Raw genomic sequence first — 57,671 nt, forward strand, 5'->3', positions numbered from 1 at the left:
TCCCCTACTGAGGCAAATTGTAAACAAATAGCAGGAGTAATTGCATGTTTTAAAACATGAAAACGCATCATTGCCCAGCCTTTATCTCCCTGAGCTTGTGCATAATGAATAAATTCACTGTTCATCACATCAGCAATTTTTGCACGTGTATGCAATGCAATCGTTCCCACCCCTAGCATCCCTAAAGCTATAACGGGTAAAACAAGGTGATGCAGTTTCTGGGAAAAAGTTGCGGTTTGCTCATCCAAACCTATCGGCCAAGCGCAGCAAATGGGCGCCCACTGTAATGACACAGCAAACAGGGATAGGAGCAGTAAACCAATCCAAAAAACAGGGATAGAAGCTAATAAATAGCAAAATAGTGAAATGAGTTTATCTGGCCAGCGATTTAAATGACGTCCGGCGATCACCCCTAACCCGAACCCCACTACGCCTGAAAATACCCATGCGCAGAACAATAATGTTAATGATGGCACTAACCTGTCGGAGATTACCTGTATAACAGGGGTGTTATACAGCATGGAGTATCCCATATCCCCTTGTAATATTTGCGAAAACCAACGCCAGAACTGCATCCACAATGGCTGATCAAGCCCCCAGCGAGCCGCAATCAGCGGATATTGCTCTGGGGGAACATGCATTAAATCATTACCAATATAGGCTTTGATCGGATCGATTGGCGAATAACTCAGCAGGATAAAAATACCTGCCGCAGTTACCGTCAATAAACAGATAAATCGAAAAAAAAGCCCAATTGCTGACCGCATTACTGACAGGTCCAAGCCCATTCATCAACATTATTTAATACAGACCAAGAACCGTGAATTTCCGGTGCACTCTTGCCAAGTTCAACACAATTATTCTGTAAATAAATATGCTGAACATTCATGAGCCAAGCCCATGCCGCATCACCTTGAATACCCGTACCGGTTTTACCGTCCCAATCTACTTTTTGCCACAAAGGTATCGCTGCGGTTTGGTCTGGTTGACGAAGCGCTTCTTCGATTAACTCATCGACAGCTGGATTTTTATAATAGCCTGCATTGTAGAAACCTACACCCGCCGCTTTACTGCTGTAGTTATGGACTAATTCCATTGGATCAAGGCTGCCCCAACCAAACAATGTTGGATTTGAATGCATATAGCGCTCTACCGTTTCCCAACTACCTGATTTTAAATCCATCTCAATACCGATAGGTTTTAAACTAGCGCGAATAGCTTGAGCTAAATCTCGACGTGTGGTGTCACCGCTGGCATACCATAGGGTCAGTTTTGCCACTTTGCCGTTTTTCTCTCTCAGGCCATCTTTATTCATTTTCCAGCCAGCGTCTTCCAAAATTGCTTTGGCTTTTTCAAGATCACCATCTTTAAAGCTCGATTGAGGGTTATTCCATGGAAGCCCCTCAACCCCAGTATAAGCAGGAATAGCAAAGCCTTCTAATACTGATTTAGCTAATAGCTTACGGTCAAGTGCATAGTTAATTGCCTTACGAATCGCGACATCTGAAGTAATATCGTTACCGATAGCGTTACCTTGTGCATCTTTTTCCCCCGCAGGCGGAATTGGGAAAGAAATCCCCCGATTTTCAACACTGTAGCGCTCTGTTAGCTTCATATTAGCAACTTGACCTACACTGGTTGCTGCCACAGCAGGAATACGCACGATATCTAGTTGACCGCTAAGTGCCGCAGAAAATGCGGCGTCTTCATCAAGAAAAACAAATACCATTTTGTCGAAACTATTTTTTGGCCCTGCATAATACGGGTTACGTTCTACAATTAACTGTTGGCCTGGTTGAAATGCGACTAAGCGATAAGGTCCCGCACCGATAGGATTGTGCGCATAGGTTTTTGCATCGTATTTATCAGCTGAAACAATACCTAACGAACCCAATACATTGATAAAGGTACTTTGTGGGGATGATAGAGTCATTTTTACCGTAAGAGGATCAATTACTTCCGCTTTTGCGAAATTACCCATATCCACTTTACCGCCACTTGCTGCCGCATTGTTGTAAGTAAAAACAACATCTTTTGCGCCAAGCGGCGAACCATCAGAGAATTTTAAGCCGTCTTTTAAGGTTAAAATCCACTCTTTACCATCATCATTATGTTTATAGCTTTCTAGCATATAGCTATGCCAAGACAAATCTGCATTTTGCTTTAATAGCGGACTATGAAGAAGTAAATAACTGCCATGACTCCAGCCCAACATTGGGTCAAAACCTTCTGTCGGTTCTGCGCCTATCGCTAAGCGTAAGGTTTGGCTATTTTGTAGATCGGCAGCCTGAGCTTGTAATGAAAGTCCTAAAAAGCAGGCCGCCTGCATCGCAACAATCAGTTTTTTTATCATAAATCCTTCTATAGTCCGTTTTAGTGCTTGTTTGAGTATCTAGCAAATACGAGGTAATGGTTCGCTATGCGGTAAATCCAACAGTCTTGATGCCCCAAAGATACCCACTAATTTGACTTGTTTGTTCTCAGTGACGCTGCCAATAACCGCTGCATTTACGCCAAGCGGATGTTGCTGTAATGCGGCTAACACTTGTTTTTCAACTTCAGGTTTCACCACAATCACTAATTTGCCTTCATTCGCAAAATTAAGCGGTTCTAAACCTAATAATTCGCATACACCACGAACCGCAGAAGAAACGGGTAAATCCGCTTCTGTTATCGAGATACCGCAACCACTAGCATCAGCAAATTCATGTAAAATTGCGGTAACACCGCCACGCGTTGCATCCCGTAACGCCTTCACGCCCTCAATAGCACGCAGAGGTTCAATTAACGGAGTCAATACGGCACAATCGCTACTGAGTTCAGCTTCAAGTCCCAATTGTTCCCGTAGATTCAAAATGGTTGCCCCGTGATCCCCTAAAGTCCCACTGACAATCACACTATCTCCCGGCTGAATTTGCTGCGTGCCCCACTGAATATTTGTCGGGATCACACCGATCCCTGCGGTATTGATAAAAACTTTATCTGCTGCGCCGCGTTGAACCACTTTTGTATCGCCAGTGACAATTTCAACGCCAGCTGCTGCTGCCGTTGCCGCCATTGATTCCACAATGGTATGCAAATCAGATAACGGAAATCCCTCTTCTAAAATAAAGCCACAAGAGAGGTATTTAGGGATAGCACCACTGACCGCGACGTCATTCACCGTACCGCATACAGCTAATTTACCAATATTTCCACCCGGGAAAAAAATAGGATCAATAACATAACTGTCAGTGCTAAATGCGAGGCGATCGCCAAGGGCACTTAATTCAGGTAGAGATAAACGCGCCTGATCTTCCCGCTCATTCAAAGCACGGTTAGCGAAAGCCTGTAAAAATAGTTGTTCAATTAATTGCTGCATCGCCTGACCACCGCTTCCATGAGCCATGGTCACTACATCATTGGCAGTAAAGTTCATTTTATGGTTCATTATTGTGGCTCCCGACGATATTGATAATACGCCGCACAAGCACCTTCAGAAGAGACCATTAAGGCGCCGAATGCAGTCTGTGGCGTACAGCGTTTACCAAATAAAGCACAATCGATAGGTTTACATCGCCCAGTTAATACATCACCACAACGCGCTTGTGGATCATCAGCGACTTGGTACGGCTGAACGTGAAAACGACTCTCTGCATCAAAAGATTGATAATCCGCGGTTAATTGCACACCGGAACCGGCGATTTCGCCCAACCCACGCCATTCGCTGGATGCTTTCAATTCAAAAACATCGGCCAAAGCTTCCAATGCAAGGTGATTACCGTCTTCAGTCACAATACGTTTATATTGATTTTCAACCACACATCGACCATCTGCAATTTGATCCACCAACATGGCAAGAGCTTGCAAGATATCTAACGGCTCGAAACCTGTCACCACTAGTGGTTTATGAAACTCTTCGGTAATAAACGCATAAGGATGCGAGCCAATTACCATGCTGACGTGCCCCGGCGCCAGAAAACCATCAATACGCACATCTGGCTGCTCTAACAAACTACGAAGGGTGGGAATAATAGTAATATGTTGGCAAAATACGGAGAAATTTTTGAGGTTACGACGGCGAGCTTGCTGCAATGTAAGTGCCGTACTCGGCATTGTGGTTTCAAAACCGAGTCCAAAGAAAACCACTTCTCGATTAGGATTTTTTTCCGCAAGAGATAGCGCATCTAGTGGAGAATAGACAATTCGGACATCAGCCCCTAGACGTTTAGCATCCAATAATGAGCCATTTTTTCCGGGAACACGCATCGCATCCCCATAGGTACAAAAGATGACTTCAGGGTGCTTAGCAATATCGATACAACCATCAATACGCCCCATCGGCAGTACACAGACCGGACAGCCCGGTCCATGCACAAATTCAATCTCAGGGGGTAATAGTTGGTCAATGCCAAATTTAAAAATGGCATGGGTATGACCGCCACACACTTCCATTAGCTGTAATGGGCGTTGTTTCGCACGTGGTATTTGTGCAACACGCTGATTGATATGATTCAGTAGTACTTTAGCTAAGGCCGGATCACGAAACTCATCGACATACTGCATCTGCGGCTCCAGCGTTTAGCCCACTAAAATCATCGACTTCATGCTCTAACTGACTCATGGCCCTTAAGGCATCTAGTGTGGATTGCGCTTCTTCTTCATTGATCACGCTCATCGCAAACCCTACATGCACCAATACCCACTGCCCCAATAAATCAGCAGTATCACCCTCGCAGATTAACCCGATATTCACTTCACGTTTAACACCACAAACGTCAACTTGTGCCAATTGATGAATATCTTCACCTACTGCAACAACTTTTCCTGGAATACCTAAGCACATAGCTGTTGCTCCAACCAAGCCAGCCATGCATCCATGCCTTCTCCCGTTGTGGCTGAGAGTTTGATCACTTGAATATCAGGGTTTACTCGTTTTGCATTAGCGATACAAGCATCAACATCAAAATGCAGGTAAGGCAGTAAATCGATTTTATTTAAAATCATGATATTTGCGGCAGCGAACATATGCGGATATTTAAGCGGCTTATCTTCCCCTTCAGTGACAGATAACACAGCAACTTTATGACGTTCACCTAAGTCGAAACTGGCAGGACAAACTAAATTACCCACATTTTCAATAAATAAAAGACTGTTATCTTCTAGATTTAAACGAGCCGCCGCATCGTGCACCATTTGTGCGTCTAAATGGCAACCTTTACCGGTATTGACTTGGATAGCGGGCACACCCGTTTCACGAATACGCTGCGCATCATTAGTGGTTTGTTGGTCTCCCTCAACAACCGCACAATTGATTTTGTCACGTAAACGTAACAGCGTTTCAGTTAGCAAGGTAGTTTTCCCTGAACCGGGACTCGAAACTAGATTTAGCGCTAAAATATTTTTTTCGACGAATGCTTCACGATTATGCTCTGCAAGGTGGTTATTTTTGCCTAACACATCCATTTCAATTTGCAGCATGCGTTTTTGGCTCATACCAGGGGCATGAGTTCCGGCTTCACCGTGACCATAATCGAGATCATGATGTTCACCTGCGGGTATAAATGTTTTTTCTACATTTTCATAAACATGTTTATGTTTGTGCTTATGTTTTTGTTTCTTAACCTTCTCATCAATTGAAGTCGGTTCATACTGATGATAATGGTTATGGACATCACCTTGATGATAATAGTGGTGATGAATAATCACGGTTTGACCCTCTTTTTCATGGTCATGGTCGTGATTATGGTTTTCATGATTATGGTCATGATGATCGTGATGGTGGTGGTCATGGCTATGTTCATGATGATCATGGTCATGACTGTGTTCGTGATGATCGTGGTGGTGATCGTGATGATGATTATGCTCATCACCTTCTATTCGACGCTCGCCTGTTGCACATCCACAAGTACTGCACATAAGATTCGCTCCCAACTACGTTTTCTAAAATTAGAGTAGTCCAATATCAAAAAAAAGGGTTGATTAACCTCAAAATTAGGCTAGATAGTTTCACTAAGATAAACCTGAAATACCATTGGCGTTGAACTACTCCACTTCGAGCTCTTTGATTTTTAAACTGTCTCCACCTTCCACTTTAAGGTTTAGACCTTGGCATTTAGGACAAACAGAATGGTGCTCACTAACTTCAACACTTTCACAGCAATCCCAACACCAAGCTTGCGCGGGTCGATAAATAATATGTAACTGACTTCCCTGTGCAACCGTACCGCGACACGCGATATCAAAACAGAAACGAAACGAACTTTCTTCGACACAAGAAAGCGTTCCAATTTCTAGCCACACCCCCGTGACCTTGCTCACGCCATGTTGTTTGGCTTGTTGCTCAATAATCTCAAGGGTGCTTTGGCACAGAGAAACTTCATGCATCACTATTTCTCATATGGCGGGTAAATAAGTCTCTACGTGCTGGTGAGGTTGGTATATTGGAGTCAACTATCGGTAATGACAGCAAGATACGGCGACAATCATCCACAAGATGAAGCCCTTGCTCTGCACTTAAAGTTCTATCCAACGGTGACATCAATGAACAAGCAAGGTATTGCGTGAGGCCTTCTAATTCCCCCACCGTATAGGTCATTTCTCCATAGGGTAGTATTAACCCTAATTTTTCACCTATAGCACGGTGAGGCCAATATTGGTTTGGCCCCGGCAAAATCATAGCACTAAGCATCCAAGGGGTTATGACAACGCCAACCCATTGATTTTCAAATAAAGCAAATTCACTCGCATAGATCCCCATTGTAGGATGAAGAAATGAAAGATCATGCATAGACTGCTTCGAGACTCGCTCAAATGCTGCTTGAACGAGTTCCTGAGGGTTATTTTCATAACCCTTGATTTCATTACTGCTAATTTCATCAGGCATGTAAACGCTCTTCTTTCGCTACAATGTCTAGACCTTCACTGCGTAGTATCTCAATCACTTTCTGTAATGCAGGTTCCAGCGCAGCTTGACCAATTGCAGTCAAACCAATACGTGGCTCCAACGAGTCAGGCACAATGCCGACTAACGATAATTTTTGTGGGAATTCATCAGTGAGATGTAATGCGGATAACACATCAGATAAACCAAGCTGATGAGGCGAAATCTTACGGGTAAAGAGTGCGGGAACTTCGGCGTCCCGCAACACTAAAATACTGCCGGGTTTCTGACTAGACAGCACCACATCGGCGATGATCAGATGGTCACGATCAGCCATGGGCCCAATGAGCTCCATGCCTGCCGTTCCGCCATCTAAAACTTCAACACATTCAGGTAAATGGTAACGCTGCTCAAGTGCTTCAACGATCCGAACACCGATCCCTTCATCACTGAGCAAAATGTTACCCACACCAAGGACTAAAATACGCATTACAGCACCTTAACCTTAGTCACTTCAGACCCTTCAGTATCGACAATATGTACAGCACAAGACATACATGGGTCGAATGAATGGATAGTTCTCACCACTTCAAGTGGTTTTGATGGATCAGCAATCGGTGTACCGACTAGCGCTTGTTCATAAGGACCCGGTTCATCATTAAAATTACGAGGGCCAGAATTCCATGTTGAAGGAACAACTGCTTGGTAGTTCTCAATAACACCGTCTTTAATCACCACCCAATGAGACAACAAGCCGCGCGGAACTTCACCAAAACCGACGCCTTTAATAGTCATATTTTCAGGGAAAACAGGCTTAACGAAAGTCGTGAAATCACCTTTACCAATATTATCCACCAGCGCTTGCCACTGAATTGATAACGTATCGTTTAAAACGCAACAACGCACACTACGACCAATAATACGGCCAAGGGTTGAATGAAGTTGGTCGATTTCAATGCTATTGCCCGTGAGCGTTTTATACAGATTAACCACATCATTAAAATGTTTTTCTGTCGGCTCATGCTTCGCTGCCAATTTACATAACAGGTCGGCTAATGGCCCCACTTCTACCGTTTTATCATAAAATGTCGGCGCTTTTACCCACGAGTATTTACCGTCTTCATCCCATCCGGTGTAATCTGGATTAGTCTTTCCTTCCCACGGTGCTAACGGCTCATCTTCTTTATACCAAGCGTGCTTACCACTTTCTTTAATACCGTTAATCAGATACTCATCCATGTGGCTAGTAATCGGACGATAAGTACTAAAATCACTATTTTCTAAATAGCCACCCGGTAATAAGAAGCTACCATTTTTACCATCCATCGGTAATTCAGGCATACACATGTAGTTTTTCGCGCCTTGTCCGACTTCAAGCCATTCAGGATAACCCGATGCAATTACCGCAGCGTCAATCTTATAAACTTGCTCGATGAAATCGCCTAAACGGTCAATAAAGGATTTCACATACATCAAACGCTCAAGGTTTAATACCCCAATACCATCAAGATTGATTGGGTTCGCCACCCCACCTACCGCCAAGTTTTGAATGTGTGGCGTTTTTCCACCTAACAATGCAACGATACGGTTTGCATCGCGTTGGCATTCTAAAGCTTGTAAATAGTGAGCTACAGCGATTAAATTCACTTCCGGTGATAGTTTCATCGCTGGGTGTCCCCAGTAACCGTTGGCAAAAATACCTAATTGGCCACTTGCGACTAAGCTTTTGATCTTTTCTTGTACACGCGTGAATTCTTCAGGGCTATTAAGCGACCAAGTTGATACACCTTTTAATATATCCGCCGCTTTATTAGGGTCGGCTTTAAGCGCCGATGTAATATCCACCCAATCTAACGCTGATAATTGATAGAAATGTACAATATGATCTTGAATCGTATGTGCCGCTAGGATCATGTTACGGATATACTGCGCATTCACAGGCACATCAAGATTAAGTGCGTTTTCAATGGTACGCACTGAAACAATACCGTGCACCGTGGTACACACGCCACAAATGCGCTGCATAATCATCCAAGCATCGCGAGGATCTTTCCCTTTAACGATCTCTTCCATTCCGCGCCACATGGTGCCAGAAGCCCAAGCTTTGGTGACTTTTCCATCTTCAATTTCGCAATCAATGCGTAAGTGACCTTCGATACGAGTGACCGGATCAATTGTTATACGTTGGCTCATGCTTTACCTCGGGCCTGAGAAGGATTCAAATTAGATTTTTTTAATGCAGGGATAATTGGTAATAGACGTATTAGCAAGATATAGGCGCATATCTCGATAGCCACAAAACCAATTGAAATTAATAGTTCCGCTGCGGTTGGAAAGTACTCATAACCGCCACCTGGGTTGAATGCCACTAATGAATAGCTCATTCGCCACATTGCCGCACCGACCATCATGCTAAGACCGCTGATATACAGCCATCTGGAATCATTACGTAATGCAGGTAAACGGAAAATAATTAACGGAAAGACCAGCAATGCGATTTCAATCCAAAACATCATTGAATAAAAATCAAATGCCATAATGTAATGAATTTTTTGGTGATAAATCAGCTCGCCAAAACGACAAGCCAAAAACAGCACCAAAAACACTTGAAGGATCCGCGTTAAGCGGACAAACAATGGACGCTCATCAGCCCCTTGCCCTTTCAGTGCAGCTTGCATCAAAGAACCTTCAAAAATAAGTATTGAGAAGCCCATGATGAACGCAGTCAACAATGACAATAGCGGCAACATTTCATAACTTTGCCAAATAGGATGAACTTTATAACCTGCCGCAATCATTAATGAACCCATCGAGGATTGGTGCATCATCGGTAGCAAAGCACCAAACGCAATAATAATAAACATCACTTTATTGAGGCGTTTTAATGATACTTTCCAACCAAATCGTTCACACAGTGCAGGCGCAAATTCCAATGCCATGATACCGATGTAAATAGTCATACATACCGCAGTTTCAAATAGCACTGAATTAGTATTAAAGAATCCCGGAATATAAAAATAAGGTAGATTCCAATAACGACCAACGTCAATCGCAATCGACAAGCCACCAAGGGAGTAACCAAATAAACTAGCCAGTAATGCGGGGCGCACTAGCGGGTGATATTCACCTTTGTTGCACACATACACCGCCCAAGCTAACGCCCAACCGCCACAGGCAAAACCAGTTCCGATCAACAAGTCAAACGCAATCCAGATCCCCCAAGGGTATCCACCGTTCAAATCTGACACAGAGCCCAGACCAAAAACCAGCCGTTTAATGATGAAAAAGACACACAATAAAATAAATGGCCCAAAGACAATCACAGGCCAACTGACTAAACGCCCGCCAAGAGGCTGTTCTTTATGATGCGTCGTCATGATGATCGTCCTCTTCATTATCTTTTTTCTTAGTATTGCGATGCACCAAGAAACTTAAACCGGCTAATGCTGCCAATGGCAGAACCATCCCTTTGTACAACGTATGTTGGACATGCTCAGACCGTGCCCCTGTGGATAATTGCTCCAACTCAGGCAATCCAAGATGTTGATATGGCACGCCAGATAACACCATAACTTGTGTACCGCCCGCTTCATATTCACCATAAATATGAGATTCATATTTAGGCACAGCCATGACATTCGGATCATTACTATTAAGCGTTTGGCGTGGATAGCCATATTGCTCACCCGCTTTTAGCGTCAAACGTTTTTGCGCCTCAGCGAGAAGTTCTTCGCGAGTACCAAAAATTACCGCGCCAGTTGGACAAACTTCAACACAGCCCGGCAAACCGCCTTTATCTAAACGTTCTACACCTTTTTGGTTACACAATTCACATTTGTGAATAGCACCAAATTTATCGTCATAAGCATATTTTGGAATATTGAACGGACAGCCCACCATGCAGTAGCGGCAACCCGTACAAATACTGGCATCATAATGAACAATACCGGTTTTAGGATCTTTTTTGAGCGCTGAAACTGGACAGACAGAAACACAGTTAGGGTCAACGCAATGCATACATTGTTTTTTAATGTAGGCATATCCGTCTTTTTCCTGATCTTTATTAACCCCTGTTCCACTGCTCCATACCTGAATAATATTATTGGTATAAGGTGTTAATTTATCATTGTTAGACCACGTTTTTTCCCCAACAGGGTTCGGTACAGGATTGTTAATTTCCTGACATTTAGTCACGCAAGCCTGACAACCGACACACAAAGTCGAGTCGTATAACATACCGAGGGAATTAGGTATTGGTGGCCTGTTTTCTGCTCCAGCGCAATAGGCTGAAGTGCTGCCAGCCAACAACGCTCCCCCTGCCGATATTTTAAGGAAATTTCGTCTATTCACGGTTATTCCCCCCGTGAGTCTGTATCGTTATGACGTTTTTGACGCCCTAATTCACGTACAGCCATCACACTAACACCCGCAACTAATCCTACAACACCGCCAATTAAGCCCACTGCGGTCGCTGACACATTGCCACCTTCACGAATATTCACATCGGGTTTATCAACACGCGGGGTTGGGTTTTCAACATTGGCAAGCTGGTGAATCGCTTTATGGAAACCGACATTTTCCTCATTACAGCCGTAACATGGATGCCCAATTGCTACTGGCCAAACACCACCAACATCGCAAAATTGCAAGGTTGAACAATTACCGTAAGTTTCGGGTCCTTTACAACCTAAGTGATACAAACACCAGCCTTCACGGTGCCCATCATCACCAAATTCTTTAGCAAAACGGCCTGCATCAAAGTGTGGACGGCGCTCACAATGCTCATGAATCAAACGTCCATAGGCAAACATTGGACGATTTTTACTATCCAATTTTGGCGGACGATTATAGGTAATCAAATGCGCGACGGTGGCGAGGAAATTATGTGGATTCGGTGGGCATCCAGGAATGTTAATCACAGTTTTATCTTTTAATACTTCACTTAAACCTACCGCACCGGTTGGATTACTACCTGCGGCAGCAACGCCGCCCCATGAAGCACAAGAACCAATTGCAATAATTGCACCTGCATGTTCTGCGACTTCACGAATATGCTCAACAATTGGCTTACCTGCTACCATACAATAAATACCGTTATCTTTTAATGGGATAGAACCATCAACAACCAGTACGTATTTACCTTTGTATTTCTCAACTGCGTTATGTTTATTTTGTTCAACTTGCTCACCAAAAGCCGCCGATAATACCTCATGGTATTCAAGCGAAATGGTATCAAGAATTAAATTTTCGAGAGTTGGGTGAGTTGCACATAATAATGATTCTGTACAGCCAGTACATTCTTGAGCACCAATCCAAATAACCGGTGGACGCTCAGGATTACCCACTGATTCAGCGATTTGGGCAGCAGCCTTGCTACTTAATCCCATTGTTGCTGCTAGCGCTGTACATAATTTCATAAAATCACGGCGATTAATGCCATGAGGAGAAAAAATAGAGTTATCTCCAGCCATTCTTTTTTCCTATTATAGGTAACTTATTCGACATTGCCTGATGTATAAATATAAGAAGAGATCCTAGTCCTCTCTATTATTAATCACTTGATCTTTATCAACAGGAAATAAGATAGGCGTTATTTTTTATATGTTTTGCTAATAAAATCGATTCAGCATCAATGTACTATCTAATAGATATTAAATTAACAAAATAGAATTTATTATTCAGTATTGGGTTATTCATCGCAAAAATAAATCATTATAAATGCTTACTTATCAATTAAATAAATTAACTCGATCAATTTTGAAATTATAATTAAGCTAAATTAGCGTATTAATTAACCTGCAACCTTTAATTCAATAAATACAAAGTAAATAAGAATCAATATCAAAAAAAAATGAAACAAGAGTTATTCATTTGATTATTATCACTCCATCTTGTCTATACATATAAATGCGATTTTTTAATCCACTAATTTACGCTAATATTAGTTATATTCATTCCTCTATTTATTTTTTAATATTGCCGCCGCAATTGCAACCTGTCCTAATGCTAATCCACCATCTCCCATTGGTAATTGACGCGCATACATCACTTCCAGTGGCTGAAGTTTTTCAATTAATAAATTTCTGAATAATTGATTATGCATTACGCCTCCAGATAGAACGACACGTTTAGTACCATGCTGATGAGCAGCTTGTTTCGCCAAACTTGCAAAACCTTCAGCTAATCCCACATGAAATGCATGCGCTTTGTCTATCGCAGGCGCTTGATAATTAATCCACTGATGCCAAAATGTTGCTAAATCAAGATATTGACCGATTAAAGGCAAAGTCACTGGGTGATGATTCCGTTGGCAATGAGAAGCCAATGCTTCAAGTTGGCAAGCTGCCTCCCCCTCCCAACTGATTTCTTTGGTACAAATACCTAATGTTGCCGCAACAGCATCAAATAACCGTCCCGCTGACGATGCAGTCGGTGCATTGATTCCACGCTCAATAGCTTTTTGTAATGCGACCCATGGGTGAGGCGATAACACAGTAGCAATATTTTCATTTTGCCAGTCAGGAACAAAACGCTGTAAATGTGCCAATAAATTACGCCAAGGCTGACGAGATGCCAGAGAACCACCGGGCATAGCGACTGGCGGTAAGCCACCTAGCCATTGACTACTTTTATAATCAACCAACAAACATTCACCACCCCAGAGGCGATTATCATCGCCATAACCTAATCCATCTAAGGCTAAACCGATAACAGGCTTTTCATCTAAGGGAATACCATGTTCAACCATAGCCGCCGCGATATGGGCATGATGATGTTGTACTTGAATAAACGGTATTTGAAGCTGTTCGGATAGCTGTTTTGCGTACCGATGACTAACATAATTCGGGTGCATATCACCAACAATTATTGACGGCGTAAAGCGATAAATTGATTCAAATAATTTTATTGTTCGCTGGTATTGTTGATAAATATCGATATCATCCAAATCACCGAAGTGTTGACTCAGCACTGCACTTTTATCTCGTAACAAGCAAAAAGTATTTTTGAGATCAGCTCCTAATCCTAGTATTGAAGGCGAATGTTCAAAACCTGCGGGTAAATCAATCGCATCTGGCACATAGCCCCGCGCGCGGCGCATCATTTCAGCCTGTCCATCATGATAGCGAACCAGTGAATCATCAGCACGCTGCACAATGTCACGATTATGCATTAGCCACACATCCGCAATATTGACTAAATCTGCTAATGCCTCTTCATTGGTTAATACCGGTGGTTTTCCCGATGCATTTCCTGAAGTCATAACAAGTGGGCGATCTACTGCTGCCATCAATAAATGTTGTAGTGGGTTCGCGGGCAACATAATGCCAAGCTCTTGCAGCCCGGGTGCAATATCATCATTCAAAACACCTTCAAAACGATGTTTAATCAAAACAATTGGCGATGCCGCACTTTGCAATAGAGCGCGTAACCCATCACTAACATCAATACCTTGTTCTGCCAACCATGCCAATGATGGGATCATCACGGCAAATGGCTTCGTTGGCCGATGTTTACGCAAACGTAATTGTTTTATCGCCAGATCATTCGTGGCATCACAAGCTAGATGAAAGCCACCCAGTCCTTTTATTGCAGCAATATTCCCTTGCAACAACTGTGCTGCTGCCTGCTCTAATGCATTATTTTTAATAGCGAGAATATGGCCTGTTTTATCACAAAGCTGAATTTCAGGACCACAAACAGGGCAGGCATTTGGTTGTGCATGAAAGCGCCTGTCAGCAGGTGATTCATACTCTTGTAAACACTCAGGGCACAGAGGAAAATCAGCCATGGCGGTATTGGGCCTATCATAAGGCATCTGACGGATAATAGTAAAACGAGGGCCACAATGAGTACAATTGGTAAATGGATAACCAAATCGGCGGTTTTCAGACTCAAATAATTCACGTCGACAAGACTCGCAAGTAGCCGCATCGGGGATCACTTGCGTATCCATTCGACCCGCGCCGCTATGTCGAATCGAAAATTTGTCAGGGAGTTCAGTCCATTCAAAAGGTTGCGGTTGAATACTTTCAATATGAGCTAAAGGTGGGCAATATTGATATAGCAATTGCGTAAACTCGGCAATATCAGCACTAGCAAGCAACCGCACCAGCACGCCTTCCCCATCATTGCATACATCCCCATTGAGATGACACTGATGCGCAAGCTGCCACACATAAGGCCGAAACCCAACCCCCTGTACTTTGCCTTTAATCCTAATTTGTATCCCGTTTTTCACTCATGCACCCTCTTAATACCTAAGTTATTATTTTAGGCGCTAATCAAAGGTATTACCCGCTATCGAGATCAAAAAAGGGGGAGATAGGTAGTAAAGTTCAGAAAAGACTCAGCAAATAAATATTGAGGTGATAAAACCTATTTTATAATTCAATATCATATATTCAGCCCCATAGTGTTATATAATATTTTATACGACACTATGGGATATTCTAATGAAAACAAATTTTAAACAAACAACACAAAACTTATTGGCACTATTACTGCTTTCTTGTGCTATATCCGCACATGCTGACCGCGAATTTACCGACCAATTAGGTCGCCAAATCACTGTGCTAGACATCCTAATATTGCCGACAACATACGCCATAGAATAAGGCATTTAGTCGGTGGTCACGGCAATGATAATATCAAAATACCCGTAGGTAATATGGCATCTAAATGGATTGTAACGACTGGTAAAGCAGATATTTGGCTATCAACATTATAAAAAGCGGATTGAACAAGAACAAGGTTTGTCGGTAATCGATATACCTGCTGATTTTAATGTTACCGCCATTTATACGATGGCATTATTAAATAAATCAGCCAATGCACTTATGGCATACCTAACCCAACCCGTAGCAGAAAATATATTTTTGGCGCATGGATTTATGGGGCTAACTACTCAAATTTTCGATAAAAATAAAAATTAATAAACTTATTATCGGTGTAAGTACGACTTACAGAAATAGCTTCATGCTTTATATTTTTATTAATAACTTTATTATTATCAATCTTTATCTTACCCATAGCATAATAATGTATATCAATTCTCTACCGTTGAGATTGATTTAGTATCATTCATAGGTAAATGTAAAATCTACCTTACCATTAGCACTACCCTCAGTAACAAACTCATTGCTGTAACGTATATAACGAGCAAAAAAAGGAAAAAGATAAGTTTCATCCTTTTCTACATACGTTGTCATGAGTACTTTCTGCCCAATAATCACTGGATTTTCATTTTGATCCAGAATCTGAATTCCCGCACCTTTTGATACCGATGCATCTTGTGTCAACATCAAAATATCATTATTCCCAATAACGACTTGCCCATCAAAACGGATAGATACATTTAGGTTTGGATCACAATCTTTTAGTTCAATGGAAAAAGGAACTGGTGCTGTTGTACTACCAGTATATGGAAAAACCAGACGACTGTTATACTGTTCACCTTCACCTGTCAGTGCAATTTTATTTGTATAACTACTTATTTTGCAGGTTCCTTCTTTAATATTACCTTGTAAATTAATCCTAACTGAACTATCGGCACTCACTGGGTTGTTTACCAGAGAAGCCGTGAATATTATAAAAAATAATGTAGATAACTTTTTATTATTCATCCTCTTCTCCTACTGTTTTATTGATATGAAAACGTCAGCGTGACAGAGGCATTTACATCACCCGGCGCCACCGTCTCATCCGTCTTCAAATATTTAAATTGTAAAGCGATTGGCACTGCTTGATTATCAGCCGTCGTTACCTGCCCAACTGGAAACTGGTTTAGAGTTCCTTTATCTGCGCTTTTGGGACCTAAAGACTGACGTTGATTATTATAAAAAACCTGATAGGCCACACCTTTTGCTGTGGTCGTTGCAGTAGGAGATGATAATGAAATAACGTTACTTTCATTGGCGGTATTATTATTATCGCTGATAGTAACAAACGGGATAACATCTTTATCGCAGCTTAAATTTAACGTTGCTGTATTACCAGGTTCAATGTTTTGTCCAATCGCCAGTCCGGAAAAATCTTGACGAGTTAATGTCCCCATCTGTAGTGTCTGATCACCCGTCTGTATACGACAGGAGCGGGCATTAATGGTCATTACCACCGCAGCAGTACGAATAGTTGCCGTTTCTATCAGGGTTTTATTATTATAACATTTCACTTTGGCTATATCCTGCGCCGGTAGTGTAAATTTACCTGCATTGAGTACTCCTGGAAGCCGAATATAAGCAAGTCGGATATTAGCCCCTGGTTGTGGGTAACTAGGAAGGCCGCCAGGGAAAGGGAATACTTGCGTTTCCCCAGATGCCAAAAGCGGTGTCCAACTTCCGGATGCTCCGCCATCTTTCCCCCCCATAATCCAGCCAATTCCGGTCTGAGTCGTATTAAAAACATCATATGATACCGATTCAAAAATAGTGTTATATCCACTAGCTGCCTGAACTGCAGATATTGTCTCTAAATCTATTCCAGGACCGTATGAACAAAACATAGACTGATTTTTTTGTATATCCCACCTTCCTGTGAGTGAACCTCCGATATTTACTGAGTTCTCGGGTGCAGAGTAAACAATCGGTTGAATATCAAGCAATAAATCATAAGCTGCGGCTAAAGACACGGAGGAATAGCACATAGATATAAACAGAACTGAGATATTCGTTTTCATTATTTTCTCCATAATGGTATTACAGGCATTCTGCATTTATCTGTTTAACTGGTTTATTGTTTTGTATCTCAGGGAGCACATACTTAGCACGGCACTGCTGATTGCCATCTGTACCCCACTTCACCTGTAATTCCCCAGATTCTGGCATACCACTCATATACACAATCCCATTATCCCCAACAATCCCAGTAATATTGGAATAAGTACCAGTATTATCAGTAAGTAAAACTGCCATCGAACCAAACGGAATTTTTTGTTCCTTATTGTTCAATGTGATTAATACTCTGACACCTTTTCTAATATCAAAGTCGGCCAATACAACAGCACCCTTTGTTGGAATAACTGTTTTGCTATTCCCTATTATTTCTATTTCATCATTCAGAGTGTCGACATTCAACGCAATATCATTACGTGAATATGGTGATATGTATGGAATTACAGCATAGCCACGCCAATCAGTTGACACGCCAGTCAGATTTTTTACTTTGATATTATCTGCACCTGGAGCTCTGACCACAGCCAGTGTTTCACCAAATGGTTGGGATAATGTGATACCGTATGGATGAGCAACTACCCCACCCTGAAGACCATAATTAATTCGCTGATAATGTGAGGAATAACCGTAACCGGCATTAATATTGCCATAAGCACCTCGGTAAGCGATATCCGCATTTCCGCTAGCTCCCTGACCTTTGGTGGCATAACTTTGACTGACGTTATAATTTAACTGATTATTTTCGAGCGCATTTCCGCTGAAACCTGCCTGGAAGTTATTTCGTCCTTCACGAGAAAAACTCATATTTGAAGTCAGATAACTGTTGCTGTCTGGATACCAGTTAGATAGCGGAATATTCACGCTAAATGCTAGTTGATGATCTGTTTGCGAGTATGGCATTTTATTATAGTTATAATTCAAGCTATAAGAGATGTTGCTGACACTTATGTTATAGCCCACACTGAAATTGCTCTCAGTTCCAGAACGTCCCCAGTAATCCTGCTGATAAGCACTAAAATAAAGACTGCCAAAATTATCCAAAGATTGGTTTAAGTTTACTTGTAAACGGGAACGTCTATTGTACTGAATCTGATTATTGTTATTTGCTTCACTAAAGGTATAAAACTCTTTAGTTGAATAACGGTAACCAGCCAGCGTCAGCAATGTTCCGCTTTCCGTCATACTCTTAGAATATTGAAAACGATAGGACTGACCACTATTTTTATCTTTCTGATCTTTATAGCGAGTAACGGCATGAGTCACGTCAGCTGAAACCGCGCCTATCTCTCCTAAACTGAGCCCAAGACCAGCCGAGACTGAATTATACTTCTTCGAAAAAAGTTGCCCACCATAAATCGTAATATCATATGGCAAACCGTACATTGCAGTTGTCTGAATAAACTCTGGGCGATGAGTATTCGTATTATTTCTTAGATTATATTTACCGCTACTGACGGAGTATTTCAGACTACCCTCTCGCTGCATAACAGCCAACGAAGAAAATGGCACTACAAATGTCCGTTTATTGCCGTTAGCCTCTTCGACTGTCACATCCAAATTTCCACTGTAAGACGTCGGATATAAATCATTAATTTCAAATGCGCCTGGTGGAACATATGTTTGATAAATAACATTATTATTTTGTCGGATAGTCACTTGTGCATTGCTATTAGCAATGCCTCGAACAACAGGAGCAAATCCTTTCAGACTATCAGGCAGCATTCCCTCATCAGATTCTAATAAAATACCTGTATAAGCAAAACTATCGAAAATATTACCAGAGCTGTTCACTTCGCCGACAGAAAATTGTGATTTAACCGATATAATCTGATGACTCATATAAGTTTGAATACTATTCCATTTTCTATCATAGTTATTTCGATTGTATGTGGAATAATTTCGTAACCGCCATCCAAATAAATTAACTCCACTGCGCAGGTTAAGAAACTGATCACTAGTATGTTCTTTCTTATCATAATCTTGCTGTGCTTCTGAGCCGGTAAAATTGTAATTCAGCATGGCAGTAGGGATCCCTTGATCCCATAACTCGGGGCTGATACTACCCCGTGCATTTTTATTTATATAAATCTGAGGAATACTAATATCCAACTGTTGAAGCGAGAAATTAAATTTACTATCCGCATTAGGAATAATACGATTGATTACAACAGCTTCATCATCCGGTAGTGAAACAGCTCCAGTTTCCTTTGTTAAATCCACGCCCCACTCAGTAAGTTGTTTTTTCTGAAATACTGGATAAATTGAGTTATCAGATTTATTCAACATAAAGGAAACGGAGGCACGCTCCACGGGTTGTCCATTGATGTAAATATCAATAATATAATTACCAGGGCGCTGACCGCTAGGATGAGAAAAGACTTCAAGATCTTCAATATTGGCAACAGGTTGCCCCTCTCCGTAGCTCAATGCCTGAGGATCAAAGTAGTCAGCAGCTAAAACATATTTAGCCGAAATAGTGGGTGACATGACCGAAATGATACAATATAAATATATTTTATTTTTACTGTATTGCATTATTATAACCCTGCCTTATTAAACCAAATCAAATTAATTGACTAGATTTTCAGTTACACCACCATAACTGTTAATTGCACTCCAGCTTATTTTCCTAGTCGTCGTATTATCTGGGATAATAAAATTAATTAGGCTTTCAGGTGCAATCATCCCTGGTTTATCAATTTCATGACTGCCTACAGCCAATTTTGCCAAGGTCACATAATAAGGTGTCGGGTTTTTCACTGTCAGTTGATTTCCAGAAATAGAAAATGTCAGCTTTTTGAATGCCATATCAAACGCATCCTGCGATAAACCATCAGGAGTATAAAATAACTTAATACGAGTATTGATAGATATTGACAATGTATCTTTCGCACTCGGATTGGAAGAAGGAATTGCTTTCACATTCAACCAAAAAACAGACTGTTTATCTTTCGGTAAGCTTCCTCTGTCTTCCATATAAATAATTCGTAATGTATTAGATTGTTTTGCATCCAGGCGAAAAAGTGGTGGTGTGGTAATAAAAAGAGGATTATTTTCAGGTGCGTCAGAATTTTCATTGCCGACCCAGGACTGAATCAAATAAGGTTGATCATCAGGAAAAAATTATTCTTTATTTAACAGTGAATTACGAAGTGATAGTGCGGGCGATACCTTATTTTTACGTTACTTTATGCAGTTAGAATTAACCGGAATGCCGATACAGGCAGGCGATTATCAAGGGCTAGTAAGCTTTTTTATCGATTATCAATAAAAAATACCAATGAATTTTCTCGATAGAAAAAATGTTGAGAACGTGGTTTTGCCGCAATAAGAAAGGGATAAGGGATGAGCTTTAAACACAGCATTGTTAGGCAAGCTATTTTGCTAGCGCTTAGCTTTTCCGCATGGACAGCTTATGCCTCAGAATTTAATACCGATGTATTAGACACAGAAGACATACAAAATATTGATATGAGCCAATTTTCGGTGGCGGGGTATGTTCCTCCTGGCAATTATAGCCTAACCGTATTTGTTAACGGGCAGCGCTTAGGCGCACCTCGTGATATTACTGTTTTTACACCTGAAAATGACACTCAAACGCCTTTGCAATTAACGTGTATTCCTGCTGACCTGCTTAATCTTATTGGCTTAAAGGGATCAGCTCAGGAAAAAGTGTCGATTGTACATGATGGCGAGTGTTTAGATTTATCAGCCTTAGAAGGTGCTCAAGCAAAAGTTGAGCTGTCAACATTATCACTTAAATTGACTATCCCACAGTTGTGGATGGAATATCGCGATCCTAATTGGACGCAGCCTACTCTATGGGAAGAAGGCATTAATGGCACATTTGTTGATTACAACGCCAATATCTCAATAACGGAAGAAACCGGCGGTAATAAACGAATTTATCTATCAAGTAACGGAACGTCAGGGATTAATCTCGGCGCTTGGCGTTTACGTGGTGATTATAGTACCACTTATCAAAAACAGCAGGGTGGTCATAATTCAATAAAATCTCATGATTTTAATTTTAACCGCTTATATCTCTATACATCATTAAAAAATCTCGCGTCTATTTTGACGATTGGCGAAAATTATTTCTATTCTGATGTATTTGAGTCTTGGCAGTACAGCGGTATTTCATTAGAAAATGATGACCGTATGTTGCCACCCAAATTAGTCGGTTATGCGCCAGAAATTATCGGTGTAGCAAATACTAATGCGACCGTGATTGTGCGCAGTAAAGATAGGGTTATTTTAGAAACCACCGTTCCGCCGGGACCCTTTCGTATTCAGACACTAGAGAGTGGTGTTCGTGGAATACTAGATGTCACTGTTCGCGAAGAAAATGGTGAAGAAAAAAAATTCAGCTTAAATACAGCCTCATTACCTTATTTAACCCGTCCAGGCCGGATCATTTACAAGTTGGTTGCAGGTAAAACACGTTATAACGGACACAATTTAACGGGGAAACCAGTTATCAGTGGTGAATTTTCTTATGGATTATCGAATGCATGGTCACTTTATGGTGGTTCACAGTTTAATGCTGATTATCAAACTGTTGCTGTCGGTATAGGGCGAGATCTTTTTGCTTTTGGTGCCCTTTCGTTAGATATCACTCAGTCTCTTGCGCGTTTTAAAAATGATAATTTACAAGGACGTTCATATCGATTGAATTATGCGAAATCTTTCGATGATTTACGCACCGATATTACATTCGCAGGTTATCGCTTTGCAGATAAAGACTATCGAACATTAACCCAGTTTGTTGATGAAAATCGCACCGGTTATGTAAGTCGAGCCCCCAAAGAAAATTATCAAATTTATTTAAATAAGTATTTCAATGATTTTAATCTTTCATTGAATTATCAATACAGTACCTATTGGCAAAATAAACCTCAAACACAATATGGTTTATATGCAAATACAAGTATCAGTATTCCAGGATTATCACAGCAAAATACGAACTTATCCTTATCCGCGACAAGAACACTGCGGGAAAATGGCTATCAAGATGATGCAATTAACTTATATATCACGATCCCATTATACAGCGGTCATAGCCTGACATTATCCGAAGCCTATTCTCGCTCAGGAGGAAGTAATCAATATAACCATACGATAGGTTATAGCGGGTATAACGATCGGGATAATTATAGTCTGAATGTGGGATATAACCACGGTCAAAATATGGACAGTCAATCGAGTATCAGTGGTTATTATTCGCAAGATCTGTCTCAAGCCAGCATTTCAGCCAATGCGAGCTATGTACCACAACAATATCGCAGTATTGGCGCCTCACTGAATAGTGGGATAACCGCAACAAAAGAAGGTATCGCCTTGCATCGAAGTGCAAACGGAGATACGCGATTAGTAATTGAGACGCCGGGTATCGGGGGCGTACCATTAGATAACGGCACAATCAAAACTAACCGATTTGGATTAGCGGTGATCCCGAATATTAGCAGTTATCGTAAATCTATCGCCTCGATTAACACCAGTCAGTTGCCGGAAAACTTAGAAACGTTGGATTCAACTACCGACATCACGCTGACGAAAGGCGCCATTGGTTATCGCAGTTTATCAGTCATGAAAGGTGAAAAATTATTTGCCATTCTATCGTTACCGAATGGTAAGAACCCGCCTTTTGGTGCCAGTGTACGTAATGCCACGAACCGAGAGCTGGGGATCGTGGGTGAAGAAGGTGTGACCTGGATGGTTGGGCTTTCTCCTCAAGAAAAACTTTCGGTTTATTGGGGTGGAGAGCCTCAATGCGAATTAATGTTACCTGCGAAATTGAATACGATATCCGACATGTTGCTGTTGCCATGTTTACCATTCAATACACAGCGATAACTACCCTATTACATTTTATCGACTCAACGAGAGTCATCACTATTTAAAAATACTTAAAACGTTTTAAGAGGTCAATTATGTTTAATTTACGTTTACGCCATGGGCTATTAGCAACATTACTTTCTATAGCAACGCTAATATCAATCAGCGCACACAGCGCCGTCACGTTAGATAGAACACGTATTATTTTTCCAGGCACAGAAAAATCAATCAATATCACTATTAGTAATGATAACCCAGAAGAAGCGTATTTAGCCCAAAGTTGGATTGAAGACTTACAAGGTAACAAATTAACCAAAGGGGCTATTCTAGCCACCCCCCCATTGCAGCGTATTGAACCAAACAGCAAAAGTCTTGTAAGGTTAAGTACTACGCCAGAATTTAGTCAATTACCTCAAGACAGAGAATCTGTTTTTTATTTCAATTTACGCGAAGTACCACCTAAATCAACAGATGGCAACACATTGCAAATTGCATTGCAATCACGCGTTAAATTATTCTATCGCCCTGCCAGTATTTTATCCGAATCAGAAACGAAATGGGCACATAAAGTGACATTGACAAAAACGACTAAAGGTTATCGTCTTAATAATATGACGCCATTTAACCTCACGGTAATTGGACTGGGAAACAGCAAAACACTGTCAGAACAAAGTACCTTTGAGGTGGTAATGGTGCCACCGAAATCAACTCAAGACATTCCATCACCTTCATTATCAACGCCTTACCTAACCTACATTAATGATTATGGTGGAAAGCCGACACTATCATTTCGCTGCCAAGGCGAGACTTGTACGGTGATGAACGAGAAATAGCGCTATTGAGCTAATCGAAAATTTTAGGAAAAGGAAATGAAAAAACGCAATATGATTTGGTTGTTACTGCTCATCGTGGGGTGCACTTTTAATACGTATACCATGGCTAAAAATCCTGTTGCGAATACGCCCGTAAAACAATCGGATTATGAAATGTTACATCAGGGATGGATACAGGTGAATACCACGGTGTTTAACGACGCACCTTGTAATTTAAAAACCCATAATAAGAGTATTGTAATATTAACAGAATGTGGCGCTGGCAGTCTATTTAGTCAAGTGAACTTAGAAAATACAACGGTAAAGACGCCTGTGCGATTACAATTTTATAATATTCAACAAGAGTATTTTTATCCTCATTTCACGGCCCAATTAGCTAATGGTAATAATAGTATTCGAACTCCATTGTTGATGCGAAATAACATAGTACACCGATTAGAGGTGAGCTATGAATAAGCCGATAACGGGGCTCTTGCTCGGATTACTATCCTTTTTTTATGAAATACCAACAACGTTAAGTGCGAATAGTCTTAATGTTGAATTTAGTGGTGAACTGATCAGAACTGCCTGCCAAGTTTCATCGGAATCGCTTAATCAGAAAATCCCTCTTTATAATTTGAATTCTAAGTTTATCAATGAACATAAGACCAGTGCAGTTACACCATTTTCTATTTCCATTGAGAAATGTAGCAGCACTGATTTACAAAAACAGATTAAGATCACATGGGAAAGTAATCAGCTGGTCAATGTCAGTGGTCATGAGTTCGTCGTGACACAAGGTGACAGTAATATTCTTTTAGGTGTCATCGATAACGATGAGAAACCTATTATTTGGAATAAACCCACAACCGTAGATACAGTTTCGGTTGTTGAAAATACCCAACAAATAGGCTTTGGGGTGTTTGTTCGAAAGCCGGCGACGGGGGAAGCAAAAATTGGTGATTTTTCAGGGATCGTGACGTTTAAAGTGGACTATGAATGATGAAAATACTCAATAAAATAAAGCTACTCCTCGGGTTATGCACATCATTCGTATCTCTATTTTGTCATAGTGATGTGCTCATTAACGTGTCCGCAACCATGATCAGTCCTGCTTGCAATATTCGCAGTGAAAATAATAGCTCACCGCTCAAAATTAATTTTAATACATTAAATCCAGAAGAGTTGAATACATCAATAAGCACCAGAAACTTTCCAGTCTATATTACGGGCTGTGATTTTAGCAAAAATCTAGCCATTATATTAAACCCAAAGGGAACTAATACCTTGCTTTATAATGGAAAAAAAATTCTCGCGACAAATATCGATGGCTTGGGTATCAAATTTAATGAAATAACCGGTGGCACAACTCGCTCATTAGAAATGAATCAAACACAACGTATTTACCCTGAACGTATTAATAGTGCTTTGTATCGTATGGATCTTCAGGCACAGCTTGTTAATTCAATCCCCATTACCCAATTACAATTAGGTAAATTTACATCTTCAGTCACTATTGCAGTAACTTACTATTAGTAGGAATAATAATGATATTTAACATCATAAATTTTAAACAGAAAAAAAAATTCACCTTCGACACTTTCATTTTATTCACCCGCTATTTTATTGGGTTAATACTGCTAAGTGCCCAAGCTCAAGCTGACTATGCGGCTAAAATATATAACCCAAGTGATGGCTTCTTAATTAATTTATCTAATGATAGCTTAATTAATCCCACCCCCATACTAGGCTCAGATAATGGCAAAACTTACTATAAGGTAGGTCAACCTATTGTCGTTAACGGTAATGGCCCTGGTGTTAAAGTGACAGGTTGGGTTTATTGCGCAGGAAAAACATGGGGAAATACGTCAACAGATATCGGCAAAGAGAATGCTTTTCATCGTTTGTGGATAACCACACCTTTTGAGGGAACAAAAATTGAAGGGTTGATTGGTTATCGAATTAATAGCAATGTCGTCATGACAGTTGAACGAAAAATGTATTATTGGACAAATATTCCAGCACCGACATGCTCATTAGCTAATCCTGGAACGGTAGAGCCTGTTGCTTATTTTACCGCGCAATTTCCATTTACAGTACGCTTTTATCTCCATGATGTTATTATTGATGATAAAGTTTTAATCCCAGCCGTCGTTCTTGGTGGCTATGTTCGAGCCTTTACCTCTGATGGGCAAGCGCCTCCATATTCAAGCTGGCCACTGGATGAAGTCTCTGTTCCTATGCGTTTAGCTGCGTCTCAAATAACAGTGAAATCATCTTGTGAAACAGTAGGTAGTAATACTATAAATCTAAGGCATGGACAACTTAGCAACATAAATTATGATAGCCGAGTGACAGAAGAAGTTACTTATAACTGTCATTTTGCGGCATCAACTGGTGTCCGTTTAAGATTAGATTATGCAAAAGATAATGATGCTCAAAAGCGTTTACCCATGACGAATAATCTCAACGCAAATGAGAAAATATACAGTGATTTAAAAATAATTGATGAATCGACAGGCCAATCAGGTACTGATATTAAAATTAATATTAAAGACTTTAAAACGATCACCCTTAGTAGCCATATTCAAGGCAATAATGCCCGCGAAGGGGACTATAATGGCTCAGCATGGCTTATTGCAACGTATGACTAATTTAAAAATAATATAATAAATTCATATTTCACCAAAAAAATTATTATATTTTTTATACTATAGGCATGGTTGCTGTGGATAATTAATTTTAAAAAAAACATCAATTAGATAACTATCCAACGCAACCTAATTTAACGCTAAAAATCACCTTAAACTATCAATATAAAAAATATTTTCATATTGATACCTTTCACAAAATAAAAAATCAAAAATTAGCAAAAAAAATAGATATAGATATAGATATATTTTATTGTTTACTCTTAAAAAAATAGGCTTTATATGGTAACAAGACTAGACTCATGGAGCGCAATAAACTCCATGCTGATCAGTTGAGGAAACAAAATATCCATTATCACCTTGCGGGTAAATAGAAAAATCCGCCTTTAAATTTTCATAAATATATACTGATGGTAATATTTTCTCTAACACTTCATTACTAGAGTCATCTAATCTATTAATAATAATACCTTTCGATTTAACATTAAATAGATTAATAGACCGGGTGTGATTGAAAAAGATTTTTCTTCGTATATTAGTTATTTTTTTTCCATCGATTATATCTCCTTTGATACTAATCCACCCATCACTTTCGTTTAAAGCCAAATGAATCATCACATGAGCAGTTATATCGTTATCTAAAGATTTAATATTTAGTCTTGCCTTACAACTTATTTCCGATAAATCATTATTAATCTTATCTTTCACAATAAAACTAGAAACTGTGAATACAGACAAAAACAAAATTAAATAAGAAACCTTATTCTTTTTCATTATGGCTACCTCCTTTCATATAATAAGAAACACAATTATTAGGCGATAAACGAAAACGACTAAACTCATTTGTGCAAACCAGGAAAGAAAAATCATTTATATATTTATAACTTTTCAAGTAAATCACCTTGTATTTTTTATCTAAATTAGAAATTTCGTTATTTATCAAATTCATATGATAGCCATCATAATAATTATCCAGATTACAATATATTTCTCTACCATCAAGCATTCCACACCGATTATAGTTATACAACTCCTTTTTATTATCAGTAATTTTGACGACGAAGAAATAAAAAATTATGACCATTAAACTAATAACCAATGGAAAAATATAGCTATATTTCTTATAGTTAGATATTTTACCTGGTAATTCTCTTGGTTTTACCTGCTCATGAAAATCGATTGTTTTTTCTTTTTCTGATACTTCATGATTTACATCAGCAGTCTCTAAATTAGTTAATTCGACGTATTCAATCTGAACATTAATATTTATTAAATACCCTTTTTTAGGTACTGTTTTAATAAAGTCCTCATTTAATTCTAAATCCTCAAATGCCTTTCTAATTAAAAGAATGTTTTGATAAAATGCGTTACTAGTAACATATTTTTCTTTCTCTCCCCAGCCTATTTTAAATAACTCCTGTTGAGTAACCAAAGCGCCTTTCTTATCAAGAAGATACTTTAATATCTTAGTTGATGGCGCTAATAGTTTTATATTTTTACTTAAACTACGCGATGTTAATAGACCTTCATCATAAAGGAATTCAATATCGTTATTGATAAGATATATCATAGAATGCTCATTATACTTACGAATTAAGAAACTAAAGGTTGCTACCTTAACTTTCAATTATAGCGAATAAATAAAGAGCTGTGAAGTATCATATTCAGTTTGAAGAATTTTTAATGCTTTACCCTGCTAACCATAAAGGGCTATTTTCATGAGTCGACTTAAGTAAAATAAAAAGAACTAAATTAATCATATTAAAAAGTCTGGTGATGTAAAGATTAATAGACACTTTTCATTTATATAATAAAATAAATTTTTAACCGACCCACTCGAAATTTACTTATATCATTAATAATGAAATATTTTAAATTAAAATCGTCTGCTATATTGATGTTTCCCTTTTTCTATAACTCACTCCTAAACAGCGTATGCAAAGCTCGTTAACGTTAAGAAAGACTAAAATGGAAAATTTTGAATTATGGCTTAATGCTTTTGAAGCTATGAATCTTAAAATTTTATCTCTAAATGACTAATAATATTATTAATCCAAATAGCAAAAATAAAAATTCGAATCTCCCCCGCCCCACTTCAAAACGTCACCTGACCAAAAATCAGGTAAAAACAAAAAGGCGTTAGGTGAAAATCACCTAACGCCTTGATAAATTTGGTGGCCCCTGCTGGACTTGAACCAGCGACCAATCGATTATGAGTCGACTGCTCTAACCAACTGAGCTAAGGGGCCAAAGTGGGAGCGATTATACGTGCAGTTTTATCCTAGGTCTAGTGTTTCAGAACTGTATGGCGATTTTGTGTGCAAAATCATGGCTAGACTTATAATTCAATACGATACCATTGGTCACAACTATAGTTTTTAACTAAATTATCTTCCTTTACTAAAACTCATCATATTTGCCCATAATACTCAGCCGCTCACGCTTTTATATTCATCACTAACTTATCTGCAACTATTCACATTGCAGATCACAGCATACAAAGATAGTTCAAAGTACCTAGGTCAACCTGTGACCTAGGCTGCTGAATGCAATAAGCACTCGTGTAACTATGAATACATCGAATTGATACCTAATTAATTCAAAGGGCATATTGGTTACACCAAAAATCACAGGAAACTATGCAGCTTTGATAATTAAACAATAATGACACCTATGAAAATTGAAGTACAAAGGTGCCTAGTTATATAATTTATAAGCAATTTACATCGAGGATAACATACCATGAAAAAAATACGTGCGGTTCAATATGGTTGTGGAAAAATGGGGAAATTCCTTATTCGTTACCTACAAGAACATGGTGCTGAAGTGGTGGCAGCTTTTGATATCAATGAAGCCGTTATAGGCAAAGATATTGGCGAAATCGCAGGAACAGCGCCAACGGGTGTTAAAATACAATCATTACAAGAGGCAGATAAAGCACTTGCAACGTTAAAGCCCGATGTCGGTATTATTGCAACACTCAGTACAATGGCCGATTTAGAAGAAGCGTTTTCTTTATTTGCACGCCATGGTGTCAATGCTATTTCAACAGGTGAAGAAGCCCTATATCCTTGGAACTCATCTCCTGAAATCACCCAAAAACTCGATAAATTAGCAAAACAAAATAACTGTACACTAGCTGGTAGTGGCTATCCTGATATGTTTTGGGGAGTCTTAATCGACACCTTAGCAGGATCAATGCATAAACTAGTTAAAATCAAAGGATCTAGCTGCTATAACGTCGAAGATTATGGTATCGCATTAGCAATAGGCCACGGTGCAGGTCTGAGCGTGGATGATTTTAATGCACAAATTGGTAACTACAACGACTTACCTTATGCTGTTATCTCTCAAAAAATTGAGAGTGGAGAGTATGCCCCACCTTATATGTGGACACAAAATGGTTGGCTATGTAGTCGCCTTGGTCTCACTATTACTAACCAAACCCAACGTTGTATTCCACAAATTGCGCTACAAGATATCTATTCTGACACATTAAAAATGACAGTAAAAAAAGGTGATGTTCTTGGCTTGTCTGCCGTCGTAATTACTGAAACAGCAGAGGGCGTCACCCTTGAAACTGAATGTATAGGAAAAATTTTAACGGCTGATGAATGTGATAAAAATAGCTGGCAGCTCATTGGTGAGCCAGATACTTCCATTGAAGTGAATAATCCAGCTACAGTAGAGCTTACCTGTGCAAATTTGGTGAACCGTATACCTGCGCTGATTAATAGCCCTTCAGGCTATACAACAACAGAGAAAATGCCGAATAACGTCTATATGACTAAACCGATGCACGAATATTTATAAACTTATTTAGCCCACAATTTAGTGGGCTATTTTATTTGAATATGATGACTAACATAGCGATTAACGTGGTTTTGCCATTTGCCATGTGAGATGACGCTTCACTGCCGCCCATTCAGAGTCGATGATGCTATAAATACAAGTATCTCTCAGCTCTCCAGTACGTGTAAAAGCATGCCGCCTTAATATACCATCCAATTTTGCCCCTAAGCGTTCAATCGCTGTACGACTTTGGTGATTTAAAAAGTTAGTCCGAAATTCAACTGCAACACAATCTAACTCTTCAAAGGCATATTGTAATAACAAGTATTTTGCCTCTGTATTAATCGGTGAGCGCTGCACTTCAACGCCATACCATGTTCCGCCAATCTCAACTCGTCTGATGCCCTTTTCGATACGAAAAAAACCAGTCATTCCAACCGCTTTTTCCGTTCTTTTATCAATAACAACCAGAGGTAGCATCTCTTTATTATGAAAACGCTCAAGACGACTATCAACATCAATAGCAATATTTTCAGGTTCAGGCACCGAGGTATACCATAATTTATGTAGGCCATCTCTTTGGATCATTTCTGCAAATGCACGATCATATTGATGAGATAACAATTCCAGCCGGACATGCTCGCCTTCTAAGATCACTGCTTGGCAAATCTCTTTCATGGTATATTCCTGAATGAAAAATGTGATTTGTATTGAAATTTAATGACTTATTATGTTTTTCATTAGTTTTAAACTGTTTTAATGACACTAGTTTGAAACGCATACCAGTATTTAGACTTAATCGAGTATTTTCAACAAAACATATGATAAAAATCACAAATTATTAACATTATTCTTAATTCATCCCCCTATTAGGCTAAAGTTAACTCATCTGACCTGTTACTAGAGCCCCTAATGGGAGCAATTATGAGCAATTTTAAACATTTATTTACCCCTCTTGATTTGGGGCATACGGTACTGAAGAATCGAATTCTAATGGGTTCTATGCACACAGGGCTTGAAGAACATCCTCAAGGTAGTGAGCGGCTTGCCCATTTTTACCGCTTACGTGCTGAAAATGGTGTTAGCCTAATCATCACTGGGGGAATTGCCCCTAATAAAGAAGGAGCGCTCACCGCCCATAGCGCTATTTTGAATAATGAAACGCAGCTTCCATTTCATCAAGAAATAACCCAAGCCGTACATCAAGCAGATGGTAAAATAGCCCTACAGATCTTACATGCTGGTCGTTATGGTTTACATCCCTCCTTAGTAGCACCAAGTGCTATTCAGGCTGAAATTAACCCTTTTGTGCCGAAAGCACTTTCTAGTGATGAGATAACCCAAACTATTTGTGATTTTGTCACCACGGCTAAACTCGCTAAACAAGCAGGCTATGATGGCGTTGAAATTATGGGTTCTGAGGGATACTTCATTAACCAATTTATCACTGAGCGCACTAATCATAGAGCTGATGAATGGGGTGGAAGTTATGCTAATCGGATACGCTTGCCTTTAGAAATCGTAACACAAATCCGCCAAGCTATTGGTGAAAATTTCATCATTATTTATCGTCTTTCTATGCTGGATTTAGTGGAAGGAGGGTCAACTTGGGAAGAGATAGAATTACTTGCCAAACAAATAGAAAAAGCGGGCGCTAGTATGATCAATACCGGTATTGGTTGGCATGAAGCACGAGTGCCGACCATTGCAACTCAAGTACCTCGCAGTGCATTTAGTTGGGTGACTGAAAAATTGATGGGGAAAGTGTCCATCCCATTAATTACTACCAATCGCATTAACGACCCTTTCGTGGCTGAACAAATTATTGCTGATGGCCAAGCCGATATGGTCTCAATGGCACGCCCTTTTCTAGCCGATGAAGCTTTTGTACGCAAAGCAGCAGAAAATAGAGCAGATGAAATTAATACCTGCATTGGCTGTAATCAAGCCTGCCTTGACCAAATATTTAATGGAAAACTCGCCAGTTGCCTAGTAAATCCACAAGCGGTTAGAGAAATTGACTATCCGAATGAAAAAGCAAACCTAGCCAAATCCGTTGCCATTGTCGGCGCAGGCCCTGCGGGTCTTTCTTGCGCTATTTATGCGGCTAAACGTGGGCACAAAGTCACGCTATTTGAAAAATCTAACCAAATTGGTGGGCAATTTAATCTAGCCAAACAAATTCCAGGCAAAGAAGAGTTTCACGAAACTATCCGTTATTTTTGCCGCCAGCTAGAAATACTCAAAGTTGATGTCCACCTTGAACACGAAGTGAATGCTGCGAGCCTACTAGGTTTTGATGAAGTCATTATTGCGACTGGTGTTATGCCTCGCGCCATCAAACTTGACGGCATCGAGCACCCTAAAGTCATGACCTATATTGATGTTCTCGCTAAACAACACCCCGTTGGCAACAATGTGGCAATTATAGGTGCAGGTGGAATTGGCTTTGATATCGCCGAATTGCTGACTCAAAAAGGACAAAGTAGCAGTTTAGATACTCAACTATTTAATCAAGAGTGGAATATTGATACCAATATTAGTGCCACTGGCGGTATATTTCCCCCCAAAAAAGAACGCGAGAGCTCAGCTCGCCACCTTTATTTATTACAGCGTAAAAATACCAAAGTTGGAGCAGGTCTTGGAAAAACAACAGGATGGGTTCATCGTCTATCATTAATGAAACGCGGCGTTCAAATGCTCAATGCCGTTGAATATATGCGAGTTGATGATGAAGGTTTACATATTCGCCATCAAGATAAAATACAGTGCCTACCCGTTGATAATGTTATTCTTTGTACAGGGCAAGAACCTTATCGACCATTAAAAGATCAGCTTGCTCAGCGCGGTATCAACGCATATGTGATTGGTGGTGCAGATGTCGCAGCTGAGCTTGATGCACGCAGAGCAATAGAACAAGGCATGCAAATAGCTTATCAGCTCTAACATGGTGAAATGAATGGATATAGCCCGTCGCTGCGCCATCATCAAACACAATGTATTCTATATTTGATTGCTTCTAAAGATTCATTTTAGAAGCAATCATGCTATCAACCATAATTAAATCTAGTCCACTTTAAATTAACGCAGTAATGTTCACAAAACAGAATAATAAATGAGTCTGTATAGATGCGCATTATTCAAGAAATCCGCCTTTACATCCTTCTGTAATATAGCCTTGACAATTATTTTGGTAATATCACATATTATAAATATGTCGCGGTAATTGTTATACTACTTGTGTACTTATTAATCGGTGTTTGAATCGTCGGAGCGGTTACTGGATTTTGATAATCATTCACTAACCATACATAAAAAGGGTATTTCCCTAACGTTCCCTCCCCCCCGGTGAAATTGAGCTTTAATGCATCCGTCAGCGGATTTCCGGTTAAAGGCATCACGTCTTCACCTCTGAATTGTCCAGCAGAAAAAGGCAATGCAAGGGTTGTTGAAACACCTCCAGTGGCGGCTTTGAGCTCACTGGCATTATATGTCACAAAATACTCAAAATAACGAGCTCCTGTGTTCACATCCGGAATAGTGCCTGCTCGAAAATCGCCAACATCTGGTTTATCTTTAGCTTCAAATAGAAAACGCATTCCACCAGTAGCTTTAGTACAATCAAAATTTTTCCCTGTTATAGGGTCAATCTGCACAAAACCGGGGTCGCTGAACCCTAACACTACTTTTCTCTTCAATATTCCAGCGCTTCCAGCAACAGAGACAGTATTATTCGGGCGTGTCGTTATCCCCACATTCCACGAAATATCAGTCCCCCTAGAATCTAGCGACAACGACATCACACAAGTCACCGCTTTAATACGAGCACTCACCTGTGTGCTTTGCGCAGGAAATGAACAAGCAATTATCAGTAATCCTCCCCCCGCAATAATAATGGGATGTTTTGCCCTTCGATTATTACTCATGCTCCCCCCACTCACGATTATAGTACGTTAATTTGTCTATCTCGGATTGATATATAAATGCATAACACTGAAGTTTATTTTTTGTAATTCAACAGGTTATATTCGTTTTTTACACGCCATCACAATACAATTATTATCAGTCCGGAACTCAGACTTAATCATCGCTCTCGAATACGCTAGCCTCACCAATACAGCCTACAGATAGGTCATAGTCAACGTTACAACCCCCCGATACTGTGTGCCGGGTGCTGGTGGAGGAGTTGGCCAAGCATCAGTGGGAATGCTTCGCGGCCCCGAGAACCGGAGGTTATAACTTGTATTTCGTGCCAATTGGCCACTCACTGGTTTAATAGCCATTGTATTCTGGCCAAATGCACCAGACCGGCACCCGAATGCTTGCCCCATTGCTAGTGTATATCCAGATACATTTGGATATGATGCCAAAGATTTTCCTTGTTCATCAAAACCGGTGACAAATGAGCTCTTCGATGTTGGAGTGAACTTCCACCAGTCTCCATTAGAAATCCCACCTTGGCCGGTAGCAACATAAGTATAGCCATTCACTACGACGCCAAACATCCACCCACCGTCCGAATTGATCCAACGTAACTTAGAATTAGCAGAAACCCCATTCATCTTTGTACTTACGCTACACAACATTCCATATAAACCTGAAGAGCCCTCTGAGTGCACCGATTTTGCTGAGATAGCCGCCCAGACAGGAAATGTTGACTGACCGTCCTCAGATGTTAATACAAATACCGGTCCACTAGCCTCCGTCATCCCTACTGCACTTTCCATTTGCACAGACCTTGGTGCGCCTGTACCAGGGAATCTTATCATTAATCCTGCCATACCACTGGCTCCACAACTGGGATCCACAGTGATCATACTGTTCGCGGTTCCGGTGCCTACACCGCTGCCGACTGGCAGTAATTGCCACACACCTCCCGCTGCGACGTAGTTCCAATCACCCAGATCAACAGCACCGCTTGTACCCGAAGATACATTAATGCTACACGTTGACTCCACAATACGAGCAGAAACATCCATTCCAACAGCACCTGCCCCGTTGGGAATACCATAGAATGCCAATGACGTCGCGATACAAACCCCAGTCAATGGTTTACAGGGAGAAAAGTACATTGTAGATATCTCCTATTTTAAAGTTAGTTGTAAGTTACCGTACAAACACGAGTAGAAGCATCGGAACAATCGGTACCAATATGGAATATTGTAGGCAGGCTATGTACCTCTGTACCTGCGACTCTGGTCATCCCAATACGAGCACGATCTGGAAATATAAGATATGCATCTACTGCGCTCTGCCAACTAGACCCCATTTGAATGATATAAAAGGGCATGATGTTGATAACAACAGCAGAGCCTGGGCGTAAAGTCGTCGGGTAGGTTGCTACCGTCGGGAGTACTGAAACACCGACTCTTATCGTATTTTGGTGAGGAGCCGGTGGTATAGCATAAATAGGCACCGACAGTGTGGTAATAAACACCGCTGACGGTACTAACCAAACCGCAGCCGAACGTAATAGTCTTATTCGCATATCCAGCCCCTACCAAGCGAGTGTCCTAAAATAATCAAAAAGAGGGAGCTCTCCCCCCCTCTTCTGGTTCTCAGGTTTACTGATAGGTAGCCTGGATAGTGAAATTACCTCTATATATGTTGTCTGCCGCAGTTGCCGCCACTTCAGGGAAGCTGGCATTCGTATAAGATGATTGTAAATAAATTTCAATTGGGTATTGGCCCAATTTGAAATCTGGATCTACGTTACCTGCTGCCTTAGAAATCTTGATATCACCCGCAGTACCTTGTAAATCTATCGCATCAGAATCGCCGATTAAGCCTGCTGATGTTGGGTAAGCTACTGTTGCTTTACCTGCACCTGATGCGGCTTCTACTGCGGCTGTAAAGGCAGTTTTATTCACTGCAACTGCATAGTTGAACCAACGCGTGCCATCTATACGCTCAATTTTCCCTTGGTATGGTGTAGTTAATGCGGCTGTATCTGTAGCATGCGCTGTAAATAACAGATCTAACCCATTACCTGCCGTGTCACAAGCCACTACAGCTTCTGGACCACCTGGTACTGTTGGGTTGGTAAAATCGATATTCATAGAGCGTTTTAATGAAGTCGAATTATCAGTGATTACCGAGCCCGCAGCGCCTACCGCTAGACCAGGTGTCCAACGGAAGAAATTACCTGCCGTCGTTCCGTTTGAAATATTCATTTCGCACGTAACTTTTGTCGGAACTACTTCTAAATCAATTTGTGCTTTCGCTGTTGAACCTGGTGCCGGAGCAACTGCTAATGCGTGAGTAGATAGACCGGCTAGTGCCATTGCAATCAAACTTAATTTTACATTTTTCATATACATTTCCTTTAAAGAAATAAAAAACAACCATTTCCCTCTCATATCAATACGATCGGGGATCTACCACTGCTCGACTCGCTAACTTAATCAATACTCACTGTGATAGTCAGCTTTGATTTATAATCACCAAGTGGAACATTGTCCTTATTTGCCGTACTGTCTCCATGATGCAATCGCACAGTGAGCGGCAATATTATCGAAGCCTTCGAAACAAAATTAGAGGGCAAATACCCACTTTCTGTCTCTGCCGTATTGATTAACTCATCCAATGTTGATTCCGCTGGTGTCCATTCACCATGCCAAACCTGACTAGCATCCAATACATGCTTCTGTTTCCATTCATTACTGAAGCTATATGACGTCCCATCCAGCTTCACAACACAATAATTTGCCGTGTTGCACTGCATACCTGTCGATAGTTTTTTCAACGGCAAATACGAAGTTTCTTCACCATTCACTCGGGCATCACTAAGTCCAACGGTGTAATACAACCATGATTGGCTGCTGGTATTTTCTTCAGTTTGCCATGGCGATACCGGTGCTCCTGGCACTACTGGTGCAGCCATATCACCTAGATATGTCATAAGCCCTGCATAACCACTTTCCGCACCCGTTGTTGAGACGTTATCTGCCATCAAATTAATATTAAGTTGAGACAGCGAGCAGTTCTCAATCACCAAATTCACACGCTCCGCTTGCATGACTTCATTACTAGCTGCTTTCGCCCAACGAACCCCTGATATCTCAGTGAACTCCATCTTGTAACCTCCGCCGTTGGCGGTTACCGCACTACCATTCATTGTCATTGTGTTTAATTGGCACGAAGGCACATATAAATACCCCTTCATCACCATATCGCCGCTTTGGTAGGATACGCCCCCTAAATCTGTCGCTTGGCTTTGCGGAAAACTGCCTATCACACATACTGAAACCCAAGAAAATAACTTCCGTATACCAGCCGATATCATCGTCATACTCCTCCCCTTATTGGTAGCTAAGGGTATACATGCCCTTAGCCACAATGGCTCCAGCATCGCTCACACTCAGATTAGTTCCTGGTTTAATAGCGTAGCTCGCCTTAAAGTTCACAATAATATCTGGGGCGGATGCTGGTCTTGGCGTAGACAACGTAGCTTGTGGCAACAGACTCGTCACTTGGCTATCCCATTTCACCAATTTCTCATTCCCTGTTCCCGGCCACTCACTCGAGTTAAACCACAACTGGAAGCCTACTGAACTATTCGTACCATCAGATTTTTTGGCTTGTAAAATTTTGTCTCCATCGGTTGTACCTGTCATTGGCGTGAATTGAATATTCAGCTCAGTATTTCCCACACAAGTCAGTCGCAGCTCACGTCGAACCGCATCAGAAGGTGCCTGGCTCTTCACGTCATACAGGTTGTGATCTCCCACTACATTGATGCTGCGCGCAGGTAAATTAAATATCAAAGATCCTGAGTTAACATTGCAAGATGCCAACGTGGTATTTCCCATCACTTTCACTACGTCTTTATATTTAGCAATTTCGACATCACCTTTTTTAAAGGTCACCACGCGGCTCAATAACTCACGATCAAGCGTAGAAATATCACCCGGCTGAACATCATTTCCGATAATCAGTAACCCCACCTCCAGCTCTATTGCAGGAAATGCATTACCGTTTTTATTCGTCAGCTTGCACTGGTAAAAATCATTCGATAAGCTCAAGGGATCGCAGTTTGTTCCCCCTATACTGCCTTTATGGCGTATCATAGTTTCAATATTACGCACCACTCCCGTAGTGTAAGCTGATGGACGAAATACCCAGACTTGTGAACCGCCACCACCATTACTGGCTATCAAATTTGTACGTTCAACATCCAAATAAGCTTGGTCAGAAACCCACTCCACGCTATAGGTGTAGTCATTGATATTGCCTCGGCATGATCCACAATTAACCGCAGGTAAACTCACCATCTTCGAGACAATAGGATGAACACTGCTCACTCGTACGGGAGCACTAATCGTCTGTGTACCAAAGGACACAGTAAAATTACGATTAATAGTGTCTGCTAGACTGACTGTTGATATCGCCATGGATGCCGTGCTTGTCATCAATAATGTCAACAGTAAACGCGATATTTTCGGTGTAGATTTAAGTAATGAATTCACTATTGACATTGCACCGTCTCCTCCGTAAATGTTCCGTCTTCTTCCGGTAATGTGAATTCCCCTTCACACCCCTCGTCATCATACTTGCCCCACTTGGCCTGTAAGACGCCGCTGTTAGCAAGACCCGACAAGTACACTTTGCCTTTCTCAGCAACAATCCCAGTACGAGTAGTTCCTTTGGTATTCACAGTCACAACCGTACCAAATGGTAACGGCTTCCCCTGATGTAATAATTTCAATAACACGCGACGGCCCACTTCAGCATCAAATGGCACTTTTACTAGTGCGCCTTTCGAAGGAATAAGCACTGCATTGTTATTACGAATTTCCACGTTCTCAGGTAAACTCGCCACATTAATAGACACTTCGTTACGGGCGTAGGGGATAAGATTCGGTACAACGGCATTCCCAAACCAATCAGTTTGAATATTACCGTGAGACATACCCACACCTGATGCTCCCGGAATTTCCACTAATGCCATGGCACTTTCAAATGATAATGGTTGTGATAATGTCACACCGTCAGGATGCACAATCACTCCCCCACTGATACCGTAATTGGTCTGCCATGCATCACGTTGGCGACCATAACCTACATTCATGTTTCCATAAGCGGCGTTATACCCCAGGCTCGTATTGGTATTTGCACCTTGATCCTGGTTATCCCACCCTTCTGATACTGAATAATTTAAGCGGCTGTCATCAAAGAAACTACCGTTCAGCCCCACGTTGTGTTGTACACGATTGTTATAGCCATACATTGCGTAATTCACTGATGTGTTACTTGAGCCTAACCAATCCCCAAAGGAAGTAGACATCGTCAATGAAAACGTTTTATCTGTACCGCTACCAGGGGAACGATTGATGCCACCAGCGAGAGAAATAGACACTTGATTAATACTTTTACTGTAACTTACTGACCAATTTTCACTGTAACCGGACTGGTTCCAGTAATCGTCCCGGCTACCCGATAAAGATGCAGACCCATAATCGCCTAAACCTTGAGAGAGTGACATTTGAAGGCGAGAGCGTTGATGTTTTCGATTATCCTCATCCCCCGCAGTAAAAACCCGAGGGTCAACCCTCAATGCTTCACTGAAAGTGTAGTAATCACTGGTTGCATAGCGGTATGCCATCAAGTTAACTGATGTCTCGTCAAAAGCTCGTGAATAGGATAATCGGTATGCTTGTCCCCTCTTGGTACCGTAATTCCCAGGAAAACGTGCATCGGAATAGATTACATCCGCCGATATTGCTCCAATAACTGGCAGGTATTGCCCTACACCTAAAGACAATGTTGCATAATCTTTACTCAAAATACTGCCACTATAGAGCGTCGTACTATTCGTTGCTCCCCAAGCTAACGACCCTAGCGCAAAGTCCTTACTCATACTGTTACTATTCAGACTTTCCACGTGGTAACGCCCCGTCGCTAAGTTGTAATATGTTCGACCTTGGCGCACCAAAATCGGTACTTGTGCACTGGCTTGGGTATAGCGGCGAATGGTACCGTCCGACTCTCGGATCTCAATATCCATATCCCCGTTATAGTTACGAGTTAAGTCTTTGAATTCAAAAGGCCCTGGTGGGACATTTTGTTGAAATATCAACGAATTCCCTTGATACACCGATACCACCGCATTACTATTCGCAATACCACTAACGACTGGAGCAAAGCCGCCTAAATCCGGATTTAACATAGAGTCATCAGACTGCAACATCACCCCTTCGAATGGGATGCTTTCTAGAATATTACCGTCGGTAGACGTCTGTCCCACCGTAAGTTGCCCGCCTTGCCAAAAACTATAATCGTGTTGCAAATACGTATTTAGTACGTTCCATTTAGAATGCCCTGTTGAACTGGTGGCATAATTCATATCATTCCGAACTCGCCACCCCATAATATTCAACAAACCACTCAAATTTAAAAAATCAAAACGATAAGTTCCATCCGAGTTATTGTTCATGCTAGAACCAGAATAATCGTAGTTAACCATTAACGCAGGAACCCCCTGTTCCCATGTTGATGGCGGTGTGCGAAGCCATCCTGGTGGCGTAATGTAAGCCTGTGGAACGGTGATTTTTAATGAACCATCTTGATAATTAAAAACCTCTTTAGATTCAGGAACCCATTCGGATATTCCTCCTCGAAGGCCCATTTCATCTTCTGTACCCCTAGCGCCCTTGTCTTGAGCAGTAGGTACTGTTTCAACAGGTAAAGCATGCAGAGTTTTATCTGACTCAATGCCCCACGCCTCCAGTAATTGCGGAGTAATAACCGCTTGTAATACACCAGGATCTCTTTCGCTAGCGACAAAACTTACTGGACGTTGGTCAACTTTCTTATCATTGACATATACGGTGACATCGTATTCGCCTGGAAACATTCCGCCAGATTTGGCAAAATAATCTAAATTGAAAGATGTTGATTCAGCTTTGTCTGAGAACTGTAAAAACCAATGTCAAAATCTAATGCCTCTTCTGCAACACCCTGAACAATAAATCCCCCAAACGCCAATGCACACGATAAGCTTATCTTTCCCTGATGGATTAAAATTCGCCATTTCATTATTATTCTCTTAGGTTGTGTTCAGAGTTCAGGGGCTTACCACATCAAAGCAACTAGCCCACCATCATTAAAAGGCTTTACTAACCTTGTTTGTCTTACCACCAAAATCATTGATAGTTTGATAAGAGACAGTGCCACTCTTTACCGTTGACTCAACCGCAATACTGCCAAATGGCGGTATCATTGGATCTGCAGGAGTCAGGGTGGTTGTGTCATTTAAAATAATATTGGTCAGTGTCAAGTAGTACGGCGATGGGTTACTCAGCATTAGGGTATTGCCATTCAATTTAACATTCACACCACCATATGCTTCCACCAACGCACGCTCATCACTTAGAGACTGCGGTCGGTAAAATAATTTAATTTGCGTATTCAGTGCGAATTGAATAACACTGCCTTTGGCATCTTTCGGCTTTGGCGGTATTGCTAGAACATTGATATAAAAAACTGACTATCGGTCTTCAGGTAATGCTCCCCCCGCCCGATTCACTCGTAATTGCACAGATGAATTTGGATCTAGACGGTACAAGGGTGGCGTGATAACAAAGCTTTCCACTGCATCATCTTCTGTCACTTCTTTGCCCGTTTTTTCATACGGTGAAGCCCAAGAGCGAATTAACCATGTATCTGTTGCAGACGAATTATTCGCAGTAAATACAGCAGCTTTCTCATTCGAATTAAACACTACTCGGGTTGTACCTAAATAAATACCGCCTTGTGAGATACTGCCTTCCGCTAATACGGATGCAGACAATATCAGTAATAAAAACCCGAAAATCCTGTGCATGATGAGTGTTCTCTCTTTTGTCTAATATCGCCAAAAATAAAATGTAAGTACGGCCAAGGAAATAGGCGATACCGTCGCAATAAAATCCGCAAAGTTACATTTCATTCTATTTATTAAAATCGAATAAATATGGAAACCCGTGTTAACGACAATAAGCACATTGAGCATATGCTCTTTCCTTTACTCCGATAAAAATAATTGAGCATGTTTTATATATTCATTTAAAATATGAACTATTTATATCAAAGTAAAAACTGTGCCATAACGTAAAAATACTTATCATCAATAATGTAAAAAACAAATAAAACTCTATATTTTTTATGTGGACTTTTAAAATAGCCTATTATTCATATAATAAGTAACTCAGATTCATTACCGAATACTTAAGTATTCAATATCAGCCAAATAAGCTTCAAAAGGATTAAATGAAGTGCAATATTTATTGTCAATAGCTGACTGTATTTCTGACGACTGTAACTTAACGTCAATATAATTAAAAAAATGCGACATTGGTAAACCTAAAACCGTGACATAATTAAAAATAAAATCCAACGATACTTTATTTCTTCCACGCTCATAACGTGAGATTTGTTGTTGGCTCATATGCATCACAGTTCCTAACTCCTTTCCTGTTAACCCTTTATTAACACGTGTTGCCCTAAGGTAATCTCCTACCATACTGTCAAAATCATGGTCACTTGAATTTAATAAGGTGGCCTTTTTCATATTCACCTCTATTTAAGTTAAGGATTATTCCTTGAAGCACAATTTAGCTTTTGGTGTCTTGTTAGTAAAATCGTTTATTGCATCATAATAAGTCATTTTTGATAGATTAAACCTATCAAAAATTGTCAACTAATCGTTAATTACGATCAAAAACACACCAAATAAGCGTATATTTGAATTATTCCTTAAATTACAACCAGATACGAATTACTCATTAAATGAGTTAAAACTAATGCTTTATGCTGCAATAATGCAGTGTTATTAATATTGATTAGCAGTAAAAGGATAGCCACAAATTTTTATTCTAAATATTTTACTCTAATATCTTTGGATAAATAAAATAAGGTTATTTTTTTATACTTTAAAATTAATAAAAAAAACCAAAATAAAAGAAAAATCGTTTAATTATTACATTAATAATGTAAATTAAATGAAAAAACGCTGATGTAAAGTTAAAATAATTCAATATAAAAACCGAGTTTAGAATAAATAAATGTGATCTCAAACGAATAAATAACAAAAAAAAACATGATTATATAGCATAAGAATAATCTCAAAAAAAACACATTAAAATTAAAGAACATAAAAAAAATTCAAATAGAAGATCCCTTCATCATTAAATTGAGTAAAAATAAACTATATTTTCCTATCCAAGCTTTCATTTAAATGAAGATTGACATAAAAAACCATATGATAGAAATTCTGATAATTAACGATTAACACCATTGTATAATGTAATAAATCATTAAGAATAAAGTCATATTACATTGCAGTTTATGATTTTTTATCTTCATAAGCCCAGTTACCTTTCTTTTTACATTACTCATAAGCATTAACATCTCAAACTCAACAATCTTATTCGATGAATTCGAAAACCAATTGCTTAGCTAATTGAAACAATAAAATAAAGTATATCTGTAGCCATCAAAAGTGCTTCTATCATGCTATATAGCCTAGCAACGTTGTAACACACACATAAACCGTTGTAACAAAATCAACTCTAGGCAAAGAAAAATTCCACGAAACCATCCGTTATTTTTGCCACCAACTAGAAATATTCAAAGTTACTATTAACCTTGAACACAAAGTGGATGCTACTAGTCTGATAGCAAAGTAGTCATTGGCTGCATCAATGAAGAATCTGTACCTACGAAGGCATTAACTTGAAAACTAAAGCTTCGATTAGTGCAGTGCCTATATGATGAATAGAGCCAATAATATGAAACCTCATCTGTTTCTACATTTTCAACTTGACTTAAAGTTAACTTGAAGTTGTATCATTGCAGCCTGTAGCGGATTTAATCGTTCGAGTAGATTTTGAAGATAGTACAAAATGATTTGTGTTGCCTCTAATTTAGATTGTCGATTCTCTTAATTTATTATGTCCGATACTTTTGAGAATGAAATAATGAGGAAAAATAAATTGAATATTGATTCAAATATAGGGCATATGAAATATAACGATACAAAGCAAAAATTTTCTGAATGGGAACAACAACTTATAACAGATGGGCCGGGTTTTACTTATATGGCAAAATTTGATCAGGGAGAATCTTATTCAGGTAGTCTTGGATTCGCTGATCTTGAAGAGAAAAAAAGACTAACAATTGATAGTATTTTTAATCTAGCTTCTATATCAAAGCAATTCACCGCTTTCTCTATCTTGCTGTTAGAACAAGGTAACAAGCTTGCTTTACACGACCCAATCACAAAATATTTACCCGAACTTCCTGAATATGCTAATGATATTACCATTCAAGACTTAATTTATCATATTGGTGGAATGGTCGATTACATAGAATTAGCCTTAGACAAGCAGATTGATTATTCAGATCCGTTAGGGCCAGAAGAGAGTTTAGCTGATTTAGTTGCCTACCCCGTTCCCCTTTATCAAGTAGGGACTCAGTTTGATTATAGCAATACTGGCTATTTTTTATTGTCCATTATTATTGAACGAGTCAGTGGCCAAAGCTATAAAGATTTTGCCCAAGAACACATATTTAGCCCTTTAAAAATGGATAACTCCTTCATCGTAGAATCGTATCCAGTTCAAACTATGATTGCTCGAGGTTATCGTAAAGATAGTAAATTCAGCTATCAATTATATGAGAGCTTATGGACTCAAACGGGTGATGGTGCAGTTCATTCTACTGCCTCAGATTTAATGAAATGGGGTGAAAACTTTGCCAGTGGAAAAGTTGGCGGTAAAGCGCTTGTCGAAAAGATGCTTCAAGCATTACCCCCTAAACATATCACAGGCAAAACCATTAAAAACCACGAGCAATATGCCTATGGAATCATTATCTCACAACACTTCGGTATCTCACATTTTGAACATTCAGGGGGATGGGCTGGCTATGCTACCTATTTTTTACGCATACCTTCCTTAGGCTTGAGTGTTGCCGTCTTAGGTAATATTGAAAATTTAGATACACAAAAGATCGCTTATGATATTACCGACATAATTTTGACTCAATATAAGGAACTCTATATCCACAATGATTAATAATAATGTGGCTACATATTGGCTAAAAGAGAAAACTTCCGGTAAATGTTATTTAAATCAACATGATTTCGCTGTGTATGTGAACCCTCATTTAGATGAAGATTATTTAGCTGTGGCGATTCAAGATCAAAATAAGTATTGGCTTTCATTACACCCGCAATTATACGCTGAATTATCTATTAACACAGAGTTAACCCAAGAAACCGCAGAACCATTGCGAAAACACCTAGCTGACCGATGGTATGGAGCAGATCAGTTTTTTTATTTTAGCCAAGAGGCACTATCAGCACTACGACTCAAAAAAGTTCCCTATTACATTCGTGCATTAACAGATGCGGATACAAAAATATTTCAATCTTTTTGTGAAGCCTCCAGTGAAGAAGACTTAGACGGCGCTTCTGTCGAGCTTGAACATTGGCTAGTCTATGGTCTATTTTCTAATGGGCAATTAGTAGCAGTCGCAAGTATGTATCCTTGGGATGAAGAGGCAAGTATCGCTGACTTAGGTGTTTTAACCTTATCTGAGCAACGTGGAAAAGGCTATGCTCGCGAATTAGTACTCGCGATTTGTCAGATAGCATTAGAAAAAGGGTACCAGCCACAGTATAGATGTCAGTTAGATAATAATGCATCCTTAGCATTAGCAAATTCTTTAAATTTAATGTCTTATATTAAATGGGATGTAATTCTTCGGACCAACGACTAAAAAAACAACAAACATTGAATATTTCATTGAAACGAATCAACGACTCTATTAAGAATAGTAGTTATATGATTAATATAAATGGCATCAACCAAGGCAATTTGTTTGATGTGTGTGAATTAACATCTAATTCAGATGGCGTTGCCACTGTACTAGAAGACTATATCTGTTGTAATGCAACATCAATTGCAGAAGCGAGTTACTTCCCAAACTTTCACCCTAAGTCATTATATTATAACGATACTTTAATCGGCTTTTTTATGTATAAAACAGATATTAACAATCTAAAAGAAGTTATGCTTTGTAGATATATGCTTGATTATAAATTTATTGGAAGAGGTTTAGGGAAAAAATCATTTAATGCGATACTAAATTTTTTTAGTTCAGAAGGAATTAAATCAGTCACACTAGGGCTTGATGAAAAAAATATAGTAGCAAAAAATTTATATCAGTCATTTGGTTTTGAATTCACAGGAAAAATTGTGGATACCGAAAATATTTATCATTTAGTTTTATAGCTCAATATAAACCCCTATTGAAAATGATGAGAGTACCCATAAATTACACAAAACCCGCTTTTAAAGGCGGGTTTATTAATTCAAGATATTTATTTGTAATATCAATTAGCAATATTAATCACGATGAGATAACTGGGCTTCTGAATCAGCCAAACGCTCATCTTCCGCCAAACAGACTGCCGCAGTGAATAAGACATCCGTTGATGAATTCAGCGCTGTTTCTGCTGAATCTTGCAGTACGCCAATCATTACACCTACTGCGACTACTTGCATGGCAATTTCGTTGGAAATTCCAAACATATTACACGCCAATGGAATAAGCAGTAATGACCCACCCGCTACACCCGACGCGCCACAAGCACAAACCGCAGCGACTACACTTAATAACAATGCAGTTGGGATATCAACAGGAATATTAAGAGTATTTACGGCAGCCAATGTCAGCACAGTAATGGTCACCGCTGCACCCGCCATATTAATGGTTGCGCCAAGCGGAATAGAGACAGAATAAGTATCTTCATGCAAATTCATACGGCGACACATGCCCATATTTACAGGAATATTAGCCGCAGAGCTTCGAGTAAAGAATGCTGTCACACCACTTTCACGTAAACAAGCAAATACTAATGGGAACGGATTGCGTCTCATTTTCCAATAGACAATCAGCGGGTTAACAATGAATGCTACTACCAACATACAACCAATGAGAACAGCAAGAACGTGGAAGTAACCTTTTAAGGTTTCAAAACCGGTTATCGCTATTGTAGAAGAAACGAGACCAAAAATACCTAAAGGGGCAAGCCTTATCACAACGCGAACCAATTGCGTAACTGCGTTCGATAAGTCATGGATCACGTTCTTAGTCGTCTCATTTGCATGACGTAAAGCAATACCAAGCCCAACTGCCCATGCCAAAATCCCAATATAGTTACCTTTAATTAGTGCATCAACGGGGTTAGCAAACACATTGACTAATAATCCTTTCAATACCTCAGCAATATTTCCTGGGGGATTTAACTGTGTATCACCAACCGCTAACACTAAGCTCGATGGGAAAAGGAATGAGCCAATAACCGCCACAACAGCCGCAAAAAAAGTACCTAAAATATAAAGCACTAAAATTGGACGAATATTCGTTTTTTGACCTTGTCGGTGATTAGCAATTGAAGACATCACTAATACCCAAACTAATATTGGTGCAACAGCTTTTAATGCACTTACAAATAAATCGCCCAACAGCGCAACGTTCTTAGCCGCTGATGGCCACAACCATGCCAGTAACATACCAGCAATAAGGGCAACAAGAATTTGTTTAACCAAACTGCCATGAGTAATTACTCGCCATAACCCTGCTTTGTTTGTTTCCATAGTAGACCTATATTATTTATCTTTTATTATGAATTAGATGTGTTTGCTAAGAAGTTAATATTCATGGTCAATTTTTGTTTGAATTCAACACATTTTAATTAAATCCGTACAGTAATGCTTATTGACTCAGAAGAGCTAAGTAAGCATTTCTTTAATGGATATAAATTCATTATTCATTAGATTTATGGCTTTCCATAGCGAATAAATCGTTACAAAAATAAGCATGAAACATCAACTGCCTCTGCGCCAGTATAAGGAATAATAATCGCCTGAAAAGGCTATTATCCAAAATATACACAATGATTTAATTTGTTTAACAAATATTTTACACAACTGTGATCGCAATAGAGTTTTGTTTCTTATAGTAGAATGACGTAATAGAAAATGAATGATATTTTTCAGCGAGTTAAAACAAAAAAAGCACCCTACGTTACCGTTAGGGTGCTTAATCTTAAAAACAATTTTATTAACGATTAGATTCGTTGCGTTTATTCACAATGGTATTGATAACCAATGTCAGTACTAAAATTGCAGCAATCGTGCCTAAAGAGATTGCCGTTGGAATATGATAAATATCCATCAACAACATTTTCACACCGATAAAGCTTAAAATTACCGCTAAACCATACTTCAACATCGTGAATTTCTCTGCAACGCCAGCCAGCAAGAAGTACATTGCACGTAAACCTAAAATGGCAAATAAGTTAGAGGTTAAAACAATGAATGGGTCAGTTGTGACGGCAAAAATAGCCGGTATGCTGTCTACAGCAAAAATAACATCACTGATTTCAACCAATATCAAAACTAAAATTAATGGCGTCGCAATTAATACGCCGTTTTGTTTAATAAAAAACTTTTCACCATGAAGTTCGTCAGTCATACGCAAGTGTGAACGAACCCATCGGACTAACGGCTTGTCATTAATGGGTGAATCATCTTCTTTTGAAAACGCCATTTTAAGCCCAGTAAAGAGTAAAAATAGCCCGAAGATATATAAAATCCAACTAAATTGCATGACCAACCAACTGCCTGCGAAAATCATAATAGTACGCAGGACAATCGCACCTAACACACCGTAAACCAGTACACGTCGTTGTAAAGTCGCAGGAATAGCAAAATAACTAAAGAGCATTAACCAAACAAATACGTTATCAACTGCCAATGCTTTTTCTAATAAATAACCGGTGAGGAAAGCCATGGTTTGGCTATCTGCAAACTCACGACCAACAGTGTCATTGAAATACCACCACAAACCACCCGCAAAAATAAGCGATAACGTAACCCAGACAATACTCCAGCTAGCTGCCTGTTTCATCGACATCGCTTGACCTTTATGCTTTCCTTGCCAAAAAAGATCAACAAGCAGCATAGCTAAAATAATGACCGCAAAACTACCCCATAATATTGGGTTACCTACAGAGTTCATTTCCTTTCCCTTTAATACAAAAAAAACGGCTGATATCCAGAAGACATCAGCCGCTTAAAATGCTTTAACCTCAAGAAGTTATCTTTTGGTTGTAAACAATGTGCAAACCTCGCCTTCTGGCAAGGTCTCACTTACAACACAAATAACCTGATGGTTAGAATGTGGTGCTCGGCTACCGGGCGCAATGTGTGCACCGTAATGACGATAAACCGACAAGAAAGAAGTTACTCCCCTTTGCTGCCAGTGAAGATAATGTAAATAGTCTTAAAATGCAATAAGTACAAAGTAACAATTCAAAAAATATTTGGATCGATAAATAGCAAATTAAGTGATTTTTTCCGACTTTTTCGGACAAACTATAGCTCTAAACGTATTTTTTAGGTACTTTACGTTTAACCAAAAAAGAGAGAGAAATTGTAAAAAACACCCGAAACTTAAATGAATACTAAAAATAAGCTTAAAATTTACTGTTTAGTTATTTTCTGTTTTGTTAAAGTGGGCGTGCTTTAAAACTAACAGCCTGCGGAAACGCGAGTTTCACTCAGGTATCCACTTAATCCATTTCTCCCTGCCCAACAACAAGTTTGTTGCTGTTATTGCCGTTTAGGAAACATTAATGGAATTAGTTAAAGAACTTTTTTTTGCCCTTTGGCACCAAGATTATGTCACTCTATCTAACCCGTCTTTAGTATGGGCTATTTATTTTATGCTGTTCTCTATTCTCTTTCTTGAAAATGGAGTTCTTCCGGCCGCATTTTTACCCGGAGATAGCTTATTGATTTTAGTTGGTGTTTTGATTGCTAAAGGTACGTTGAGCTACCCGCTAACTATTGTAATATTAACCGCAGGCGCAAGTTTAGGCTGTTGGGTCGGTTATATACAGGGGCGATGGCTTGGAAATACAAAATTGGTTAAAGGTTGGCTCTCACACCTCCCCGAACACTACCACCAGCGCGCCTATAGTTTATTCCACCGCCATGGCCTTGCCGCTCTCCTAATAGGTCGTTTTTTAGCGTTCGTTAGAACCTTGCTGCCAACTATTGCTGGCCTCGCAGGATTGAAAAATGGTCGTTTTCAAATATTCAACTGGCTCAGTGGCTTATTATGGGTATTGATTTTAACCGCAATCGGTTATGGATTCGGCAAAAGTCCAATTTTCTTACAATATGAACATCGCATAATGAATGTACTGATGTTGATCCCTGTTGGACTGTTGATTATTGGCCTTGTCGGCAGTATTGCTGTTGTGGTTAAGAAAAAACTTTCCGGTAAGAAAGCTGGCTAATTCTCTTGTGGGGGCCGATTTTAACGCTCCCACACCTTTATTTTACATACTTTTACCTTGTCTTATTTAACCTACTATCACTTCTCCCACTCCCTATATTTAACTATTTGATTACATACTTTATTTTCTAATTGTAAATTTTTTTATTTTTTTAGATTTTAAACATGAAATCAGGATATACCCCATTGCACTTAGCAAAAAAATGACTATTGTTAATGGAGTTAAGATATTTTTTCTATTGATAGGAGGTTCTAATATGTCATCAAATCATTCATCTGAAGATCTACGCGTTGAACTAAGATCGCTGGCCGACTCTCTCGAAGCAATGTTAAACGACACTGGAAACAAATCGAAAGAAGAAATTGAAAGCCTAAAATCCAAAGCACAGGATGCGCTCTATTCATCAAGAGCAAAGCTTAGCCAAGCGAGCGAACGCATCACTGAACAGACGAAAGAGATTGCGGGCCGTGCTGATAACTATGTCCGTGAAAATCCATGGACGGGTATTGGTATTGGTGCAGCAGTCGGTGTTGTTCTTGGCGTTCTTCTCGCTAAACGTTAATAACGAATTGTTATGAAACAAACGGAACAACAACCGCAACGTCAGGGCCCCGGTAAAGGGGTCCTTGACTCACTACAAAGAATTGCGAGTATCGGCGTTAAAATGGTCGAAACTCGCATTCAGCTCATCGCTGTCGAATTAGAAGAAGAAAAAGTTAACCTTATCCAATTAATGTTATTGGTTGGGATCACTCTTCTTTTTACGGCATTTGGTCTAATGTGCCTTATTGGCCTTATTTTCTGGTCTGTTGACCCCATTTACCGTTATCAAGCTCTCGCTATTACCACGGGTAGTCTCATTCTACTCGCTATTATTTTTGCCATATGGACGCTAAAAAAAGCCAAGCAATCCACGCTACTAGGCTCCACACGTGAACAACTAAGTCATGACTCCAAGGCATTAACAGGAGCAGATGATGAGCAAAAGTAAAAATCAGTTATTAGCACAAAGAAAGCAACAATTAGTGAAAGAAATAGAGCAACAGCGACTTGACCTAGCGATAAGTTCGCGTGATTGGTTACAGGCTACCGCTCCTTATGATCGCGCTTGGCAAACGATAGTCACCTTTAAGCCGATATTTATTGCTGTCACTGGGCTTATTTCTATTTATACCCTCAAACGCCCAAAACAATTTTTTTCATTAGGAAAAAAAGCAATCGCAACATGGAGCCTTGTCAGAACAGTACAAGGTGCTATAAAAGCAAGTAACAAATAAAATTTAATCGTTTTAATTCAATTAGTTATAAAAAGCCTTTTAAAAAAGGCTTTTTATACGTCTCATCTCATTCAATTTTTTTGTACTTCATTGTTAATAACCTTTGCTTTTTATTGAATAACCTATTCGCTATTATAGCTTCATCAAATAATTCTCACCTTTTTGTGCTGAAAATTACCGTATAACGCGACTTATATCGCAATTATTTTATATTTAAAACCTATTTAGTCCGGAGAGATTCAATGAAAAATTTAGAAAGTAGTGCGATATTACTTGCTCGTATTATGATGCCAATTCTGTTTATTGTGGCAGGTTACGGTAAATTAGGTGATGCCTATGCAGGCACACAAGCTTATATGCAAGCGATGGGCGTGCCTGGCTTTTTACTGCCGCTCACTATTTTGCTTGAACTCGGTGGTGGTATTGCCGTTCTTTTAGGTTTATTAACGCGTACAACGGCTCTGTTCACTGCCGGTTTCACGGTGTTGACTGCTTTATTATTCCACGCAGATTTTAGTGTGGGCGCAAACAGTACCATGTTCATGAAAAACTTTACTATCGCGGGCGGTTATCTGTTATTAGCAGTGACAGGCCCAGGTAAATTTAGTCTCGATTTCTTACTTGGTAAGAAATGGTAACCAAAGAATCAGTACCCTCATAATTACCTTATTGATTTGTATTCATTTGTTTTTATTTACACCTCCCTCGGGAGGTGTTTTTTTGTATATTATTTAACTACGTGGCGATTTAGCATATCTCGCCTTCGCAGGTGATGTTAATGTAAAAAATGAAATAATAGTGAAGGTCAAAGCAATACACCCTAAAATAAGATAGGTTCCTTGAAAGCCAACACTTTCATATAACTGCCCCGTAAAAACAGACATAACCATAATTGACAACTGTTTAAAGAAACAAAAACAAACTAAGTAGATAGTCGCTGAAAACCGAACCTCGAATACTGTCGTAATATATTTAAAGCAACCCACAATCAAGAATGGCACTTCAAACATATGTAACGTTTTGAGAATAACCACTTCAACAGCAGATGAGGCAATTGCTGACCCCAATATACGGATTGCCATAATCATACCTGCGATTAGCAAACCATTTTTTGCCCCGATACGATTAATGATTGCGGGCGCAAAAAACATAATAGTCGCATTTAATAATTCACCTAAAGTTGTGACATAACCAAATACACGAATACCTTGATTTCGATTATCAAAAAAACCGACGAAAAAATTCGCAAACTGTTGATCAAAAACATCATATGTACAAGAAACACCGATGACAAACAGACTGAGAAACCATAGTTTTGGATCTTTAAATAATAAGAAGATGAGTTTTAAGGTAACTGGCTTTTTATTTGCACCCAGTTCATCAGCCACCTGAGCACTGCTATTTGCTTCAGGCTTAGCAAAATAAAGTAATATGGCCAGCAAAATGGCACAAACTGACCCCATCCAAAAAACAAATTGGTCATTAATCGTCATCATGATACCGGCTATCGAGGCGCAAATAGCCCAGCCAATACAACCAAATAACCGAGCTCGACCAAACTCAAAAGAGCTCCTACGGCTAACTTTTTCAATATAAGCTTCTATAACGGGGGCTCCGCCGTTATAGATAAACCCTAAATAAATTCCGCCAACAACTGAAGCTAAATAGATATTAATTTTGAGTAATGGCCCGAAGACATAAATGAAAAATGGGCCAAACATCACCAACATGCCCGTGATGATCCACATTAAATTTTTCTTCAAACCCAATTTATCTGACATCACACCAAATACGGGCTGGAAAATCAGCGAACACAAAGAAATACTGGCAAAAATTATACCTGTTTCCGCTTTCGTCACCTGATTAACATCCGCTAACCAAATAGGGAAAAATGGGAAATAAGCCCCCATAATAAAAAAGTAGAAAAAGAAGAAGCTACCAAATAACCAGAAATTCTTATTTTTTAAATAATACATAATATAGAGTCCTTTTAGGTAGCGACGAATCAGCCCTGATGATGCCAATCAATACAATATTGATAGTGACTTTCTGATAACAAGTATTGTGGGCTAACACTCGGACTCCATGAATCATCGCCACCAATTCCCATATGCCAGCCATCTAAGTTAATCCAACATCCTTGTTCAGGTTGTAACAAATGTCGGTGTGATGTTTCCGTTAGCTGCCGTTGGCTATACTGACTAACACCAAAATGGAATTGTCCAAAGAATTGATGTTCACCAATTGATAATTGACGAGTATCGCAACGCAAGCCATTCTCTGAAGGGAAAATATAATCGGTATGCAACTCTTCAAGGGGAAGTGTCCATGAGCCAAATAATGCGGCACTTTTTCTATCTGGATAGTTTTCAAATGGCCCTTTACCCAACCATGAAACAGAAACTGGTGTCGATGCCAAACAGCACGTAAGGCCTATTCTCGCCGGTTGTGTGTGCCCTGCTGCAATATCAACGCTGATATCAATAGACATATTGTCATTAGCCGTTAATCTATAGTTTTTATGGCTAATAAACAGGCAATGACCAAATGCTTTATAATGATGCGTCGTACGCACCAAAACACCATCACTCAAATGATCAACACAAAAATGACCAACTGATGCTGTCAGTTGGTAGTGTCCTTCACGCTTCCAGCGTTCCACCCATGCATTAGGATCGATACGGTCAACTTCACTAATACCAATATCATTATCAAGCGGCGCACGAGCAAAATTATCACTAAGCGGTGATAGCAGCCCAGCACGCTCATTTTTCCACCATTGAACCAGCTCTGCGGTACGGCGATTAAATACCCAGCGAGAGTTATCAATCATAATGCTGACATTATCATCTTGTTCTTCAATCAACGCCGATTGCACGGACTTGATTGTCGGAAGTGTTGCTAACTGGGATAATAGCGGCCATTGTTGCCATGCAGTTTTTAAGTTCGCCTGCGACCACGCTGTTGCTCGTGGCTGAACAACCTCAACCGTTAGCCATAGTTCTCCCACACCACTGATTTGCGGATATTCGCCAATTGTAATGATTTGCTCACTCTGCGGAGCCATATCAAGCACTATTTCCCCCGAATTCACAGTTTCGCCATTCCATTCAAAGCGCCAGCGTAATAATTCGTTATCTGTATGACGGAAAAGGAAATCACTACTAATTTTAAGTTCGACTGGATTTTTGCTTTTCAGCTCAAAATTGAAAAATTGCTGAGCATGTTTGGCTTCATGTAATGCAGGATGGGGAGTTCTATCTGGGAAAACTAAGCCATTTAAACAAAATTGGCGGTCATTAGGCGTATCATTAAAATCACCACCGTAAGCATAATAGCTAACGTCATCATCATATTTGGTGAGTGCTTGATCAACCCAATCCCAAACAAAACCGCCCTGTAAGCGAGGATACTGACGAAATGCAGCCCAATAATCCGCAAAACCACCCAAACTATTTCCCATGGCATGCGCATATTCACACAATATCAATGGTCTTGATTCATTAGGCATGCCAATCCATTTTTTAATCGCCCATTTAGGAACCACAGGAAATGGTTGGTCTTGTTCTGCGCGAGAATACATTGGACAAATAATATCAGTAGCCGGCGTGTTCGCCCCCCCTCCCTCATACTGGACAGGGCGGCTCGGGTCATACTGTTTTACCCACTGATACATCGCATTATGGTTACTGCCATAACCCGATTCATTTCCTAATGACCAAATAATAATTGAAGAGTGATTGCGATGGTTCATAACCAAACGCGTTATTCTAGCCATCATGGCATTTAACCACTGAGGATCATCAGAAAGACGATTCATTGGCGTCATACCGTGGGTTTCAATATTCGCTTCATCGACGACATACAAGCCAAAACGATCGCAAAGTTTATACCACAGCGCATTATTCGGGTAATGAGAACAACGAACCGCATTAAAATTATTCTGCTTCATCAACAAAATATCTTTGCGCATCGTCGCTTCATCCATGACTTGGCCATTTTCAGGATGATGCTCATGTCGATTAGTTCCACGAATTAATAAAGGCTGGCCATTCACACGCAATAATCCATCAGAAATAGTTACACTACGCATTCCCACATCACAAGCTTCGTATTCAATCGCCTGATTATTATTATCCAATAGAGTGAGAACTAAACGATAAAGCTCAGGAGCTTCGGCGCTCCATAACAGTGGGTTATTCACCATCAACGATAATGTAACTCGGTCGTCATAACATCCCCGCTCATCAACCGTATCGCTACCTAAATAGGATTGCTGTGACGTTATCAGCGTGTCCTGATACCAAAGCTCAGCTCGTACTTGTAATGACGCTAAAGTGGCTACAGCGCTCTTTACAAATGTAGTCACGACGACCTCTCCCATCGTGAATCGGTCACTAAGATGAGTCTGTACACCATAGTCAGAAATATAACTCGAGCTTCTGTGTTGCAAAGTAACATCACGGAAAATACCACTCATGCGCCACATATCCTGATCTTCAAGATAAGTACCATCACACCAACGCAATACCATAACTGCCACGCGGTTTTCACCTACTTTCAAATATTGACTTAAATCGAACTCTGCGGGTAAACGGCTATCTTGGGAATAACCGACCCAACATCCGTTACACCAAAGGTAAAAGGCTGAGTTAACGCCATCAAAAACAATATGTTGATATCCCTGTTGCAAAGCACTCTCATCCAAATCAAATGTGAGCGAATAACATCCTGTAGGATTTTCAATAGGGACAAAAGGTGGAGTCACTGGTATCGGATAAGTCACGTTAGTATAAATAGGATTGTCATATCCCATTAATTGCCAGTTTGAAGGAACATGAATATTATCTGCATCAGCCAAATCATGATTAACCCACTCTACGGGCACTGCTTCAGGGGCAGTAAAATAACTAAACTTCCAAATTCCATTCAATAATTTAATACTTTTTGAGGGCTTATCTTTTCTAGCCTCATCATGCTCTTGCCAGCTATGAAGCTGCGTATGGGAAGCTAACCGATTGAACTCGATAGTGGCAGGATTCTCCCAATCACGACGAGCAAGTATTTGCGCCAAACTGAGATGTTGAAAATATTGTACTGTCATGATGACCTCTATATTAATAATGTTATACGCTCACATTATTAATTAAATTGTCACAGACACTGAAATTGTAAAGCCAATAATCTAAAAATAAGGTAACCGCTCACAGTTTGAGAACAGTTTATTGTGATTTAAGTGATATGGTTAAAATTTTAGCGCGAGCAGGTTCAGCTTAAGCATTGGTTAATTTATTAGCAATATTACGTAATTGCTGTGCTAGTTTATAGGAATTCAACTCATGGTTGAGCTGGAATATAGAGGTTGTTTGTCGAATAACCAACTCCGTAGGTAAAACCGATTGGATTGGCGCAA

53 protein-coding genes, 1 tRNA gene and 4 pseudogenes (2 of these 58 only partly in view) are annotated in these 57,671 nt (G+C 39.8%); 19 read left to right on the plus strand and 39 right to left on the minus strand.

What is annotated here, in order from left to right; genetic code table 11:
• From ACTH6U_RS08705 to hypF, 14 genes are all read right to left on the minus strand, one after another.
• Window positions 1-767 carry the 5' portion of an ABC transporter permease gene (locus tag ACTH6U_RS08705; RefSeq protein WP_336430376.1) on the minus strand. Its footprint begins 202 nt before the window's first position, so the window shows 767 of its 969 coding nt (coding positions 1-767); the start codon lies at window positions 765-767; the stop codon falls past the left edge of the window.
• Window positions 767-2,353, minus strand: coding sequence for an ABC transporter substrate-binding protein (locus tag ACTH6U_RS08710; protein WP_441832021.1), 1,587 nt, complete (start codon window positions 2,351-2,353; stop codon window positions 767-769). The genes ACTH6U_RS08705 and ACTH6U_RS08710 overlap by 1 nt, the downstream gene beginning before the upstream one ends.
• 39 nt (window positions 2,354-2,392) lie before the next feature.
• Complete coding sequence (gene hypE, locus ACTH6U_RS08715) at window positions 2,393-3,418, minus strand: hydrogenase expression/formation protein HypE (protein WP_441832047.1); 1,026 nt, start codon at window positions 3,416-3,418, stop codon at window positions 2,393-2,395.
• Between the two features lie 11 nt (window positions 3,419-3,429).
• Window positions 3,430-4,545: a hydrogenase formation protein HypD gene (hypD, locus tag ACTH6U_RS08720; protein WP_294106697.1), complete on the minus strand. Its 1,116-nt coding sequence runs from the start codon at window positions 4,543-4,545 to the stop codon at window positions 3,430-3,432.
• Complete coding sequence (gene hybG, locus ACTH6U_RS08725) at window positions 4,529-4,825, minus strand: hydrogenase maturation factor HybG (RefSeq protein ID WP_336430538.1); 297 nt, start codon at window positions 4,823-4,825, stop codon at window positions 4,529-4,531. The genes hypD and hybG overlap by 17 nt, the downstream gene beginning before the upstream one ends.
• Window positions 4,816-5,898 (minus strand): hydrogenase nickel incorporation protein HypB, encoded by a 1,083-nt coding sequence (gene hypB / locus ACTH6U_RS08730; protein ID WP_441832022.1) that lies wholly within the window; start codon window positions 5,896-5,898, stop codon window positions 4,816-4,818. Before hypB ends, hybG begins: the two co-directional genes overlap by 10 nt.
• Before the next feature lie 126 nt (window positions 5,899-6,024).
• On the minus strand, window positions 6,025-6,366 hold the full coding sequence (gene hypA / locus ACTH6U_RS08735) for a hydrogenase maturation nickel metallochaperone HypA (protein WP_294106693.1): 342 nt from the start codon (window positions 6,364-6,366) through the stop codon (window positions 6,025-6,027).
• Window positions 6,359-6,865 (minus strand): hydrogenase-2 assembly chaperone, encoded by a 507-nt coding sequence (hybE, locus tag ACTH6U_RS08740; protein WP_336430372.1) that lies wholly within the window; start codon window positions 6,863-6,865, stop codon window positions 6,359-6,361. The genes hypA and hybE overlap by 8 nt, the downstream gene beginning before the upstream one ends.
• The gene (locus ACTH6U_RS08745; protein WP_336430369.1) at window positions 6,858-7,352 is read right to left on the minus strand and encodes a HyaD/HybD family hydrogenase maturation endopeptidase; all 495 of its coding nucleotides are present in this window, start codon (window positions 7,350-7,352) and stop codon (window positions 6,858-6,860) included. The genes hybE and ACTH6U_RS08745 overlap by 8 nt, the downstream gene beginning before the upstream one ends.
• Window positions 7,352-9,055, minus strand: a complete 1,704-nt coding sequence (gene hybC / locus ACTH6U_RS08750) for a hydrogenase 2 large subunit (protein ID WP_294106689.1) — start codon at window positions 9,053-9,055, stop codon at window positions 7,352-7,354. The genes ACTH6U_RS08745 and hybC overlap by 1 nt, the downstream gene beginning before the upstream one ends.
• Entirely contained in the window at window positions 9,052-10,239 is a 1,188-nt protein-coding gene (hybB, locus tag ACTH6U_RS08755; RefSeq protein ID WP_441832023.1) for a Ni/Fe-hydrogenase cytochrome b subunit, read from the minus strand. Before hybB ends, hybC begins: the two co-directional genes overlap by 4 nt.
• Window positions 10,223-11,212, minus strand: a complete 990-nt coding sequence (hybA, locus tag ACTH6U_RS08760) for a hydrogenase 2 operon protein HybA (RefSeq protein ID WP_294106686.1) — start codon at window positions 11,210-11,212, stop codon at window positions 10,223-10,225. Before hybA ends, hybB begins: the two co-directional genes overlap by 17 nt.
• 2 nt (window positions 11,213-11,214) lie before the next feature.
• The gene (gene hybO, locus ACTH6U_RS08765) at window positions 11,215-12,333 is read right to left on the minus strand and encodes a hydrogenase 2 small subunit (protein WP_294106684.1); all 1,119 of its coding nucleotides are present in this window, start codon (window positions 12,331-12,333) and stop codon (window positions 11,215-11,217) included.
• Between the two features lie 488 nt (window positions 12,334-12,821).
• Complete coding sequence (gene hypF, locus ACTH6U_RS08770) at window positions 12,822-15,101, minus strand: carbamoyltransferase HypF (RefSeq protein WP_441832024.1); 2,280 nt, start codon at window positions 15,099-15,101, stop codon at window positions 12,822-12,824.
• A 214-nt stretch (window positions 15,102-15,315) separates the two neighbouring features.
• Here hypF and ACTH6U_RS08775 point away from each other — a divergent pair, with 214 nt between their 5' ends.
• Window positions 15,316-15,477: a hypothetical protein gene (locus ACTH6U_RS08775; RefSeq protein WP_441832025.1), complete on the plus strand. Its 162-nt coding sequence runs from the start codon at window positions 15,316-15,318 to the stop codon at window positions 15,475-15,477.
• Window positions 15,478-15,567: 90 nt separating this feature from the next.
• On the plus strand, window positions 15,568-15,795 hold the full coding sequence (locus tag ACTH6U_RS08780) for a substrate-binding domain-containing protein (RefSeq protein WP_441832048.1): 228 nt from the start codon (window positions 15,568-15,570) through the stop codon (window positions 15,793-15,795).
• 144 nt (window positions 15,796-15,939) lie between these two features.
• Here the strand turns inward: ACTH6U_RS08780 and ACTH6U_RS08785 are convergent, their stop codons facing one another.
• From ACTH6U_RS08785 to ACTH6U_RS08805, 5 genes and pseudogenes are all read right to left on the minus strand, one after another.
• Window positions 15,940-16,485 carry a fimbrial protein gene (locus ACTH6U_RS08785; protein WP_336430359.1) on the minus strand — a complete coding sequence of 182 codons (546 nt, stop codon included), beginning with the start codon at window positions 16,483-16,485 and terminating at the stop codon, window positions 15,940-15,942.
• Between the two features lie 17 nt (window positions 16,486-16,502).
• The gene (locus ACTH6U_RS08790; protein WP_441832026.1) at window positions 16,503-17,537 is read right to left on the minus strand and encodes a fimbrial protein; all 1,035 of its coding nucleotides are present in this window, start codon (window positions 17,535-17,537) and stop codon (window positions 16,503-16,505) included.
• Between the two features lie 19 nt (window positions 17,538-17,556).
• The gene (locus ACTH6U_RS08795) at window positions 17,557-20,067 is read right to left on the minus strand and encodes a fimbria/pilus outer membrane usher protein (protein ID WP_441832027.1); all 2,511 of its coding nucleotides are present in this window, start codon (window positions 20,065-20,067) and stop codon (window positions 17,557-17,559) included.
• Between the two features lie 33 nt (window positions 20,068-20,100).
• The gene (locus ACTH6U_RS08800; protein ID WP_441832049.1) at window positions 20,101-20,340 is read right to left on the minus strand and encodes a fimbrial biogenesis chaperone; all 240 of its coding nucleotides are present in this window, start codon (window positions 20,338-20,340) and stop codon (window positions 20,101-20,103) included.
• Window positions 20,341-20,370: 30 nt separating this feature from the next.
• A pseudogene (locus tag ACTH6U_RS08805) lies at window positions 20,371-20,634 on the minus strand (fimbrial biogenesis chaperone); the annotation flags it as partial.
• 13 nt (window positions 20,635-20,647) lie between these two features.
• Here ACTH6U_RS08805 and ACTH6U_RS08810 point away from each other — a divergent pair.
• From ACTH6U_RS08810 to ACTH6U_RS08840, 7 genes and pseudogenes are all read left to right on the plus strand, one after another.
• A pseudogene (locus ACTH6U_RS08810) lies at window positions 20,648-20,803 on the plus strand (fimbrial protein); the annotation flags it as partial.
• A 74-nt stretch (window positions 20,804-20,877) separates the two neighbouring features.
• The gene (locus ACTH6U_RS08815) at window positions 20,878-23,388 is read left to right on the plus strand and encodes a fimbria/pilus outer membrane usher protein (protein ID WP_441832028.1); all 2,511 of its coding nucleotides are present in this window, start codon (window positions 20,878-20,880) and stop codon (window positions 23,386-23,388) included.
• 77 nt (window positions 23,389-23,465) lie between these two features.
• On the plus strand, window positions 23,466-24,203 hold the full coding sequence (locus ACTH6U_RS08820) for a fimbrial biogenesis chaperone (protein ID WP_294106660.1): 738 nt from the start codon (window positions 23,466-23,468) through the stop codon (window positions 24,201-24,203).
• Window positions 24,204-24,239: 36 nt separating this feature from the next.
• A complete protein-coding gene (locus ACTH6U_RS08825) occupies window positions 24,240-24,659 on the plus strand; it encodes a fimbrial protein (protein WP_294106658.1) in 420 nt (139 codons plus the stop codon).
• Window positions 24,652-25,185 carry a fimbrial protein gene (locus tag ACTH6U_RS08830; protein ID WP_336430343.1) on the plus strand — a complete coding sequence of 178 codons (534 nt, stop codon included), beginning with the start codon at window positions 24,652-24,654 and terminating at the stop codon, window positions 25,183-25,185. Before ACTH6U_RS08825 ends, ACTH6U_RS08830 begins: the two co-directional genes overlap by 8 nt.
• Window positions 25,182-25,718, plus strand: coding sequence for a fimbrial protein (locus ACTH6U_RS08835; protein WP_336431503.1), 537 nt, complete (start codon window positions 25,182-25,184; stop codon window positions 25,716-25,718). The genes ACTH6U_RS08830 and ACTH6U_RS08835 overlap by 4 nt, the downstream gene beginning before the upstream one ends.
• 11 nt (window positions 25,719-25,729) lie before the next feature.
• Window positions 25,730-26,836 (plus strand): adhesin, encoded by a 1,107-nt coding sequence (locus tag ACTH6U_RS08840; RefSeq protein ID WP_294106656.1) that lies wholly within the window; start codon window positions 25,730-25,732, stop codon window positions 26,834-26,836.
• Window positions 26,837-27,133: 297 nt separating this feature from the next.
• Here the strand turns inward: ACTH6U_RS08840 and ACTH6U_RS08845 are convergent, their stop codons facing one another.
• From ACTH6U_RS08845 to ACTH6U_RS08855, 3 genes are all read right to left on the minus strand, one after another.
• Complete coding sequence (locus ACTH6U_RS08845) at window positions 27,134-27,607, minus strand: hypothetical protein (protein WP_441832029.1); 474 nt, start codon at window positions 27,605-27,607, stop codon at window positions 27,134-27,136.
• Window positions 27,594-28,403: a winged helix-turn-helix domain-containing protein gene (locus ACTH6U_RS08850; RefSeq protein ID WP_294106652.1), complete on the minus strand. Its 810-nt coding sequence runs from the start codon at window positions 28,401-28,403 to the stop codon at window positions 27,594-27,596. The genes ACTH6U_RS08845 and ACTH6U_RS08850 overlap by 14 nt, the downstream gene beginning before the upstream one ends.
• A gap of 602 nt (window positions 28,404-29,005) precedes the next feature.
• Window positions 29,006-29,082, minus strand: a tRNA-Ile gene (locus tag ACTH6U_RS08855).
• Between the two features lie 493 nt (window positions 29,083-29,575).
• Here ACTH6U_RS08855 and ACTH6U_RS08860 point away from each other — a divergent pair.
• Window positions 29,576-30,646, plus strand: a complete 1,071-nt coding sequence (locus tag ACTH6U_RS08860) for an NAD(P)H-dependent amine dehydrogenase family protein (protein ID WP_434719915.1) — start codon at window positions 29,576-29,578, stop codon at window positions 30,644-30,646.
• A gap of 60 nt (window positions 30,647-30,706) precedes the next feature.
• On the opposite strand, the gene ACTH6U_RS08865 is transcribed toward ACTH6U_RS08860, so the two are convergent.
• Window positions 30,707-31,303 (minus strand): GNAT family N-acetyltransferase, encoded by a 597-nt coding sequence (locus tag ACTH6U_RS08865; RefSeq protein ID WP_434719914.1) that lies wholly within the window; start codon window positions 31,301-31,303, stop codon window positions 30,707-30,709.
• 246 nt (window positions 31,304-31,549) lie between these two features.
• Between ACTH6U_RS08865 and ACTH6U_RS08870 the strand changes: the two genes are divergently transcribed.
• Complete coding sequence (locus ACTH6U_RS08870) at window positions 31,550-33,571, plus strand: FAD-dependent oxidoreductase (RefSeq protein ID WP_441832030.1); 2,022 nt, start codon at window positions 31,550-31,552, stop codon at window positions 33,569-33,571.
• 260 nt (window positions 33,572-33,831) lie between these two features.
• On the opposite strand, the gene ACTH6U_RS08875 is transcribed toward ACTH6U_RS08870, so the two are convergent.
• From ACTH6U_RS08875 to ACTH6U_RS08925, 11 genes and pseudogenes are all read right to left on the minus strand, one after another.
• Complete coding sequence (locus ACTH6U_RS08875; RefSeq protein WP_294106645.1) at window positions 33,832-34,551, minus strand: hypothetical protein; 720 nt, start codon at window positions 34,549-34,551, stop codon at window positions 33,832-33,834.
• A gap of 195 nt (window positions 34,552-34,746) precedes the next feature.
• On the minus strand, window positions 34,747-35,697 hold the full coding sequence (locus tag ACTH6U_RS08880) for a hypothetical protein (protein WP_294106644.1): 951 nt from the start codon (window positions 35,695-35,697) through the stop codon (window positions 34,747-34,749).
• A 23-nt stretch (window positions 35,698-35,720) separates the two neighbouring features.
• Window positions 35,721-36,113 (minus strand): hypothetical protein, encoded by a 393-nt coding sequence (locus ACTH6U_RS08885; RefSeq protein ID WP_441832031.1) that lies wholly within the window; start codon window positions 36,111-36,113, stop codon window positions 35,721-35,723.
• 76 nt (window positions 36,114-36,189) lie between these two features.
• On the minus strand, window positions 36,190-36,939 hold the full coding sequence (locus ACTH6U_RS08890; protein ID WP_294106640.1) for a hypothetical protein: 750 nt from the start codon (window positions 36,937-36,939) through the stop codon (window positions 36,190-36,192).
• An 86-nt stretch (window positions 36,940-37,025) separates the two neighbouring features.
• Window positions 37,026-37,916, minus strand: coding sequence for a hypothetical protein (locus tag ACTH6U_RS08895; protein ID WP_441832032.1), 891 nt, complete (start codon window positions 37,914-37,916; stop codon window positions 37,026-37,028).
• Window positions 37,917-37,926: 10 nt separating this feature from the next.
• A complete protein-coding gene (locus ACTH6U_RS08900) occupies window positions 37,927-39,102 on the minus strand; it encodes a hypothetical protein (protein WP_441832033.1) in 1,176 nt (391 codons plus the stop codon).
• Window positions 39,093-41,090: a fimbria/pilus outer membrane usher protein gene (locus ACTH6U_RS08905; protein ID WP_441832050.1), complete on the minus strand. Its 1,998-nt coding sequence runs from the start codon at window positions 41,088-41,090 to the stop codon at window positions 39,093-39,095. The genes ACTH6U_RS08900 and ACTH6U_RS08905 overlap by 10 nt, the downstream gene beginning before the upstream one ends.
• Window positions 41,082-41,516 (minus strand): annotated as a pseudogene (locus ACTH6U_RS08910) (FimD/PapC N-terminal domain-containing protein); the annotation flags it as partial. The gene ACTH6U_RS08905 and the pseudogene ACTH6U_RS08910, both read right to left, overlap by 9 nt.
• 213 nt (window positions 41,517-41,729) lie before the next feature.
• A complete protein-coding gene (locus ACTH6U_RS08915) occupies window positions 41,730-41,978 on the minus strand; it encodes a fimbrial biogenesis chaperone (RefSeq protein WP_441832051.1) in 249 nt (82 codons plus the stop codon).
• 30 nt (window positions 41,979-42,008) lie between these two features.
• A pseudogene (locus ACTH6U_RS08920) lies at window positions 42,009-42,449 on the minus strand (fimbrial biogenesis chaperone); the annotation flags it as partial.
• 372 nt (window positions 42,450-42,821) lie between these two features.
• Window positions 42,822-43,175 carry a helix-turn-helix domain-containing protein gene (locus ACTH6U_RS08925; protein WP_294106631.1) on the minus strand — a complete coding sequence of 118 codons (354 nt, stop codon included), beginning with the start codon at window positions 43,173-43,175 and terminating at the stop codon, window positions 42,822-42,824.
• Between the two features lie 1,423 nt (window positions 43,176-44,598).
• Here ACTH6U_RS08925 and ACTH6U_RS08930 point away from each other — a divergent pair.
• The 3 genes from ACTH6U_RS08930 (at window position 44,599) to ACTH6U_RS08940 (ending at window position 46,902) form a co-directional block, all read left to right on the plus strand.
• Window positions 44,599-45,681 carry a serine hydrolase domain-containing protein gene (locus tag ACTH6U_RS08930; protein WP_441832034.1) on the plus strand — a complete coding sequence of 361 codons (1,083 nt, stop codon included), beginning with the start codon at window positions 44,599-44,601 and terminating at the stop codon, window positions 45,679-45,681.
• A complete protein-coding gene (locus tag ACTH6U_RS08935; RefSeq protein WP_441832035.1) occupies window positions 45,674-46,387 on the plus strand; it encodes a GNAT family N-acetyltransferase in 714 nt (237 codons plus the stop codon). Before ACTH6U_RS08930 ends, ACTH6U_RS08935 begins: the two co-directional genes overlap by 8 nt.
• A 65-nt stretch (window positions 46,388-46,452) precedes the next feature.
• Window positions 46,453-46,902 carry a GNAT family N-acetyltransferase gene (locus tag ACTH6U_RS08940; protein ID WP_294106625.1) on the plus strand — a complete coding sequence of 150 codons (450 nt, stop codon included), beginning with the start codon at window positions 46,453-46,455 and terminating at the stop codon, window positions 46,900-46,902.
• A gap of 114 nt (window positions 46,903-47,016) precedes the next feature.
• Here ACTH6U_RS08940 and sstT read toward each other — a convergent pair whose 3' ends face one another.
• Together sstT and ACTH6U_RS08950 are read right to left on the minus strand one after the other, a co-directional pair.
• Window positions 47,017-48,270, minus strand: coding sequence for a serine/threonine transporter SstT (gene sstT, locus ACTH6U_RS08945; RefSeq protein WP_294106623.1), 1,254 nt, complete (start codon window positions 48,268-48,270; stop codon window positions 47,017-47,019).
• Between the two features lie 466 nt (window positions 48,271-48,736).
• Entirely contained in the window at window positions 48,737-49,696 is a 960-nt protein-coding gene (locus tag ACTH6U_RS08950) for a TerC family protein (protein WP_294106621.1), read from the minus strand.
• Between the two features lie 616 nt (window positions 49,697-50,312).
• Here ACTH6U_RS08950 and ACTH6U_RS08955 point away from each other — a divergent pair.
• From ACTH6U_RS08955 to ACTH6U_RS08975, 5 genes are all read left to right on the plus strand, one after another.
• Window positions 50,313-50,981, plus strand: a complete 669-nt coding sequence (locus ACTH6U_RS08955) for a DedA family protein (RefSeq protein WP_294106619.1) — start codon at window positions 50,313-50,315, stop codon at window positions 50,979-50,981.
• A gap of 256 nt (window positions 50,982-51,237) precedes the next feature.
• Window positions 51,238-51,543 carry a DUF883 family protein gene (locus ACTH6U_RS08960; protein WP_294106616.1) on the plus strand — a complete coding sequence of 102 codons (306 nt, stop codon included), beginning with the start codon at window positions 51,238-51,240 and terminating at the stop codon, window positions 51,541-51,543.
• A 12-nt stretch (window positions 51,544-51,555) separates the two neighbouring features.
• Window positions 51,556-51,972 carry a phage holin family protein gene (locus tag ACTH6U_RS08965; RefSeq protein ID WP_294106614.1) on the plus strand — a complete coding sequence of 139 codons (417 nt, stop codon included), beginning with the start codon at window positions 51,556-51,558 and terminating at the stop codon, window positions 51,970-51,972.
• On the plus strand, window positions 51,959-52,258 hold the full coding sequence (locus tag ACTH6U_RS08970; RefSeq protein ID WP_441832036.1) for a YqjK-like family protein: 300 nt from the start codon (window positions 51,959-51,961) through the stop codon (window positions 52,256-52,258). Before ACTH6U_RS08965 ends, ACTH6U_RS08970 begins: the two co-directional genes overlap by 14 nt.
• Before the next feature lie 242 nt (window positions 52,259-52,500).
• Window positions 52,501-52,896, plus strand: coding sequence for a DoxX family protein (locus ACTH6U_RS08975; RefSeq protein WP_294106610.1), 396 nt, complete (start codon window positions 52,501-52,503; stop codon window positions 52,894-52,896).
• A 93-nt stretch (window positions 52,897-52,989) separates the two neighbouring features.
• Here the strand turns inward: ACTH6U_RS08975 and ACTH6U_RS08980 are convergent, their stop codons facing one another.
• The 3 genes from ACTH6U_RS08980 to ACTH6U_RS08990 all read right to left on the minus strand — a co-directional run.
• Window positions 52,990-54,234 (minus strand): MFS transporter, encoded by a 1,245-nt coding sequence (locus tag ACTH6U_RS08980; RefSeq protein ID WP_441832037.1) that lies wholly within the window; start codon window positions 54,232-54,234, stop codon window positions 52,990-52,992.
• Between the two features lie 29 nt (window positions 54,235-54,263).
• Window positions 54,264-57,362 (minus strand): beta-galactosidase, encoded by a 3,099-nt coding sequence (locus ACTH6U_RS08985; RefSeq protein WP_441832038.1) that lies wholly within the window; start codon window positions 57,360-57,362, stop codon window positions 54,264-54,266.
• Window positions 57,363-57,531: 169 nt separating this feature from the next.
• A protein-coding gene (locus tag ACTH6U_RS08990; protein WP_434719904.1) for a LacI family DNA-binding transcriptional regulator crosses the window boundary here: on the minus strand, window positions 57,532-57,671 show its 3' end. The gene runs 943 nt beyond the window's last position; the window shows 140 of its 1,083 coding nt (coding positions 944-1,083); its start codon lies off the right edge, out of view; its stop codon occupies window positions 57,532-57,534.

This window comes from Providencia sp., assembly GCF_052096715.1.
GTDB lineage: Bacteria > Pseudomonadota > Gammaproteobacteria > Enterobacterales > Enterobacteriaceae > Providencia.

Excerpts from the sequence above, each read along its gene's own strand:
- ACTH6U_RS08710 (WP_441832021.1), bottom strand. The coding sequence starts at position 2,353 with ATGATAAAAAAACTGATTGTTGCGATGCAGGCGGCCTGCTTTTTAGGA.
- hypE (WP_441832047.1), bottom strand. The coding sequence starts at position 3,418 with ATGAACTTTACTGCCAATGATGTAGTGACCATGGCTCATGGAAGCGGT.
- hypD (WP_294106697.1), bottom strand. The coding sequence starts at position 4,545 with ATGCAGTATGTCGATGAGTTTCGTGATCCGGCCTTAGCTAAAGTACTA.
- hybG (WP_336430538.1), bottom strand. The coding sequence starts at position 4,825 with ATGTGCTTAGGTATTCCAGGAAAAGTTGTTGCAGTAGGTGAAGATATT.
- hypB (WP_441832022.1), bottom strand. The coding sequence starts at position 5,898 with ATGTGCAGTACTTGTGGATGTGCAACAGGCGAGCGTCGAATAGAAGGT.
- hypA (WP_294106693.1), bottom strand. The coding sequence starts at position 6,366 with ATGCATGAAGTTTCTCTGTGCCAAAGCACCCTTGAGATTATTGAGCAA.
- hybE (WP_336430372.1), bottom strand. The coding sequence starts at position 6,865 with ATGCCTGATGAAATTAGCAGTAATGAAATCAAGGGTTATGAAAATAAC.
- ACTH6U_RS08745 (WP_336430369.1), bottom strand. The coding sequence starts at position 7,352 with ATGCGTATTTTAGTCCTTGGTGTGGGTAACATTTTGCTCAGTGATGAA.
- hybC (WP_294106689.1), bottom strand. The coding sequence starts at position 9,055 with ATGAGCCAACGTATAACAATTGATCCGGTCACTCGTATCGAAGGTCAC.
- hybB (WP_441832023.1), bottom strand. The coding sequence starts at position 10,239 with ATGACGACGCATCATAAAGAACAGCCTCTTGGCGGGCGTTTAGTCAGT.
- hybO (WP_294106684.1), bottom strand. The coding sequence starts at position 12,333 with ATGGCTGGAGATAACTCTATTTTTTCTCCTCATGGCATTAATCGCCGT.
- ACTH6U_RS08775 (WP_441832025.1), top strand. The coding sequence starts at position 15,316 with ATGAAAACAAATTTTAAACAAACAACACAAAACTTATTGGCACTATTA.
- ACTH6U_RS08785 (WP_336430359.1), bottom strand. The coding sequence starts at position 16,485 with ATGAATAATAAAAAGTTATCTACATTATTTTTTATAATATTCACGGCT.
- ACTH6U_RS08790 (WP_441832026.1), bottom strand. The coding sequence starts at position 17,537 with ATGAAAACGAATATCTCAGTTCTGTTTATATCTATGTGCTATTCCTCC.
- ACTH6U_RS08795 (WP_441832027.1), bottom strand. The coding sequence starts at position 20,067 with ATGCAATACAGTAAAAATAAAATATATTTATATTGTATCATTTCGGTC.
- ACTH6U_RS08800 (WP_441832049.1), bottom strand. The coding sequence starts at position 20,340 with ATGGCATTCAAAAAGCTGACATTTTCTATTTCTGGAAATCAACTGACA.
- ACTH6U_RS08815 (WP_441832028.1), top strand. The coding sequence starts at position 20,878 with ATGAGCTTTAAACACAGCATTGTTAGGCAAGCTATTTTGCTAGCGCTT.
- ACTH6U_RS08820 (WP_294106660.1), top strand. The coding sequence starts at position 23,466 with ATGTTTAATTTACGTTTACGCCATGGGCTATTAGCAACATTACTTTCT.
- ACTH6U_RS08825 (WP_294106658.1), top strand. The coding sequence starts at position 24,240 with ATGAAAAAACGCAATATGATTTGGTTGTTACTGCTCATCGTGGGGTGC.
- ACTH6U_RS08830 (WP_336430343.1), top strand. The coding sequence starts at position 24,652 with ATGAATAAGCCGATAACGGGGCTCTTGCTCGGATTACTATCCTTTTTT.
- ACTH6U_RS08835 (WP_336431503.1), top strand. The coding sequence starts at position 25,182 with ATGATGAAAATACTCAATAAAATAAAGCTACTCCTCGGGTTATGCACA.
- ACTH6U_RS08840 (WP_294106656.1), top strand. The coding sequence starts at position 25,730 with ATGATATTTAACATCATAAATTTTAAACAGAAAAAAAAATTCACCTTC.
- ACTH6U_RS08845 (WP_441832029.1), bottom strand. The coding sequence starts at position 27,607 with ATGAAAAAGAATAAGGTTTCTTATTTAATTTTGTTTTTGTCTGTATTC.
- ACTH6U_RS08850 (WP_294106652.1), bottom strand. The coding sequence starts at position 28,403 with ATGATATATCTTATCAATAACGATATTGAATTCCTTTATGATGAAGGT.
- ACTH6U_RS08860 (WP_434719915.1), top strand. The coding sequence starts at position 29,576 with ATGAAAAAAATACGTGCGGTTCAATATGGTTGTGGAAAAATGGGGAAA.
- ACTH6U_RS08865 (WP_434719914.1), bottom strand. The coding sequence starts at position 31,303 with ATGAAAGAGATTTGCCAAGCAGTGATCTTAGAAGGCGAGCATGTCCGG.
- ACTH6U_RS08870 (WP_441832030.1), top strand. The coding sequence starts at position 31,550 with ATGAGCAATTTTAAACATTTATTTACCCCTCTTGATTTGGGGCATACG.
- ACTH6U_RS08875 (WP_294106645.1), bottom strand. The coding sequence starts at position 34,551 with ATGAGTAATAATCGAAGGGCAAAACATCCCATTATTATTGCGGGGGGA.
- ACTH6U_RS08880 (WP_294106644.1), bottom strand. The coding sequence starts at position 35,697 with ATGTACTTTTCTCCCTGTAAACCATTGACTGGGGTTTGTATCGCGACG.
- ACTH6U_RS08885 (WP_441832031.1), bottom strand. The coding sequence starts at position 36,113 with ATGCGAATAAGACTATTACGTTCGGCTGCGGTTTGGTTAGTACCGTCA.
- ACTH6U_RS08890 (WP_294106640.1), bottom strand. The coding sequence starts at position 36,939 with ATGAAAAATGTAAAATTAAGTTTGATTGCAATGGCACTAGCCGGTCTA.
- ACTH6U_RS08895 (WP_441832032.1), bottom strand. The coding sequence starts at position 37,916 with ATGACGATGATATCGGCTGGTATACGGAAGTTATTTTCTTGGGTTTCA.
- ACTH6U_RS08900 (WP_441832033.1), bottom strand. The coding sequence starts at position 39,102 with ATGTCAATAGTGAATTCATTACTTAAATCTACACCGAAAATATCGCGT.
- ACTH6U_RS08905 (WP_441832050.1), bottom strand. The coding sequence starts at position 41,090 with ATGGTTAACTACGATTATTCTGGTTCTAGCATGAACAATAACTCGGAT.
- ACTH6U_RS08925 (WP_294106631.1), bottom strand. The coding sequence starts at position 43,175 with ATGAAAAAGGCCACCTTATTAAATTCAAGTGACCATGATTTTGACAGT.
- ACTH6U_RS08935 (WP_441832035.1), top strand. The coding sequence starts at position 45,674 with ATGATTAATAATAATGTGGCTACATATTGGCTAAAAGAGAAAACTTCC.
- ACTH6U_RS08940 (WP_294106625.1), top strand. The coding sequence starts at position 46,453 with ATGATTAATATAAATGGCATCAACCAAGGCAATTTGTTTGATGTGTGT.
- sstT (WP_294106623.1), bottom strand. The coding sequence starts at position 48,270 with ATGGAAACAAACAAAGCAGGGTTATGGCGAGTAATTACTCATGGCAGT.
- ACTH6U_RS08950 (WP_294106621.1), bottom strand. The coding sequence starts at position 49,696 with ATGAACTCTGTAGGTAACCCAATATTATGGGGTAGTTTTGCGGTCATT.
- ACTH6U_RS08955 (WP_294106619.1), top strand. The coding sequence starts at position 50,313 with ATGGAATTAGTTAAAGAACTTTTTTTTGCCCTTTGGCACCAAGATTAT.
- ACTH6U_RS08960 (WP_294106616.1), top strand. The coding sequence starts at position 51,238 with ATGTCATCAAATCATTCATCTGAAGATCTACGCGTTGAACTAAGATCG.
- ACTH6U_RS08965 (WP_294106614.1), top strand. The coding sequence starts at position 51,556 with ATGAAACAAACGGAACAACAACCGCAACGTCAGGGCCCCGGTAAAGGG.
- ACTH6U_RS08970 (WP_441832036.1), top strand. The coding sequence starts at position 51,959 with ATGAGCAAAAGTAAAAATCAGTTATTAGCACAAAGAAAGCAACAATTA.
- ACTH6U_RS08975 (WP_294106610.1), top strand. The coding sequence starts at position 52,501 with ATGAAAAATTTAGAAAGTAGTGCGATATTACTTGCTCGTATTATGATG.
- ACTH6U_RS08980 (WP_441832037.1), bottom strand. The coding sequence starts at position 54,234 with ATGTATTATTTAAAAAATAAGAATTTCTGGTTATTTGGTAGCTTCTTC.
- ACTH6U_RS08985 (WP_441832038.1), bottom strand. The coding sequence starts at position 57,362 with ATGACAGTACAATATTTTCAACATCTCAGTTTGGCGCAAATACTTGCT.